We start from the raw sequence: 45,381 nt of genomic DNA on the forward strand, positions 1-45,381 counted from the left end.
GCCGATACCGGCATAGCGGTTGTCTGCGTATCAGGCTCGGCCATGGCCTCCGCGCGCGGGAAGGCAGTGGTCTCGGTTTCAGCTGCAGCGCTGTCGAAAGACAAGGACTCGCGGGTGGCGCTCTCAAAGGTTTCGGTTTTGGCTTCAGGCTCTGCCTCAACAGCAGGCTCCTCAGCCTTCTTCGGCTTAATCACCTGCGGCTCGGCGCGGCCGGGGCGTTGGAAGAGGCTACTCTTCTTCGGCTTATCGGCAGCTTCTGCCTCAGGCGTGCTGTCCTTCACGGAGTCTTTCCCCGTGTAGGTCGGGATATCGTCATCAAAGTCGGTGGCTTTATCAGGAGTTTTATCGCTCATGCCTCCAACTTAAGGCAGCACAGCGCCCTTATGGTGCATCTTTATCGGCGCGGCGCGTAGCTAAAACCGCACGGCCTGCGTCTAAGACATCTGCCGTGAGGTCCGCGAGCACCTCCGACTCCAATCGCCAGCGTTGCCAATAGAGGTCGATGTCGAGCGGGAAGTCGTCGAGAAGCACCAGCTCCCCCGTCTCCAGCAGGGGCTGGGCCTGCAGTCTCGCCACCAGACCCCAGCCCAGGCCGTAGCGCACTGCTTCGACATAACTCTCCGAGGAAGGAATCTGTGAGACCCGCGCGCGCAGGACATGGGAGTCGATGAAACGCTCGCGCATGGCGTCGTCCAAAGTCGCGTCGTTCGGCCCGAAGCCCACGATGGGCAGGGTCTCCCAATCTTCAAAGCCCTCCGCCAGGCTGGGTGCGGCGACGGCAAAGTAGCGCATGGTGCCGAGGTATGTAGATTCACAACCGGAGACTGGGGTTTGCTCGCGCGTGACCGCGCCCAGCACATCACCCCGGCGCAACATCGCGAGAGTGCGGGCCTCATCCTCGATGCGAATGCGCAGCGCAGCCTCACCGCGCTCGGCGGTGCGCTGGATTACAGGTCTGAACCACGTGGCCAGGGAATCCGAGTTGATGGCAACAGTCAACGGCACGCGGGAGAGGCGCTCGGTGAGCCGCGCATCCGCCTCGGCTTGGACCAGAGCCATGCGCCGCGCGGCTTGGGCGACGATCTCCCCTGCCTCGGTCACGGTGACGGGAGTTCCGCGGCGCAGAAGGATTCGACCAGTCGATACTTCCAGCGCCTTGATGCGCTGACTCACGGCCGAAGGAGTGATTCCCAACACAGCCGCAGCGCCCTCGAAGGAGCCTTCATCGATGATGGCCAGCAGAGTTTCAGTATGGAGCGGGTTCATGAAGCTATTTTAAACCAGCTGTAGAATATTTAACTGGACTTCATATGCCGTTATACGCACACTAGAAGCCATGTCAGTTTTGCTCGCAGGATTTGCGCTGGGTTTGTCCCTCATCATTGCCATCGGACCGCAGAATGCCTACATCATCAAGATGGGCATTAAACGCGATCATGTCGGGCCGATCCTGTTGGCATGCTTGCTTTCCGACGTCATCCTGATCACCGGCGGCACCGCCGGCGTCGGCGTCCTTGTCGAGCGCTTCCCCACCGCGCTCATCGTGGTCAAGTACTTGGGCGCGGCTTACCTCATCTACTTTGGGTTCACGTGCTTCCGCGATGCGTTTAAGAAGCAACAGGAATCACTGGTCATTGAGGAAACCGCACCAGTGGCGCAGGTCGTTGAAGAGAACTCGGGCAGCTCGGGAGCACCGGGAACCTCCGTGCTCACCAAAATTCGCCCCCGCGTGCGCTCATCGTCCTGGGTCAAGCCGGTCCTCGGCGCGTTGGCGCTCACATGGCTCAATCCCTTGGCCTACGTCGACGCGCTGGTCATGCTGGGCTCCATTGCCAACCAATATGGCGACCAGCGCTGGGTCTTCGCCGGCGGTGCGATTCTGGCCAGCGCCGTGTGGTTCCCCTCCCTCGGCTTTGGTGCCTACAAGCTCTCCCACGTGCTGGCCAAGCCGACGACGTGGCGCGTAGTCAACATCGTCATCGGCTGCGTCATGCTTGCGCTGACGGCGAAGCTCCTGCTTCTCTAGTTCTTCTTTGATTCTTCAGGGAGCTCTTCGTCTTCGGCGGGGTCTCCCACCGCGCCGGTTTCCTCGACCCAGGCCTTGATTTCTTCGTCGGTGCGATCTTGCTCCACAGCCTCGCGCTCGGTGTAGTAGGAGTGGTCGTTGCGGTTTTCCTCCCACTTTTCCTTGTCGAAGTCGAGCTCTTCATCCGAGTCCAGCTCCTCCACCACATCGGAGACGAGATCCTCGAAGAGGGCTTCATCGTCCATGTTGGAGTCAGCGATCTGCTGGCCGATTTCATCGTCATAACGCGCTGCGTCGTACTCTGTGTCGGGGTGCAGCTTGAGGTGCAGCAGGGCGCGGATACGCTCACGGCGCAGGCCCTCGTCCTTAATCTTGCCCAGGGAACGCAGCCACCCAATCACCAGGATGGCCACGAGCACAATGCCCATGTAGCCCAAGACCGGGTAGACGTACTGCATCAGTGCCTTGAAGCCGGCGAAGGAGACGGCGAAGCCAGCAAGGCAGCCGGCGATGAAGATGATGCGGTACTTCGATTCCTTACCAGAAGACAAACGCTTGCCCAGCGCGTAGAACATACCGATGGCCGTGTTGAAGATCATCAGGTAAATGATGATGGCCATGATGACGCCAAGCGTCGGGTGGACGTTATCCACCAAGGTCAGCATCGGGATATCGGAATCGCCAACGTTCTCCGCGTTCATCAGCAGCGAGAAACCGGCGATGGCCATGAGCACCGCGTAGACCGCGCCACCCACGATGCCGCCGACGCCTGCCTCGCGCGGGCTGATGTTATCGCCGCCGATCACCAGGGACATCGATACCGCCAGGATGAGGGCCAGGCCGTTGTAGTTCAGCGCGGAGATGAGCCAGTGCGGGATTGGGGATTCAATCGCCTCGGAGGCGGCAATCGCCGCATCGACGTTGTCCGGCATGTGCAGCAGTGTATAAGCGCCGGCGAAGAGCACCGCGATGATGATGGTCGGCGTGAGAAGGCCAATGACCTGGGAAACCTTATCAACATCGAACATGCCCGTGACGAGAACCAATACAAGCATGAGCAGCGAGCCCACCCATGCTGGCCAGCCGAACTGCTGCTGCATGTTGGAACCGGCACCAGCCAGCATGACAAAGCCCACCGCGAAGAGCGTGAGAATTACCGCGACATCCAGAATGCGCGAAATGATCGGGTGGGTGATGTTTCGAAACACTTGGTTGTGCTCGCTGGCGTGGAAATAGCTTCCCAGCTGGAGGAAGACCGTGCCGGCGAGGGTCATGACCAAGCCGGCAACCAAGATTCCCCACATGCCAGGAATACCGAAGGACGTAAAGTATTGGACAACTTCCTGCCCCGTGGCAAAGCCCGCACCCACGAGCAAGCCAATAAAGGACAAAGCGAGGCCCATAACGTTTTTATAAGACACGTTTTCCTATCTGTTTTCTAGTTTCTTCTTTTTATGCTTAATGACTAGTGCATAAAAACGCGCCATACTTTGACATAAGTATGGCGGTACATGGTTTCCACCTTACGCCACGATGATAGGAAAACATGTGTGCGACTGTGGAGAGATTGCTCCAACAATCGCTAAAGCATGAGCCGGCTCACCTCTTAGTGCTCGGCAAACGTCGCGGTATCGATGACGAAACGGAATTTCACATCACCCGCGACGACGCGCTCATAGGCCGCGTCTACCTCGTCGACGCCCACCTTTTCGATCACCGCGCCCAGGCCATGCTCGGCGCAGAAGTCCAGCATCTCCTGGGTTTCCGCGATGCCACCAATATTGTTGCCGGTCAGCACCTTGCCGCCGCCGACCAGGCGGTTAAGGCGCAGCGGCAGTGCTTCCGGCGGTAGGCCGACCACCGACATAATGCCGCGCGGCTTGAGGAGGCGCAAGTAATCTTCGAGGTCATACTCGGCGGAGATGGTGGACAGGATGAGGTCAAATTCCCCGCGGTGGTTCTTGAAGAAGTCTTCCTCTTCGGTGGTGGCCAGGGTACGGCTCGCCCCCAGCTTCGCGGCCTCCTCTGCCTTGCGCGAGGTGCGCGAGATGACCGTGACATCCGCGCCCTTTGCGGCAGCAATCTGCACGCCCATGTGCCCCAAGCCGCCCAAGCCCACGACGGCTACCTTCTGTCCTTCCTTGACGTTCCAACGTGCCAGCGGAGAGTACGTAGTGATGCCAGCGCAGAGAAGGGGTGCTGCCACGTCAAAATCAAGGGAATCCGGGATGCGCAGCACGAAGTCTTGATTCACCACGATCTTTTCAGCGTAGCCACCTTGGGTAATCGTGCCATCGACATCCGTGGAGTTATAGGTTCCCACACCGCCCTTGAGGCAGTTCTGCTCCATCCCTGCCTCGCACTGCTCGCACTCACCGCAGGAATTCACCAGGCAGCCCACGCCGACGCGGTCCCCCACCTTGAACTTAGTGACCTCCTCCCCCACGGCGGAGACCACGCCGGCGATCTCGTGGCCAACGGTCAGCGGAAAGTGCGCCTCGCCCCACTCGTTGCGGATGGTGTGGATATCCGAGTGGCAGATGCCTGCTGCTTTGATGTCGATGACAACGTCATCGGCGCGCGGCTCGCGGCGCTGGATGGTCACGACTTCGAAGGGCTCGTTCGGACCGGTCTTCTGCAGTGCTTTAGTAGAAATAGTCATGGCGACCACGGTACCCCGCAGCCGCCTGACCTCGCCTAATGGAAATCTCTACCGACTAGGAGAGCTTCTTCGCAATCAGCTTGTTGACCTGTCCTGGGTCAGCCTTACCCTGGGTGGCCTTCATGACCGCACCCACGATGGCACCGGTGACCTTCTTGTTGCCGGCCTTGTACTTCTCCACGATGTCCGGGTTAGCGGCCAGGGCATCATCGACGGCCTTCTCGATCGCGCCATCATCGCGCACGACCTCGAGCCCGCGCTTGGCGACGACCTCGTCGACGTCACCCTCACCGGCCAGCACGCCGTCGACCGCCTGGCGAGCCAGCTTGGTGGTCAGCTTGCCTTCCTTGACCAGCTCAACAACGCGAGCGACCTGCGCCGGGGTAATGCCGAGAGTGCTCAGTTCAACGCCAGCCTCATTGGCCTTACCGGTCAGGTAGGACACCCACCAGGAGCGGGCCTCGTCAGGAGTGGTGCCGGCTTCCACTGTTTCGATAATGAGATCGAGAGCGCCGGCGTTGACCAGGTCACGCATCTCCTCGTCCTTGAGGCCCCACTCCTCCTGGATGCGGGCGCGGCGAATCCACGGCATCTCCGGCAGGGTCTGACGGATTTCCTCGACCCACTCGCGGGAGACAATCACCGGCGGCAGGTCCGGGTCGTTGAAGTAACGGTAGTCCTCGGCGGTTTCCTTCGGACGGCCCTTGGAAGTCGAACCATCCGTTTCCTGGTAATGGCGGGTTTCCTGGACGATCTCGCCACCGTCGACAAGCACCTGCGCCTGGCGCTGCATCTCAAAGCGCACCGCCTGCTCCACCGAGCGCAGGGAGTTGATGTTCTTGGTTTCGGTACGGGTGCCGAACTCCTCCTGGCCCACCGGGCGCAGCGAAACGTTGGAATCCACGCGCATCGAGCCTTGATCCATGCGGGCATCGGACACGCCCAGTGCCGCGACGAGCTCACGCAGAGCAGAAACATAGGCGCGGGCGACCTCGGGGGCGCGCTCGCCAGCACCAATGATCGGCTTGGTCACAATCTCGATTAGCGGGATGCCGGCACGGTTGCAGTCCACCAGCGAGGTCGTTGCGCCGTGAATGCGGCCATCGGCACCACCCAGGTGGGTCAGCTTGCCGGTGTCCTCCTCCATGTGAGCGCGCTCAATCTCAACGCGCCACTCAGTGCCGTCGTCGAGGACGACGTCGAGGTAGCCGTCGTAGGCAATCGGCTCATCGTACTGGGAGATCTGGTAGTTCTTCGGCTGGTCCGGGTAGAAGTAGTTCTTGCGGGCGAAACGCGAAGATTCCGCAATCTTGCAGTTCAGCGCCAGGCCGATCTTGATGGCGCCTTCCACGCCCTTGGAGTTGACCACCGGCAAAGCGCCTGGCAAACCGAGGGACACCGGGTCCACGTTGGAGTTGGGGGCTGCGTTGAAGTTCGTGGGCGAGGTGGAGAACATCTTGGTCTCCGTGTTGAGCTCCACGTGAACTTCCATGCCCATAACGGGTTCGAACTTTTCAAGGACCTCGTCATAGTCCATCAGGTCATACATCGCAGCAGTCATGCGTGCCATCTTAGTATGTCAGCGCGACACCGTGCGCAACCGCCTAACCCAACAAGGTGATGCCGTGCGTAATGAGAATCTTGGCTATCATCGCCGCCGGATACACCATGGCATAGCCCAAGGCGACGCGCTGGTCAGTGTTCGTCCGATTGTTCACGAAAGCGAGCACGGCCGGCTGGGTTTGCGCGCCCGCCATAGCACCCGCGGTCTTCGTGGCACCGACGCGCAGGAAGCGGCGCATGACGAGTGCGAATCCGGTCGCCACCAGCGTCGTGATGATCATGCCGAGCAGGAGAATCTTCCACCAGGCTCCACCCGTAAAGGCACCGGCGATTTCCCCGCCCGCATTCGTTCCGGCCTGGGCCAAGAAGAGCAGCAGTCCGAGTTCGGAGAGGATTGTGTTGGCCGAGTGCGGCAGTGCGGTGACGGTATTGCCGATGCGCCCGATACGCGCCATGATCAACGCCACGATGAGGACGCCAGCGGCAGCGCCGAGGCTAAAGGAAGAGCCGCCTGGAAGCGGGATTTCGAGGTGGCCCACGAAAACGCCGAGGGCCATGCCGAGGCCCAAAGACACCGGGTTGATATCTGTCAGGCCTTGCGAGGAATCACCAAGAAAAGTGGAAATCTCCCGCAGGGACTTCTTGGAACCGACGACGCGCACGCGGTCGCCGAGCTCCACGATGTGTTCTGGGATAGCGACCTGATCATTATCGGCGCGACGTACTCGCGAGATACGCGCGCCCCAGCGATCCGCCAGCTGGTTATTGAGCTCCGCGATGGTCAGGCCCGCCAAGCTGTGCTCGGAAATAGTGATGCGGCGAAAGTCCAACTCGTGGCGGTCATCATTGAGGATCTGCGGGGACTCGCGCCCGGCTCGCTCGATGATGTTGTCCAGGTCCTCCGGGGCACCAACGAGCGTGACCACGTCACCGGGGTGCAGCACGTCGAAGAATTTCGGCAAAACGATAAGGTTGCTGCCCACGCGGCGCAGGCGTGTTACCTGCACTTCCCCATTGCCAATATCAGCGATCTCCGCGACTGAGATCTCGCGTTGAATCTGCATGTGCTGGCGCGTGACGGGTGACAGGGTGTCGTCGTCATTGCCGGCGTCGCGAAGCACGAGCACCGTCGCACCGAGCATGCCGATGACACCGAACAGGTAAGCCACCGCGTAGCCCACCGTAGCCGAGCCCGGATCGCCCGTGGCTTCCGACGCCGCCGCCAACGCCGGGGTATTCGTCACCGCACCGGCGAAAGTACCAGCGATGGTGGCATTCGACAGCCCAAAAACATACGTGCCCAGACCCCAGGCAGCAAGGGCGGCAACGACGAAAACCCCGATCATGGAGAGCACCGGCCCCGTGGCCGTCTTCAGCGACTTGAAGAAGGACACACCGGAGTTATTGCCAATGCCGAAGGCAAAAAGCACCAGGCCGAACATGCCCAAGATGGGAGGAACGGAGGCCTCTACCCCGGCAGCTGATGCGGCTGCCGAGAAGGCGATGCCGAGAAAAAGCACGGCCGCCGCGCCCAAGCTGATGCCCCGCGTCTTGATGCCGCCGAGTGCCATGCCGACACCTATGAGCAGAAACACCAAGAGGACCGGCTGCTCAGCCAGATAAGCTAATACGCTTGTCATCGCTACCTTTAGAAACTATGGATGAGCTAACGGTGGTGTTTAGCCAAACAGGGCCTGTGCGTTGGCATAACGCTTGGCCGGAACCACCTTCAGCTTGCCCACTGCGTCCTCGAGAGGCACGAGGTCAATATTCTCGCCATGGAGAGCCACACACATGCCGGACTGGCCGTTGTGCGCAGCACGGGCGGCATGGGTGCCGTAGCGAGTGGCCAGCACACGGTCATAGGCCGTCGGCGTACCGCCGCGCTGGATGTGGCCGAGTACGGTGGTGCGCACGTCGTAGCCGGTGCGCTTCTTGATCTCATCACCGATGACCTGGCCAATTCCATTGAAGGTCTGGTGGCCGAACTGGTCCACACCGCCTTCTTCGAAGTCCATGGTGCCTTCCTTCGGCAGCGCGCCCTCAGCGACGCAGACGATGCCGTACTTCTCACCCATCTGGAAGCGGCGCTCCATGGCCTTGGTGATATCGGCGATATCGAACGGGACCTCAGGGATCACCGTGTAGTGCGCACCGCCGGCCATGCCAGCGTGCAGCGCGATCCAGCCAACGTGACGGCCCATAACCTCGACGATGAGGATGCGGTCGTGGGATTCAGCGGTGGTGTGGAGGCGGTCGATCGCGTCAGTTGCCACGGATACTGCGGTGTCGAAACCGAAGGTGTAGTCGGTAGCGTTGACGTCATTATCGATGGTCTTTGGCACGCCCACGACCGGGATACCGTTATCGGAGAGCCACTTGGCACCCTTGAGCGTTCCCTCACCGCCGATGGCGATGAGCGCATCGACCTCAGCATCAGCCATGTTGGCCTTGATGGTGTCCAACCCAGCCTTGAATTTATCTGGGTGGAGGCGGCCGGTGCCAAGGATGGTTCCGCCGCGCAGGAGGATGCGGTCGATCTCTGCGTCGTCATAAAGGTCACGGCGGCGGTCTTCCATCAGACCAACCCAGCCGTCCTCGTAGCCGACGACCGTATCGCCGAACTCGTTGGATGCGGTGCGAACGACCGCGCGGATAACAGCATTCAGACCGGGGCAATCACCACCGGATGTCAGTACAGCAAGACGCATGACATCCAATCTACTCGCTTCCCTATAGCCTCGCAGTTTCCGCTACCGCATGCAGGGTGTCGCGGAAGAAGAGCGAAGCCACACACCCCACCGCCAGCATCGCAACGATGACCACGAGGGAATTCGCGGCCCCCGCTACCTGCATGACTGCGGACACAGCGGCCACACCGATGACCGACCCCACCTGCCTGGACGTGTTGTAGACGCCGGATGCCGCGCCCATGAGATCTGCGTCAATATCGCGCATCGTCGTCGCGGCGTTGGAGCCCCAGATGAAGGACTGTCCCGCTCCCAGCGCCGCGCAGGGCAAGCACAACCACCAGGCCGACACTTCGGCCTGCATGAGGAACCACAGTGCGAGGAAGGTCGCAATCAGGATGCCGAAGCCCGCGACCGCCAGACGTCGTGGGTGCAGCTTATCCGCCAGAATGCCCGCCAAGGGCGACACGCACAGAGAGACCAGCGCCATGGGTGTGACGATGATTCCGGCATCGCGCGCCGACATGTCCTGCTCGACCTGCAGCCACATCATGATTGGAATCATCATCGACGCCGCCATAAAGCCCATGGACACGATGGCCACTGAACCTGCGGAGTAGTTGCGGTCCTTAAACAGCACGAGCGGGACGAGCGCCGCCTTCCCCCGCGATGATTGCAAGCGCACGAAGAGGTAGATGCCCACCACACCAGCAAGGAGCAGGACCCAAATCCACCACGGCCAACCAGTCTCTGGGCCCTGTTGCACTGCGAAGACGAAGCACGTTAACGCGATAAACGACGCCCCCACCGACACGAAGTCAATCTTCCCCATCGCCGTTGGCAAGGAAGGCACCCACAGGCCGGATAAGACAATCGCGGCGACAACAAAAGGAATATGGATCCAGAAAACAGCCTGCCACCCAAATCCAGCGACGACGAAGCCTCCCAAGAGCGGTCCGGCAAGTGTGGCCAAAGACCCAACCACTCCCCAGACGCCGAGCGCACGGCCGCGCCGCTCCCGCGCGAAAATACGGTTGATGACGGCCATAGTCTGCGGCATTTGAATCGACGCGCCGAAACCTTGCAAGGCTCTTGCTGCAATAAGAAACTCCACCGAGGGCGCTAACGCGCACAACAGCGCGCCGATGCCAAAGAGCCCGACGCCCAGCTGGAACATTTTCTTCTGGCCGTAGATATCGCCGAGGCGGCCGGTAAACAACAGCGGCACGACCACGGCGAGCAAATAGATGGCGGAAACCCACAGCACCTGGTTGACATCGGCGTGGAACTCACGGCGGACGTCGGGAAGCGCGACGGCAATCATCGATTGGTCGAGCAAGGACATGAAAAAGCCCAGTGATAGCGCGGCCATGGCGAGCCACCCTTGCTTCTCCGACGGCGGCGTTCCTGCGAGTTTCATGCAGCGAAGTCTAGCCACCGCACGCTCACGCGGCCTAAACTGAGGCGCATGGGAATGATTGATATCAAGAAACCGCAGGACGTATCGACGGCAGCGACCGTCACGCTGGGACTTATCGGCGGCTGGCTCACCGCCCGGGAGACTGGCATTCGCCCGCTTGGCGGCGTGGTGCTCGCCGCCGCTGGCGTGTGGGCGGGCCGCAGCTGGTGGGCTAAGACGAACCCGGCCACTACCGCTGGCCTGGCAGCTCTGTACACCGGCGCTTTTGGCCTCTCCCACCCGCTGGCTAAGAAAATGGGCTCCTGGCCCGCAGTCCTCACCGTCACTGCCGCGAGCGCTGGCGCTGCCTACGCGCTTTCCGACGCCAAGTAGATCCCCCTCCCACGCCCCTTCACGCTGTCCTTGACGGCTGGAGGGGCGTTTTACGTCCTCGCGCGGGCAAAGGCTCCAACATTTTTGCGTCGAACGTGCTGGCTAATGTGGGGTGGCTACCCCCGTTTATAGTAACGACTTGACACGAATTTAACGCAGGCTATGGCCATACGGGGTGTGTGGCACTAGAATCACGTTTAGAACACTTCTTCTAACATATGTTTATCTCGGGGGAGATACCCATGACCACTGCCACACGCCCACCAACCTTCTTCTTTTCCACCACCAACCCGAATAACCCACACGCCATAGCCCGCGCGAAAGCACGACGAGCCGCCTATGACACCTGGGTCGGGGCTATGCCCAGCCTGCAGGCTGATATCAACACCACCGCACTATCCCTAGTTGCTGCCTGGTCACTGCCCGAAGGCCACATCAAATCCGGCCTGCGTGCCATCCACCGCCTAGATAGCCTGCCGAAAGTCAAAGCCATACAAGACACCCACTGCCTGCTCGACATCGAGTCCCTTATTGCTATTGATCAACCCATGTCAGCACTGACAGCCTTGACTGATGAAACCCTGGACTTTATCGACACCCTCCTGGCTGACTTCTTCACCCCTTCTAAGCCGAATCAGGCTTTTCCCACGCGTAGTCAAATCAGGCGCAAAGTCCGCGATATCTGCAAAACCCTCGATAACTCCATCGCCTACCAGGACACCCGCCCTAAAAATACATACCGGTTTTCTTCTAACGGCACCTCAGCCTGGCTGGAACTGCACTGTGATGAAGACACCGGCATTAAACTCGACGCCTTCATCCACCACACCGCCGCCAAGGAAGACATCACCATCCCGGAGGCAGTCATAAAACTGCTTTCTGGTGAGATTAAGCCACCAGCTACCGTGGTGTTACACACCTACCAGGCCTGCGACATTGAGGATGCACCAACCTTTATTGAAGGCTTCGGCTGGCGGGCTAAGCCCATGCCGCATGATAAGACCCGAGACTTAACCGGTGACGTCGCCGAAGCAGACGGCTACCAACCAGGAGTCATCATGCGCAAACATGTCGAAGGCCGTGACGGGACCTGCCGGGTTGGCGGCTGTGGCAAACCAGCTTTCCTTAGCCAGTTGGATCATCGGCATAACTGGGCTGAAGGCGGGCCCACCCACCCGAAGAACCTAGCGTGTTTATGCCAGGGTCATCACAACATGAAAACTGATGGCAGCCTCAAATACCTGCTGGACCCCTACAGCGGGGATGTCATCTGGCTATATGAAGACGGCACTTGGACTATTACCGAAGCCGACGGGCCGCTAGCACCAAAACAGAAACGGTGGGCACAAACAGTAGCCCAACACATCACCGCCACCAGGAAACGCGTACGCGAAGACGCCCAACACTTAAAACAAGAACTCGACGACTACGCACAACAACAAGCCAAAACCAAAGCAGAAGCCAAGGATGAAAGCAAGACCAACGCTGATGCCGGCAGCGACGACATCCCCTTCTAAACCCCGTCGTTCCAGACGACGAAGAACTCAGACACACTCCGCGGAGGCTGAACCCAGACTCGTCGTTTCAAACGACGAAAACCTAGCAAAGGAAACCGAAAGGAAAAGAGAAAGACTACGAACCAGCAAACACACACCGTCGGATAAAACGACGAAGGCCGGCGGCCTCCCACGTCAGTGAAAGACCCCGGCTCATGCGCACTACGGGCTGGCCCGAAGTGTGTCTACTACTTGCGCCCTGCTTCGTAGGCGGCGCCGACCTTGTACAGGCGGTCATCCTTAAATGCCGGTGCCATGATCTGCAGGCCGGTGGGCAAGTTGGTGTCGGATGCCATTCCGGAAGGAACGGACATGCCGCACACGCCGGCGAGGTTCAACGGCAGGGTGCACAGGTCGAAGTTGTACATCTCCATCGGGTCCTCGACCTTCTCGCCCAGCTTGAAGGCTGTGGTCGGGGTGGTCGGAGAAACGAGGACATCGACCTGCTCGAAGGCACGCTCGAAGTCCTGTGCAATGAGGGTGCGAACACGCTGCGCTTGGAGGTAGTAGGCGTCATAGTAGCCGACGGACAGGGCGTAGGTACCCAGCATGATGCGGCGCTTGACCTCGGGGCCGAAGCCAGCCGCGCGGGACAGGGACATGACCTCTTCCGCAGAGTGGGTTCCATCATCACCCACGCGCAGGCCGTAGCGCATGCCGTCGAAGCGGGCCAGGTTGGAGGAGACCTCACACGGCATGATGAGGTAGTAGGCAGCGAGAGCGTCATCGAAGTGCGGGCAGTCGACCTCAACGATCTCTGCGCCCTGAGACTTCAGCTGCTCAACGGCTGCATGGTACGCCTCCATCACGCCCGGCTGCCAGCCATCGCGCTCGAATTGCTTGATCAGGCCAACCTTCACACCGGACAAATCGCCGTTAGCGCCCTCCTTGGCAGCGGCGACTACCGGCGCGACCGGCTTGTCCACGGAGGTGGCGTCGAAGGAGTCGTGGCCGGCAATGATTTCGTGCAGCAGTGCGGTATCCAGGACCGTGCGGGCGGTCGGGCCTGCCTGATCCAGAGAGCTTGCAGCGGCGATGAGGCCGTAGCGAGACACCGTGCCATAGGTCGGCTTCACGCCCACGGTGTTGGTCAGTGCGGCCGGCTGGCGAATAGAGCCACCGGTATCAGTACCGATGCCCAGCGGTGCCTGACCAGACGCGAGGGCCGCTGCGGTACCACCACCGGAGCCACCCGGGGTGCGCTCGGTGTCATAGGGGTTGTGGGCCGGACCGTAGGCGGAGTTCTCGTTGGAGGAGCCCATCGCGAACTCATCGAGGTTCGTCTTGCCCAGGATCGGGATACCGGCCTCGCGCAGCTTGGTCACCAGCGTGGCGTCATAGGGTGAGACCCAACCTTCCAGCATCTTGGAGGCGGCGGTCGTCGGGGCGTCGGTAGTCACCAGCAGGTCCTTGAGCGCCAGCGGCACACCGGCCAAAGCGGAAGCGGGCGCTTCGCCAGCGTCGAGGGACTTATCGACAGCGTCGGCAGCCGCCAGCGCTTCCTCAGCACCAACGTGCAGGAAGGCGTTGAGTTCACCATCGGTCTCCGCGATGCGGTCCAGGAAGGCCTGAGTAACTTCGCGGGAGGTGAGCTCGCGAGAGTGAATCTTCTCAGCCAGCTCGGCGGCGGTCAGTGCGGTAATACCCTCGGTGGGCGCAATGAATTGTGCCATTCTTATTCGTCTCCTCCACCCAGAATCTGCGGAACCATGAAGCGGTCATCCTCGGTCGCGGGCGCCTGATCCAGAGCCTGCTCAGCGGTGAGGGTGCGCACGATGACATCCTCACGCATCGGGGCGTTAACGGAGTGCGGGTGCGACATCGGCTCCACACCTTCAGCCTCGACCTTGCCAACCGCGGACACCGAGTCCACGATCTCGTCGATCTGCGCGGCGAACTGTTTTAGTTCTTCCTCGCTCAGGGCCAATCGCGACAGCTTTGCCAGGTGCGCGACCTCGTCACGCGAAATATCAGACACGCGAACTCCATCCTTTTATTCATTGAGACGGTTGATAGCTAAGCACCCATGGTACTGCACGGCTGGTGCCACGCCACCACCACTCCTCCCCCTACACACCACTGAAGCTATTGAATAGTATTCGATACGTTGGGTACCATCGATCAAGTTGTACAAACTATTCGCATCAGCGATTTCCCTACCTAGTCATCTTCCCCCAGAAAGAACGATATGTCGTACCTCGTCCGTGTCCTCCTCCCTGACACTCCCGGCAGCCTTGGCCTCCTCGCCAACGCGATGGGCAGCATCGAGGCCGATATTCGTTCCGTCGATATCGTGGAAAACTTCCCGGACGGCACAGTCATGGATGACATCGTCCTCGATCTCCCCCAGTCCACCATGGCTGATGAGATCATCACCGCTGCACAGACCGTGGAAGGCGTAGAAGTTGACTCCATCCGCCCCTTCAGTGGACGCGTTGACCGCCGTGGGCAGATCCACGTGCTGGCTAAGGTTGCCTCACAACGCAACGTGACCGCCGCTATGAAGGAGGTGTGTGCAGCAATCCCGAAGGCGCTGACCTCCAACTGGGCCATCGTCATTGCGAACGACGACAAGATTAGCCGCATCGCTGCCTCCGACGCTGCACCTGCCGACGACGGCTCGATCCCGACCGATCTCAACATCACCTCGGCGCGCGTTCTCAATCCGGAGAAGGACACGTGGATTCCTGAGTCGTGGACGCTGATCGAATCCGCGCTGGCTGCCGCTCCCCTCGTGGGCACGAAGTATGTCGTCGTCATGGGACGCGTCGGCGGGCCGGACTACCTTGCCTCCGAGGTCGAGCACTTGGGTGACTTGGGCGCTATCTTGGGCGCCTTCCTCACCTAGTTAGCAATGCGTTGAGTCCCGCGGCGACGTCAGGAACCACGTGGTCCACCTCGTCGGTAATCTGCGTTCCCGGGAACGTGAAGGACTCGGTGGCGATGGAATGCATCGAGAGGTCATTGAAGCTATCGCCGAAGGTGTAGAGTTCAGCTCCTTCGTGACCGAGGTGGCCAAGCAACCGCGTCAAGCCCTCGCCCTTGTTGTGTCCGGGCGGCATGATGTCGTAAAAGTCACAGTTGAACGAGGACTCGACTGCACAATGCGCACGGACCCACTCGTCCACCTCGCGGCGCAACTCAGCGTTGCCTGGAATCCACAGGGACATGAGAACGGTGCTGCGCTTGGCGACGTCCCCCGGATCCACCACTTCCGTATTCGCCACCATCGAGGATTCCCGGCCAGCCAGACCGTCCCACGCCACCTGGTCGGCTCCAGACAAGCCAGTGAGGTAGATGTTCAACGGCAACCCGGTGAAACGGTCGATGACGGCTTGGACGATATCACTGGGCAGGTGCTCCTCGTGGAGGATGGAGTAATCGCCGTCTGTGATGACAGTGCCGTTGTAGAGCACGTGATAATCCAGCTCCACGCCGAATGGCTCGAGCGTGTTGCGTGCATTGGCGATGGACTTGCCCGTCGCGGAGATGGCGAGATTGCCAGCGTCCCGCCACGCGGTGATGGCTTCCTTTACGGCCTCAGTTATGTCTTCGTTGACGTAAACGGTTCCATCCATGTCCAAAGCCGCAATCTTCATGCCCCGTAGTGTATTAGACCTTTCACGGCCGAGTCCACCACCGCGGTGCACGCCTCCTGGATGTCGGGTTGCGCCCAGGGGAAGGTCAGGGAGACGTCGGCAAGCGCGTGCATAGGCAGGTCATTGTGACCATCACCTAAGGTGATGAGCTCAATCTCGGAACGCTCGCGGCTAAGATGTTCAAGCAGCCAAGTCAAGGCGAAGCCCTTGTTGTGGCCGGGCGGCGTGATATCGAAGAAGTTTCGGTTCATCGCGGTGCCGACGGGAAAGCGGTCCGTCACCCACTGCGCAATCTCTTTCTGTAGCTCTGGGTTACCCGGCGTCCAGGCGGCGACGAGGGGGAAGACTTCTTTTTCGATGTGCTCGGGTGAAACTGGAACGGGCTCGCTGATGATGGGATTGTGCACGCCCTCCACGTTGCGCACGAGGTGGCCGTCGGGGCCTTCCAAGCGCGTGCAATACAGGTCGAGCTTCGGAATATCACGAACCCGCTCATACACAGCACGGACCACCTCGGGCGGCACGTGGTTTTCGTAGAGCAGTTCATAGTCGCCATCCATGATGACGGTGCCGTTGCACAGCAGGAAGTAATCGAAGTCGACACCGAAAGGCTCAAGCGCACGCCGCGCCGAGTGCGACGACTTACCCGTGGCCACGACGGCGAGGTTGCCCGCAGCGCGCCACTGCGCAATGGCCTCTGGGACTTCCTCAGGCATATACCCATCGAAGTAGATGGTGCCGTCGAGGTCGAAGGCGGCTAGCTTCATGCCTCGCCCGTTTCCAGCAGACGGGTGAAGCCCTCTTCATCCAGGATGGTCAGCCCCAGATCGCGGGCCTTCTGTTCCTTGGATCCGGCATTCTCTCCGACCACGACGTAGTTCGTCTTCTTAGACACCGAACCGGATGCCTTTCCGCCGCGGGTGATAATGGCCTCCTTGGCCGAATCACGAGTGAAGTTCTCCAAGGTACCGGTCACCACCACGGTGATGCCTTCAAGGGTCTGCGCCGGCTTATCGCTGGCTTCCTCCTCCATGGTGACCCCGGCGGCGGTCCACTTCTGCACGATGTTGTCGTGCCAATCCACCTCGAACCACTGCTTGAAGGATTCCGCGATGATGGTGCCCACACCATCGGTATCCGCCAGCTCCTCGACCGATGCTGCGCGCAGCACTTCCATGGAGCCAAAGCGGGTGGCTAGTGCACGTGCCGCAATGGGGCCGACGTGGCGGATCGACAGCGCGACGAGCACCCTCCAGAATTCAGCCTGGCGGGCCGTCTTGAGGTTCTCCAGCAGCTTCTTACCCGAAGCATTGAGCGCGCCCTTCTGCGTGGTGTAGACCGAGGATTTGAGGAGTGCTTGTTCATCGAGATCGAAGAGGTCCGCCTCATCCTTGAGCACTCCGGAGGAAATCAGATCCGCGGCAGCCTTCTCCCCCAGCTCGCCAATGTCGAGCGCCTTGCGGGAGGCCAGGTATTCCAGGCGTGCCGCCAGCTGGGCCGGGCAGCTACGAGTGTTCGGGCAGCGCCAGTCCTGGTCGCCTTCCTTCTGCGGAGCCAGCTTCGTACCACAGGCAGGGCAATTCTCCGGAAAGACCCATTCAGTCTCGCTGCCATCGCGCTTGTCCAGAACGGGGCCGAGGACCTCAGGGATGATCTCTCCGGCCTTGCGGATGATGATGGTATCCCCGATGAGGACATTCTTGTTCTTGACCTCGAATTGGTTGTGCAGGGTGGCCATGGAAACGGTCGAGCCGGAGACGAAGACCGGCTCCATGATGGCGAAAGGCGTCACGCGCCCGGTACGTCCCACACCGACCTCGATGTTGAGCAGCTTGGTGGTGACCTCCTCCGGCGGGTATTTATAGGCAATAGCCCAGCGCGGCGCGCGCGAAGTCGCGCCCAAGGCGCGCTGGCTGGCCAGGTCATCGACCTTGATGACAAGCCCGTCCATTTCAAAGTAGGCATCGTGGCGGTGCTCCTCCCAGTACGTGACCCGCTCTTGTACCTCCTTGGCTGTGGTGACCCGCTGGGTATAGGGAGACACCGGAAATCCCCAAGCCTCTAGGGCCTTGTAAGCATCGTGCTGCGAGGTGGGCTGGAATCCCTCGCGCGCGCCAATGCCGTGACAGACCATGTGGAGCCGGCGCTTCTTGACGTCCTCCGGATCCTTCATGCGCAGCCCGCCTGCCGCCGCGTTGCGGGGGTTGGCAAAGGTGGGCTTGCCGTCTTCGCGGCGCGCGGAGTTGATCTCCTCAAACTCATCCGGGCGCATGTACACCTCGCCGCGGACCTCCACCAGGGACGGCACCGGATACTCTTTGGTACCCGTCAGCTCGTGCGGGATATCGGGGATAACGCGTGCATTGGCGGTGATGTCCTCGCCCACACGACCATCACCGCGTGTGGCGGCCGTGGCGAGCTTGCCATCGCGGTAGACCAAATCAATGGACAGGCCATCAATCTTGAGCTCGGTCAGATAAGCCTCGGCCGGCGTGCGGTCCAGCCAGTCCTGCAGCTCATCCGCACTGAAGACGTTGTCCAAGCTGTACAGGCGCTCCAGGTGCTCGATGTCGACAGCACCTTCCGGCGCAGCACCGACCTGCTGGGTTGGCGAATCCGGGGTCTGCAGCTCCGGGTGCTCCGCCTCAAGCGCCAGCAAGCGCTGGAAGAGCGCGTCAAAGTCCGCATCCGGGATTGACGGCTCACCGTTGTAGTACAACTCACGGTGCTTGCGCACTTCCTGGGCAAGCTCGGACCATTCGCGTTGGATATCTACTGCATCACTCACGAGTCACTAGTGTAGCGGGGCTACCGGACATGCCTATGACCTGCGGATGGTCATTCTGCAAGAGTTCGTCCGTCATTCTGCAGCACTTCCACAGTGCGTGTCCGAGCCGGGCGCTAGAGTGTTGTCCATGAACTTCGACGCCACCCGCATGCTCTCCTTCGACCTCGAAACCACCTCCGTGAAGCCCAAAGAAGCCCGCATCGTCACCTCTGCCCTGGTGCGTATCGACGGGCGTGAAGTAGACAAGCGGGAAATGCTCGCTGACCCCGGCGTGGAGATCCCCGAGGAAGCCGCCAAGATTCACGGCATCACTACTGAGAAGGCCCGCGCGGAAGGTCGCCCCCACGAGGAGGTGCTCAAGGAGACGGTCGATTCCATCTATAAGGCCTGGGACGAGGGGCTCACGCTCATCGTCTACAACGCCGCCTACGATCTCTCCGTACTGCGCGCGCTGACCGGGGACTTCACGGTCAACGGCCCGGTGTTCGATCCTTTCGTTATCGACCGCGTTAAGGATAAGTGGCGCAAGGGCAAGCGCACCTTGGAGGAGGTCTCCGCCCATTACGGCGTGGAATTGAGCAACGCGCATGAGGCGACTGCCGACGCCCTCGCGGCCGCCCGCGTGGCCTGGAAGCAGGTGCGCCAGCACTTCCCTGAGCTAGCCCAGATGGATACCAACGAGCTCATGGAGTACCAGGCCGTCGAGTGGTACAAGGACCGCGAATCCTTCAAGAAGTACCTGGAAGGCCGCGGGCGGGACGCCTCGGATGTCTCCACCGCGTGGCCGATGATTTCTTAACTCCCACCCCCTCACCCAAATAGCACTTGCCAGTTTTCTAGAGTTCTGGAATTCTAGAAACCATGGAAACGACAGTCGAAGCACGCCTCGCCGAACTCGAAGCGCGCGTCGCCGCGCTTGAGGGGCGCACCACGCCCACCGACGCCGGCCCCGCATCCACCGCGGAAGAAGGCTCGGCCTACTGGCTGGTCGACGCCCTCGCACCCAACGAGCAGCTTCCCGACGGCTCCATCATCTTTGGCGGCAACATAAACGTCGGCAAGCGCACTTATGCCTATCAATGGCAGCGCCCCACGAACTTCGTCACCGACGAGGATTGGGCAGAAAACCTCGAGCGCCTATCCGCTCTTGCCCATCCAGTCCGCGGCGAAATCCTGCGCCGCCTGCTCGCCGCACCCGCGACAGCCGCAGAGCTTGTCGAAGAAGACATCGTCTCCTCTACCGGCACCGCCTACCACCACTTGAGCGCGCTGACCCATGCCGGCTGGACCACGAAGTCTGGCGGCGAGTATTCCATCCGCCCCGCCCGAGTTATCCCCCTTCTCACCATCATCACCGCGAGCGAGGACCACTAATGCGTAGAATGTCCCTAGCCGTCATCGCTGCCATTGCCGTTGCAGCCATCCTGCTCATCACAGGGCCGCAAAGGATTACCCTGGCAAAAGACAAAACTGGTGACGAAGCCTTAGCTGCCCAGTTGAAAGAGCACTCAGAGTCCGGCTTCCACAACCTCACTGCCTTTACCCTCCAGGACGGCAAGGTCACCTTTGCGGGACTGGGCAGCGACGAGCACACGGAGGTCGAAATCGGCTCCGTGACCAAGATGTTCACTGGCGAACTGGCCCACCAGCTCGTCGAAGAGGAAAAACTGAGAACTGACACCACTGTGGGCGAGGTCCTCAATGTTGGCGATGCGCCCGTCGCTGACGTCACCGTCCAAGAATTGCTCGACCACACCTCTGGCCTACCGCGACTGGCGAGCGCGAGCCTCCTCAGCAATCTCGCCTCGGGTGTCACCGGCTCGAACCCCTATGAAGGTGAGACCATTGAGGACATCGTGGCTGCCGCCACGGAGGCCGAACTAAAAGACCGCGGTAAAGAATCCTATTCAAACCTTGGCTATGGGCTCCTGGGCCACATGCTCGAGACCGTTGACGGGCAACCTTATGAACAGATGCTCAAAGAACGCATCTTCGAGCCAGCTGGCATGACAGAAACCTATCTCATGACGCCGGGCTCTGTGCCTGACGACGCTCCACGCGGCCTAACCCCCACCGGCCGCCACGCTGAGCCGTGGGAGATGGAAGGCTCCGCACCCGCGGGAGCCATCCGCTCCACGGCAAGTGACATGGCCAAGTTCGCCGAGTGGTTCATGGACAACGGCGATACCGACTTCGGCTGGCAGCCCCCCAGCGAAAACAATGCTGGGTACTGGCACAACGGCGGTACATACGGTTACTCGACGATGCTCATCATCGAACCAGAGACCAAACGCGCTGCCTTCGCCAACAACGATTCCCTCGCCGGTACCGAAGACCTCGCCCAAGCTCTATTCGACGAGCTCGGATCCTAAGGAGACACCGTGTTACTCACCATCAGCATGATCGTTATCATCGCCTCCCTTCTATGGTCCGCATGGAAGGCATTCACCACCCCAGGGAAGACAGCCTCGCGCGTTATTTCCGTAGCAATCACTGCCATCGTCATCGTGCTCATCGGATATACCTTGCCCTGGAATGCGGACCTCCACTTCTTCTGGTGGTATGGCCTCGTCGCCGCATGTGCTGTGTACGCCGGTGCGGTGGCCTGGCGGGCTATGGATTCGAAGCCCGCAAGCACAATCTAAGTCCTCCCGTACACTGACGTTATGACTGCTCCCGCTTACCGCACGGTCCATATCCACGACGTCAATCCCTCCGTAATTGCCACCCTTCAGAAGCGCGCTGACGCCGCTGGGGTTTCTTTGGAAAACTACCTGCGCGATCTCCTGACAACCACAGCTTCACGCCCTGAATTTTCGCCGCGTCCCAGCGTCCAGGAAAAGCTCGCGGAGCTCACCCAGCGTGACCCTATAGCTATAAACGGCGATTTTGACATCGTCGGCGCCATTCGGGCGGGGCGGGACGCCTAATTCCACCTGGGGGACGAAAGTCTCCCAAATCTCCGCTTTTAGAAAAGTCTCCCAAATCTCCCAATGCCCTAGGATTGAGACTATGTCCCCACATGAGAACCCATTCCGCCCCACCTTCGGCGTTCCACCACTCTTTTGGGTTGGGCGCACGGCAGTGCTCGACACCTTCCGGGCTGCACTCGACTCCCAGCCGGGCAGCCCGGGCCGCTCGCTCATCATCAGCGGTGCCCGCGGTATCGGTAAGACGGTTTTGCTCAATGAGCTCGAAGATATCGCTTCTAGCCGCGGGTGGATTACCCTGCGGGCCTCGGGACGCAGCTCCTTGGTGGAGGAACTCGTGGACACCACCATCCCGCGCATCATAGACAAGCTTGCCCCGGCGGATAAGAGCAAGGTCAACCGCGTCGGTATTGGCGGCCTGGCAACCATCGGCATCCAGCACAACACCGAGGAAGCCTATAAACCGACGTTGAACACCCGCCTGCGCGAGCTTTTAGGCCTGCTCAAAGGCACTGGCGTACTGCTCACCATCGATGAAGTGCAGGACGCAGACGCCGAGGACCTCACCTCCCTGGCCGTGACCTACCAAGACTTGGTGCGCGATGAGCTCGATGTCGCTATTGTCGCCGCGGGCCTTCCGCAGGGAGTCAACCGCCTGCTGGACCTGCCGGGTGTGACCTTCCTGCGCCGCGCGCAGAAGTTCGTTCTGGGGCCGCTCTCCCCCGCGAACGCCAAGGTGGCCTTCACAGAAACCGCGGCGCAGTCCGGACTCGAATTCACCGAGGATGCGGTTGCGGCTGCGGTGCGGCTGTCCCGAGGCTACCCCTACATGGTGCAGCTGGTGGGCTCATTGGCCTGGGGAAAGGCGCAGCGCGAGGGTGGAAGCCGCATCGAGGAGGGTGACGTCGCGGCAGTGTCAGCCGAGGCGATCTCGGTTCTCGGCGCCCAGGTCCACCAGCCCGCTACCCTGGCGCTTCCGCCAGCGCAGCGCCTCTTCCTCGAAGCGATGAGCGCGGTTATGGAGAACGGCACGGCGGAAATCAAGAACATCGCCGCTCACCAGGACCGGACGGTGCGCTCACTGTCGGCCACGCGCCAAAGGCTTATCGACGCCGACCTGATCGAGCCCACCGCACACGGCCAACTCCAGTTCGTCATCCCTTATATGGAGGCCTACTTCACCGCGACGGACAGCCTGGGGAGGATTGATTAAAAGGGAAATTGGGGAAGCAAAACTAGCCGCAATCCCAGTAAAAGACAGCACCATCGGCCCTGCCAGTGTTTTCGGAGCGGTACACGACAGCCTCGCCAGCCTGCATTTTCTTCAATGCGTCCGGGTGCAGAAATACGTGGGCCACACCGAGGTCACCCCACATGGCCTCGAAAGGAAGCTCTTCTTCTTCCAGATATGTGGAATCGATTTCTAGGAAGTGAACGTACCCTTCAGGCTGCGTAGGGTCTTGTGCGAAGGCTGGGAAACCGCCAAGCATAATGTCGCTTTGGTTTCTGGCTGCGGCTCGCAACTCAACCAGCTCGTCAAAGTAATCAAACTCTTCAAGAAAGTCATCGCCTTTTCTAGACTTCAAAGCCTCGTACACTGCATAGTCGGTGGGAGGGACCATTGCCACTGCACTAGACAAGGAGATCGGAGAGTTCATAACCTCCCCAAGATCCTTGCTAAACGGGGAACAAAAATCCTCGTGCTTTTCATCGAAGGCAGCAGGCTCCGCGGTATGAGGTCCAGGAAAGCTGTGGTTGCCAAAGCCTTCCGCAGGCTCAGGGATATAGCGAATTTCCATGCCATCGCCAGGCGAATCCGAATCGAAACCGCCGAAGAACGGATCAGCACCGACGAAGAGTTGAAAAATTCCTGACTCCGGAATCAATCCGTCGAGAGTTGCTTCGCTTTCCGACGCCCCCTCCGCACGCACATGACAGACAATATCGGCAAAATTTAGCTGAATGATATGGAGTAATGGCTGACCGTTCTTTGAAATGGGCCATGTCGAACCTTCCGGAAGATACGGTCTACCTCCGAAGTACGAGCCATGTTCGGTGGGAGTGCCGTTGGAGTAGGGAAGGACGACGCCTGGCTTGGCAAGTTGGATTAGGTCATCGGCATCTTCGGAGACGAGCTCTCCGGACTCGATCATCGAACGTAACGCTTTAACCTGTGCTGTGAACTCTGGCATGGCAGGTGGTTCTTTCTCTAGGACAACGAGGGATTTAATCAGGGATTATCCTTCAAAAGAAAGCATGCTGCAATAGATATCTAGCCTGTTCTGGTTCATATTCGAGGCCTAGGTCAGGTGAAAGCTCAATTAGAGATCCCCAGCATCGCGGATGAGAATGCCGGCGGTCTCGTTAACCGAGCGCAGAGAACGAGCGGAAGCCTTGACGGGATAGACGTCGAAACGGTCGACGAGGAGCTCGCGCGGCATGCCGATGCGGTCGAGATGCCGGGCCAGCGCAATGGCCTCCGCGCGGGCATCGAAACCTTCAAGGCCCAGACCAATGCGGTGGCCCGCGTTGAGGTGCTCGCCCAAGCCGTCCAGGTGGCGCGGGGTCTCCAGACCACGGAAATCCGTGAGGAAGGTCGTGGCTGCGGGCGCGACTGACCACAGCGGCGGGGCGTGCAGGTAGTCGGCCTCGAAGACAAGGAGCTGCTCAAGAGCTACCTCATCTGGGACCGCCGGAATGGTATCGAAGTCGGTGGTGCCGGGGATTCGGCCGGCGATAACGTCTGCGAGGAGTGGTTCGTCGAGTTGGACGACGACCTCCCCGTGGAAGCGGCGCGCGACATCCGCGGCGTGAGCACGGAGGCCATAGAGAAGTGACTCCGCAAGTTCGTTGAAGGCGCCGCGGTCGGTGAGGACGCGGTGGCCGTCGGAAAGCTCAATGCTCGCCGCGAGCGACCACGGGCCGAGTGCTTGCACCTTGACGCGGGGCACGGTTTCGCCCCAGACTTCCTGGACCTCGTCGATATCGCGCTCCAAGCGGTCCCACGCGCGGCGGGTGAGAAGCTGCGGGCGCGCCGTCATGCGCCACGAGCGCGGGCCGCGGTCGATGGAGATAGCCTCCAGCATGCTGGCCGTGCGGCCCACCGCATCGGAACCCAGTCCACGCTCGGGCAGCTGCGGGATGGCGGGAAGCTCGGTCTCCCCCATGATGATGTCCGCTGCCTCCGTCATGGAGGTACCCGGCATGGGGCCAAGGGCGAATCCCGTCATCTGTTCTCCTTCCCGAATGTTTTTCTTTTAATACCGAATCAAAGACTACTGCGACATCTATAATGCAATTCACAAACCACTAAGTCGAAGAGGCAAAGGATACTCCTGTGGCACTTGAACAGTTTTCTGGCTGGACCTTCTATTCTCCTTGCGAGATTCCGAGCGACATTCCGTCAATTCTCGCAGCCAACGAAAAACCCATTTGCGCATTTAAAACTGTCCGAGACGCAGCCGTCTTCACTAGCCACCGATTGATTATCCGAGATTCTCAAGGTCTCACTGGAAAGAAAGTCGAAATCTATTCTCTCCCTTACTCCTCCATTAATATGTGGTCGACGGAGAATGCAGGGAAGCTCCTAGACGTGAATGCTGAACTGGAGCTCTGGACACGGGCTGGCCATTTCAAAATCAACATCGGGCCCAAAGTCGATATTCGGGCACTCGACCGACTCATCGCTGACTGCGTGCTTCGCTAAAACTACTCGGTCCCGCAGATGGTGCCGGAGCCCAGCACGATATCGCCCAGCTCGTCCGGGCTCGGCAGATAGAGCACAGCCGCCTGGCCACGAGCCACACCGGAAAGAGGCTCCTTCAGTTCCAGCGTCATGCGGTCGGCCTCGCGGTCCACGTGAGCGCGGCAGGGAACGACAGAGCCGTGGGCGCGCACCTGCACCTCGCAGTCGAAGTCACCTTCCATAACCGGGTGCAGGTACTTCAGGCGATCGGCCTCAATGCGGGTCACGGCCAAGTCGGCACGCGATCCCACGGTGACGGTACCGGTGGCCGCGTCGATGTCGGTGACGTAGCGCGGGGAGCCGTCGGCAGTCGGCGTCTTGATGTCGAGGCCCTTGCGCTGGCCGATGGTGTAGTTCCACGCGCCATCGTGTTCCTTGAGCTCATTGCCCTCAGTGTCCACGATCATGCCAGGGCGCAGGCCGATAGAACGGCCCAGGAAGGCCTGAGTATTGCCATCCGGAATGAAACAGATGTCATAGGAATCCGGCTTGGCCGCCGTGGAGAAGCCATGGCGCTTGGCTTCCTCGCGGATCTGCGGCTTCGGGGTATCGCCAATCGGGAAAAAGCAGTGGTCCAGCTCTTCCTTGGTGATAACGCCCAGCACATAAGACTGGTCCTTGTTCTCATCCAAAGAGCGGCGCATGTAGCCGTCCGCGTCGATAGTGGCGTAGTGGCCCGTGGCCACCGCATCAAAGCCCAGCGCCATGCCCTTGCGCAGAAGGGCAGCAAACTTAATCTTCTCATTACAACGCAAGCACGGATTCGGGGTCTCACCGCGGGCGTAGGAGTCCACGAAATCCCCGATGACGGCTTCCTTGAACTCCTCGGAGAAGTCCCATACATAGAAGGGAATGCCGAGTTTGTCGCATATACGGCGGGCATCGGCGGAATCCTCCAGGGAGCAACAGCCGCGTGCCTTCTCACGGGTCTGCTGTGCATCCTTGTGCAGGGCCAAGTGCACGCCAATGACGTCATGGCCCGCCTCCACTGCGCGTGCTGCAGCCACCGAGGAATCGACGCCGCCGGACATGGCTACCAATACTCGCATGCTCTCCCCTTCTGGTTTCTTTATCGCCCACCTAGGCTAGTCGCGGTCTACCCCATACCCCAACACGCGAACCACGCAGCCTATTCCCTAAGCTAAGAGGCACTATGGGCAGAAAGCGCAACACCACCAACTCCATCGCGGGCACCTACGAGATTTCCACCGGCGAACTCGTCGTCGAGCCGGATCCTTTCCGCGACGGTGCATTCATCCTCAACGTCAATGGTGTGCCATCCTCACACCTCATCCCTGAGGAACCTCGCACCCTCGAGTTTGAGTACATGCGCTGGATTGCCGCTGCGGTAGAGAACCTCGCCCCTGGCAAACGTCTGCTCCACCTGGGCGGCGGTGGCTGTTCTCTTCCCCGCTACTTCGCTGACCTCTGGCCGGATTCCCACAACACCGTCGTCGAGCTCGACGCCAAATTGGCCGAGCTCATCCGGGAACTGGCCGATATTCCTTCCGCGCCCCGCGTCAAAATCCGCACCGGCGAGGCGCGGGAGGTCACAGAAGGGTTCCCGCCGAACCGCTTCGATGTCATCATCCGAGACGTCTTCGCCGGTGATACAACCCCGAAGCCCCTCACCACCCAAGAATTCTTCCTGCACGCCCACGCCACCTTGTCCCCTGGTGGCCTCTACGTGGCCAACTGCGGCGACCACTCCGATCTCCAAGGCGCAAAGGCGGAGCTAGCCGGAATGGCAGAAGTCTTCGCACACGTCGCCGTTATCGCCGACCCTCCCATGCTTAAAGGCCGGCGCTACGGCAACATCATCCTCATCGGCTCAGATACCGAGTTGCCTGTCGACGGCTCCCCCGAAGCCGCCGCCCTAGCCAAGCCGCTTCTCTCTGGTGCGGTGCCCGCGCACTTCCGCGACGAGTCCTGGACCCGCCGCTTCTTTACCGGCACGAGCCCCCGCCACGACGCCCCGGCAACCGCCGACGATTAGCGCAGGCTCTTAAGCAGGTCCGCCACCTGCTTGGAATCAAATGCCGGGATCTCCACACCCGCGGCGTGACCAGCACTGCGTGCGGCACGGCTGGCATTCTCCACGTCCTGCTCGCTGACGTTGTTGGCATCAAAGTCCTGCAGGTGCTGCGCGTTATCCAGGAAGATGGCTAGGTCGCCGACGGTGGCGTCGTTATTTGCCAGGCTCTTGAGGTCATCAACGCTAATGGCGCCGGTATTGAGCAGCTTCTCTGCCTGCGTCACAAGCCCGGTCGGATCCACGTCCAGACCCGCATCCTTCGCGGCATCGGCCACGGCGGGAACGGCCGCCGCACCTGCTGCCAGTGCCAGGATTCCAGCAATCAGCACGCCGGCGTCATCACCCAAGTCAACGCCCGGAATGACCAGGTCATCCAAGATGCCACCGAAGTCGATGTAATTGCCAGCAGAGAAGGAGTGCAGCTGCGCCTCAGTGCCGTTGAAGAGGTTCAGGTCAACGTCTGTCTCAATGCCGGCTACGCGGCCGCTGCCGGAGCGCTGCCAGAAGGCAAGCTTGTCCCAGCCACCGACCGGGTCCGGTGCGGTGTCCTGGTAAGCCGCCAACCACAGCGGGTACTCGGAGAAGCGCGTGGTGTTCCCCATCTGGCCCATCCAGAAGTACTTGTAGGTGTACAGCATCGGCGTGCGGCCGGTCAGGGACTTGACCTCCGTCATGAAGGTATCAATCCAGTCAGCAAGCTGGTCGGCACTCAGCCCCTCATCAACCTCGATGTCGAGCACCGGTGGCAGGGTCTGCGTCGGCACCAGCGCGATCTGAGAGGCGAAGCTGGCCGCCTGCTGCTTGGCATCACGTGCCGGGCGCGCGTAGTGGTAGGCGCCGACCTTCAGTCCAGCGGCTGCTGCGGCATTGGCATCGCGCACGAAGTGGTTGTTGACAAAGCCGACGCCCTCGGTGGCCTTCACGAAGGCATAGGACTGGCCATCGGACTTCACGGCATCCCAATCGATTCCGCGAAGGGACGCGTGGTTATTTCCGGAGACATCCACACCGGAAGGTGCGTAGGACGGGATGGCAACGGCGGTGGATACGGACAGTGCCACGGCCGCTACTGCGGTAACGGCGGCGGTAACAAGGCGACGTGCATGGCTCATGCGCGCCACACTACCTCCGCTTTAACACTAATCACTGAAGCAACACACGAAACATTGAACTCTTTTGCCACACCACTGACGCAACTCCCCAACAACCGCTCCCAACAGCAGCAACCGCTGCTAAACTGCGCTTCACATCGCCACCACCCCATCAGGTGATCACGACACCGACGAAGGACAGCGCCATGGACCAGCCCACCATCGACCCACACCTTCCCAACGAGCCACAACAACCACAGACGCCCAACGCACCCCAAGCGCTCAACGCGCCCCAGGAGTCCAAAGCATCGGAGCTACCACCACGCCGCGGCTGGGAAGGAGTCTTCAACGAGAAACTCGCACTGTGGGGCTCCGCAATCCTTCTGTCCGGCTGGGCGCTGGGATTCCTTTCCTTGCTCATCGCTGACAGCTCTACTTCGGGCACTGATGATGCCGTGTCCTTCTTCTTCGGATTCTTCGGCATTTTCGCGTTCATCGGGCTGTGTATCGCAACGCCTTTTCTCGCGACGCTTTTTGCCTTCCTCGCCCTCGCATCACTCGACTCTGACGTGCCAGAACGCAAACGCAACGCCAGAATCGCACTCGTGCTGGCGATACTGAGCATAGTGCCCATCGTTGTCTACTTCGGGCCAAAATACATGTTTTAGGTGCCGTCTCTGTGATGTCTAGGCCTTGACAACCTCAGCCAATGACAGCGCCAAAGACTAATGCCGACGAAGGATAGCCCCATGGACCAGCCCTCCATCGATCCTCACTTCCCCAATGAGCCACAGCGGCCCGCAGAGCCCAAGGAATCTGAGCTTCCTCCACGCCGCGGCTTAGCAGGAATCTTCAACGAGAAACTCGCCCTATGGGGCTCCGCTATCCTTCTGGGGAGCTGGGCGCTGGGATTCCTTTCCTTGCTCTTAGCAGACAGCGCTGCATCAGGCCCTGATGGGGCCGCGTCCTACATGTTCGGATTCTTCGGCCTTTTCGCGTTCATCGGGCTGTGGTTTGCAACGCCTTTTCTCGCGCCCCTCTTTGCCTTCATCGCCATCGCATCGCTTGACTCTGACGTTCCCGAACGCAAGCGCAACGCCATCATCGCACTCGTGCTTTCGATCGCGTCGGTGATTCCCATCGTCGCGCACTTCGCGCCGAACTATTTGTTCTAGGTCTCGACCCTAGGTGCTGGGCTCCAGGTGCCAAGTCCAAAACCTTGATACTTATGCAGTGCTTGGCGACGCCCCCCACCCAAGCTTGCGGACCCTGATCATCCAGGAGTCCTGAGCGGGATGAGCCGCAGCCACGAGTAACCGGGCGCAGCTTATTGCATCGCTATTCGGAACCCAGCCCATCCACGATTCGCACTGTCTCCATCGCCACGCGCACGACTTTCCCAATCAGGTCCACGATGTAGCGCGGGTTTCCAACCTCATCGGCCCAATCGTTAGGGTCGTTGACGATGCCAGAAGCCTTATCCTTCTTGACCTGGTAGCGGTCAATCAGCCACGCGACTGCCGAGCGCGAGCCCAGCATGTACTCGTCAGCTTCTTCCGGAATGCCAGCAATGGTCACGCGCTTGTTGTAGATCAACTTCGTCACGTCATTGACGTTCTTTCCCGTCTCCGGATCCTTGCGCTTGGCCCACTTCATCTTGAGCACGCGCCACGTCTCACGGTCTGCTTCATCGCCCTTGACCTGAATGTCTAACGGCCACGGCTCCACGGTCTCGTAGTTGACGTGAAGGTCCATCAGCTTTTGGCCAGCAGCAGCGAATTTATCAAACTCCGCACGTGAACTCGGCGTCTCAATATGCGGCAGCATCTTCTTCAAATCCGCCGCGTACTTCGTGCGGTAGACGGGGTCATGCAGCTTGCCGTAAACAAAGTGGAAGATGTCATCACCCGTGATGTCTGAACCCAGCGCATCGCGGTAGAGAGCCTTAATCTCATCAGTGATGTTGTCCACGCGCACGTAGCCGTCGACGACCTCGCCAATCGAACCGTAGACGCTGGCTTCGCCTTGCTTTACCGCGGTCCCCTCACCGAACAGCCCACCGTCGTCGGCTTCGACGGCGGCCCAGGTGAAGCGGGAGAAGTATTGGCCGGTGTAGGTAAAGAAAGACAAATCCGGCATAAGGTCCGTCGCAAGCACTGCGAAAATTGCTGCATCACGCGGAGCCATAACAACGAAGCCAATATTCCGGTGCTCCGGGGTTGGGAACATCGAAGGGAGCTGATACTGCCTATCATTTAGAGCTGGCTCGAAATAAGATTTCATCCTAGTGAATGGACGATAAAGGGATGTATAAATCCTTTCGCTCCTCACTGGAACCGGCTCGTTATTTGCCGCCAATCGCTTGAGAATTTCGGTCCATGAAATCTGTTTAGAATCCGCATACTGAGGATAAATTGTCAAGAATCTAGTGGTATCTGAAGCATTCGGATTAGTGACGGTGTTCTCTCCAAACCATGTCTGCAGAGCAGGGAGGGCTTTGGAGTAGGAATCGGTCAGTTGAGTTAACTGTGAGAGCAGCTGGCCGTCAGCTTGCGCATAGGCCCACGCATCTCGACCAGTTTTCAAACCCGCAGAAAACACGTCGAAACCTTCAGTGAACCGCCCTTTTTTTCGCCTATAACTGGCCATGCCTCAAACTCCTCCGACCGCTGATTCAGCCAGTCCCCCTCCTTGTTAGGAACAATTGACTGCCAACCCAAATTATTGATAGTTGCATTAACCACATCTTCAATCTTCTGCGCCTTGGAGGCATAGTCAGGCGAAGCTGCATAATGCAATTCAAAAGACTTCTTGTTTGCGCTCTTCACGCCGATAGCAATAGAAATACCTACACGAATATCAAATACATTTCCCCCTTCCCGCTTCGCGACATCTCCAGCAGTGCGAGAATTACCCCTCAGGTTGAATATGTAGAGGTCAGTGAAATCCTCTGCCATGGACAAACGAATACCGCCACCGGTATTTCCATCAATCCAACCATTATTCGTGACAAAAATAACTACACCCTGATCTCCAATCCTGTCAGTTGCCCAACGGAAGGCACGAAGGTAGGAATCATAAAGTGAGTTCTTATTTGTTGCGGTGGACCTAGCAGCATAAGTTTCCGAGATCCGCTCATCTAGACTTGGATACTTCTGATTCGCGTTGAGGTCATTGGCGGATTTTTGACCAACTGAGTACGGCGGATTACCAATCACCACGTTGATGGGTGCTTTCTTCTGACGCTCGATGGTCTCATTGTTCTCGCGGAAGATGTTGAGGTCTGGGATGTCACCTTCTTCGTGGATTTGGAAGGTATCGGCCAGCGCGATGTTGGTGAAAGGCACGTACTCGGGTGCAGGTTCGCCGTTGCGCAGGGCTGCCTCTTCGCGCAGAGCGTTGTAGGTGGTCTCAATGTTCACCGCGGAGACGTAGTAGGCCAGCAGCATGATTTCCGTGGCGAAGAGCTCGTTGGCGTACTTGCGGGCGAGGTCTTCCGGTTTGATAAGACCGGATTGCAGGAGGCGAACAGTGAAAGTAGAGGTTCCCGCGAAGGGGTCGAGGATGCACACTCCCTCATCGGTCAATCCCTTGCCAAAGTGCTTCTTGGATACATCGTCGGCAGCACGCAGGATGAAATCGACAATCTCGACTGGGGTGTAAACGATGCCGAGAGCCTCGGATTGCTTCTTGAAGGCCTTGCGGAAGAAACGCTCGTAAAGCTCCTTGATGACCTGCTGCTTGCCTGAAGCGGAATTCACCTCAGAAGCACGGACGCGGACGGACTCGTAGAACTTTTCCAGGGACTCGGTTTCGGTATCGAGGTTCGCTTTAGAGAGGGCCTTGACCATCTTCTCCATGACTTGGGCCACGGGGTTGTGGGTGATGAAGTCATGGTTCTCAAAGAGTGCATTGAAGACCGGTGCCGTAATCAGATGCTGCGAGAGCATCGAGATGGCATCTTCTTCGCTGATGCCATCATTGAGGTTATTGCGCAGGCCCTCAACGAAGCTGTCGAACTCGGTGCGGAGGGAGCCATCGGCGCCGTCGAGAAGCGCTTTAATACGGGTGATTTGGTTCTCCGCGATGGTAGCGACGTCGTCAGCCCAGTCTTCCCAATAGGTGCGGGTGCCGACTTTGTCCACCAGCTTGGTGTAGATGGCTTCTTGCCACTGTTCCAGCGGAAACAGTGCCATCTGTTTAGCGAGATCCCCGCGTCGCTCTGCTTCGTCAATATCGCCGCCACCGATATTCGCGTCGCTGCTATTGAGCTTCTCCCGAGGGTCTTCTTCCTTCTTGGCATCGTTTGGATCGTCAGGAATCGGATTGACAGGGATTGGGATGATCGGAAGATCATCGGGTTTACCGTTAAGCGCAATCGAGTTAATCTTCGCGTTGAAGCGATCATCGTGGGCGCGCAGCGCGTTGAGGACCTGCCAGACCACCTTGAAGCGCTGATTGTCGTTGAGTGCTTCTGCTGGGGAGACGTTGCTGGCAACGGCCACGGGCAGGATGATGTAGCCGTAATCCTTGCCTTCGGACTTGCGCATGACACGGCCGACGGACTGGACCACGTCCACCATGGAGTTGCGGGGGTTGAAGAAGATGACGGCGTCCAGCGCCGGAACGTCTACGCCCTCAGAAAGACAGCGCGCATTGGTGAGCATGCGCGACTGTTGCCCCCCCTGAAGGAGCCTCCAGCCAGGAAAGCTTGGTGCCGCGCTCCATGGCGTTCATGCTGCCATCAACGTGCTGGGCGGCGACGTTTAGGTCGACGTTGGTGAGGGAGACGTCGTTAAGCACTGCTTTTTCTTTGAGCAGTTCCTGGTGGGTGCCAATGAGTGAGGGGTAGGTCTCCGCAATGAGTTGGGAGGTCTTGATGTCCTTGGCAAAAGCCACGGCGCGCTGCATGGGCTGGGCGTCTTCCTCAAAGCCGCCCTTCTTGCCCTGCAAATCGCCGGAGCGCTTGGCCAGGCCGTTCCAGGCGCCAATCATGGCAGACGCTAGAGAAAGGTTGACCTGGTTGTTCTCACTGTGGGCCATAGCTTGGGCAGCCACGGATTCATCCACGGTCATGACAAGCACCTTGTAGTCCGTGAGTAGGCCCTTGTCCACGGCTTCACCGAAGCCGAGGCGGTAGAACTCCGGGCCGTAGATGGCTTCATCATCCATGGAGGCCAGCTCCGCGGAGTGCTCTTCGGCCTTGCCCTTGACGGCTTCGTCATAAAGGCGTGGGGTGGCTGTCATGTAGAGGCGCTTGGCTGCCTTGATGTAGTCGGCATCGTGGACGCGGACGAAGTTGCTGGCATCCTCCCCGGCCAAGGTGATGCCGGTGGTGCGGTGGGCTTCATCGCAGATGACGAGGTCGAAATCATCGAGGCCTACCTGCTGGGCATCGTGCACCGCCTGGATGGACTGGTAAGTGGAGAAGACGATGTTGAGGCCCTTGGCGCGCTTGCCGGATTCAAAGCGCGTGGTGATGTCCTTGCCTTCGGTAGAAACTGGGACTTCAAGGTCGTAGACGGCGATGTCTTCGGCCTTCTTGGAAACCTTGCTATCGGAGCACACCGCGAAGGCGCGCATGTCGAGGCGGCCCTGGGCGGTCCACTCCTTCAGAGTTTGGGAGAGCAAGGAGATGGACGGCACGAGGAAGAGGATGCGGGCCTTGCCGCCGTTGTCCTCAGCGACGCGCTCCGCGAGGCGCAGGGCGGTAAAAGTTTTGCCGGTACCGCACGCCATGATGAGCTTGCCGCGGTCATGGGTCTTGAAGCCTTCAATGGCTTTGTCGATCGCCGCCTGCTGGTGCGGGCGGGGCTCAAAAGTTTCACGTTGGGAGAGATTGATCTGGATGGTCTTATCGCGCACCTCCGAGCCGGGGAAGGCCACGTCCCAGTTGATGGGTGACTCCGCAATCGCGGAGATGCCAATGCGGCTGGTTGGAATGATCTGGTTGGCCAGGGCGTCCTCCGCGTGCGAGGACCAGTGATCCGTGGTGGAGATAATCAGGCGGCTGCCAAAGTGCTGGCGGCCTTCTTCCGTTTCGAAGGAATGCCCAGAAGCCTCGAAGAAGGAATCCAGGTGGGACTTCTGGATGCGCGCCTTGGAGTCATAAAACTTGCACTGAATGGCGGTCCACGTGCCGTCATCCACGCGGCGGGCTACCAGGTCAATGCCGGTATCCGCCTTACCACCGTTGTAGCGCCAATCCGTCCAGCGGCAGACCTCATCGAATTGGTTCTTCAAGGTCGGGTCGGTCTTGAAATAGTTGACCATCAGCTTCTCAAAGGCAATTCCATATTTAGCCTTTGGTTGGTTTTCACGCAGCTGTTCTAGGACCTCAGAGAACTTCGACATGACAACATTGTGCCTGATGGGCTATCGGCTCCGTGGCACAACACCGAAGATTGCGAAACGCGTTTGCTCGCCTTTGTCTTTGGGCGTCGGTACTGGCCGGGAGCTGTTGTGTTTACACCGACCGCGCGCGGCGGATAATTTCCGGTAATTCGTTGATAACGACGTCGATGTCGTCTTCAGTGGTCATTCGTCCCAGACTGAAGCGCAGGCTGCCGCGGCCGTGTTCTTCGTCAACGCCCATGGCTTCGAGCACGTGGGACATGCGGTTAACGCCCGCGTGGCAGGCAGAGCCGGCGGAGGCTTCGATGCCGGCGGCGTCGAGAAGCATGATGAGGCTGTCGCCATCCGTACCCGGGAAGGACACGTGCAGGTGGGAAGCCAAGGTGGGCTCGGCAGAGTTGATGATGACGTTGTCGATGCTGGATTCGATGCCGGCCTTGAGCTTGTCGCGAAGTGCAGTCAGGCGGATTTCCTCCTGCTCCATTTCCGCGACAGACTCGCGCAGGGCCGCAGCGAGGGCGCTCGCGCTAGCGACGTCGACGGTGCCGGGCCGGATGCCGCGCTCTTGACCGCCGCCGAAGGCGATGGGTTGAGGGGCGGGGGTACGGCGTGCAAGCAGCAGGCCGATGCCGCGCGGGCCGCCGAACTTGTGGGCGCTGGCCGCCAATGTGGTGGCACCCAGCTCGTGGAAGTTGATGGGTAGCTTGCCGGCAACCTGCACGGCGTCGATATGCACAGGGGTGTTCTGCGCGGCGGCGCGCTGGGTAATGTCCGCGACCGGCTGGATGGCGCCGGTCTCGTTGTTGGCCCACATGCAGGTGGCCACCGCGGCCGGTGTATCCAAGGCGCTTAAGTCGCTGACGTGGCCGGTGGAATCAACCGGAAGCAGGTCAACGGTCGCGCCGTGCTCAGCGTGGAGCTTCTCCACGGTTTCGAGTACGGCAGGGTGCTCGATGGGGGTCGAGATGATTCGCTTCTCCGCCTCCGGTTCTGCGCTTTGCGCAGCACGGAAAAGGCCCTGGAGGGCGATGTTGTCCGCCTCCGTGCCGGAGGAGGTGAAGATGACCTCGATGGGTTCGCAGCCGAGCAGCTCGGCGACGGTCTCGCGGGCGTCGTCCAGCACGGAGCGTGCCTTGCGCCCGGAGGCATAGGACGCGCCCGGGTTGAGGGAGCTGGCTGCCTTCGTCCACGCGTCGATGGCGCACTGGCGCATGGGCTGGGTGGCTGCGTAATCGAGGTAAAGCGGCATTAGTTGCCTGCCTCCTTGCGCTTGGTCAGCTCCGCGGCAAGTGCCGGGGCGATCTCGTGGAGGTCACCCACCACGCCGAGATCGGCGATCTGGAAGAAGGGCTCGTCCTGGTCCTGATTGACCACGACGATGGTCTCCGAGGTCTGCATGCCGGAGGTGTGCTGAATAGCACCGGAAATACCCAGGCCGATGTAGAGCTTCGGGGACACGGTCGCGCCGGTCTGACCAATCTGGTGGGCGGGGTCGTAGAAACCTTCGTCCACGGCGTCGCGGGTGGCGCCGACGGCGCCACCGAGGACGTCGGCAAGCGGCTCCACCACGTCGGCGAACTTATCGCCCACGCCGCGGCCACCGGCGACGACGACCTTCGCGGAGGTCAGCTCCGGACGGGCGGTCTTCTCTGCCGGAGTGAAGGAGGTGACGGTGACGTCCTTCACGGTGGCGGCGGGCAGCTCGAAGGGAGCGGGTGCCGCGGTGACCGGCTGGGGTTCGGCAGCCACGGAGCCAGGGCGCAGAGTGTAAACCACGGAACCAGTGGCCGTGGAGGAGGTCTCGTAGGAGCCGCCGAAGATGGTGTGGTGCGCGGAGCCATCAGCATTGATGCCGTCGACGTTGACCAGGGCGCCCGAGCCCAGGCGGGCGGCGAGGCGGCCGGCGATCTCGTTGTTAGTCGGAGTCGCAGCCAGCACGATGGGCGCCGGGTTATTGGCGGCCAGGGCGTGGAGGGCGTCGACCTCCGGGGTGACGATGCGCTGCTCGTAGTCAGCGGCGGTGGCCTGAACTACCTGGGCGGCGCCCAAGTTGCCCAATTCGGTGTCGAAAGAAGCGGCAGTAGCGGCATCCTTGGCCACGACGACGGCGGAGACGGTGCCGAGCGCGCGGGCGGCGGTGATGAGCTCGCCGGTAACGGGGCTCAGCTGCTCTGCTTCGTGCTCAACTAGGACATAAACGTGAGACATATCTTTTCTCCTTTAACCCTCGATGAGATTCTTGGCGGCCAGGAACTCCACGACCTTGGCGGCAGCCACGGCCGGATCTGGGTCGGTGATGACCTCACCGGCAGTACGGGCCGGGCGCTGCGCGGAGGCAGTCACCGTGGTGGTGGACGGCACACCGTCGATGCCGAGGTCCGCCACGGCGAGGGTGGTGACCTCGGCCTTCTTGGCTGCCATCAGGCCCTTGAAGTTGGGGAAACGCGGCTTATCGGCCTTGTCGGTAAAGGACAGGATGGCCGGAAGGTTGGCGCTAAGCTCCCAGTGGCCGTGGACATCCTCGCGGGTACCGGTAGCGGTGGCACCGGCCAAGGAGGCGGCCTTGAGCTCCGTGAGCGCGGGCAGCTGGCGGTACTCAGCCAGAAGGCCAGCAACAAGCCCGGTGGAGGCATCCGAGGAGTTGTTGCCCAGGGTGATGACCTGGACCTCACCGAACTTTTCTGCCACCTTGTTGATGGCGGCGTTGAGAACCCAGGCGGTAGCCAGGGCGTCGGCGCCGGCGAGGGCGTCGTCGACAACGTGCACGGCGTGGTCCGCGCCCATGGCCAGGGCCTTGCGCAGAGCCTCATCGGCAGCGGCCGGGCCCATGGTAAGCGCCACGACCTCATAGCCGGCGTCGGCGTTATCGTCGCGCAAGCGCAGTGCCTGCTCGACGGAGTACTCGTTGACCTCATCGATGACGTTATCCACCGAGGTACGGTCCAGTGTGTGGTCCGCCTCGAGGGTCTTGGTTGACCACGTATCCGGTACGTGCTTGACCAGAGCCACAATGACTGGCATGTGGGCACTTCCCCTTCCGTAAATTTTGAAACTATTAGGGTGCGTAATTACCTTCGGTCGATACTACTCGCGGTCCGCACAACACCGCGACTCCCTTCGCACCGATGCGCGTGACCACGAGGGTCTTGGCCGTGGAGCCTTTCAGTTTGAGCTTCTTGCGCAGCTGGTCCGGGTTCACGTCTTGCCCGCGTACCAGGATTTCCAGCGAGCCGACGTCGTGGGCCGCCATGGCCTCCTTGATCTTCTTCATGGGGACCATCTCGATGAATTCAAATCCGGACGTGCCGTGAGGCAGGCGGTCACCGGTGAGGTAGGCAATGCGCGGGTCCAGTTGGTGCAGGCCTTCCCGCGCGGCGTAGTGGCGCACCAGCCCGGCGCGCACGATGGCGCCGTCGGGGTCGATGAGGAAGCGGCCGATGGGGCCGGCCTCAGGTAGCTCGTGCTCTGGGACGTCGTCGTCGATGACGTCCGTGTGGATTCCATCTGGCGTGGTGTTGAGGACCACTGCCCTCTTCCCTGTTCCTAGGCCCGGGGTGTACAGGCAGGCTTCCTTCACCCCTCCGTCGAGGCTGACCACGCAGGCTAGGCCTTCCCATTCGGAGTGGTCGATGCCGGGTGCGCATTTGATGGCCATCTCGCCGTGGGTGGCCAGCAGATCTGTTGGCGGGGGCAGGAGCTGGTCCAGGCGGGTAATGCGGTTGCCGCCTCGGCGCCGGGCGGGGTCGGCGATGCAGACTTCGGCGGTGGTCGTGGTGGTCAGAGCATCAGCGCGAAAGACTGGGTGCTCAATGTTGTGCTGCGCCATGGCTACGCGCGAGGCGTCCAGGTCGCTGCCCACGTAAGCGCCGGGGCGATAGGCCTGCCCTTCGGTACCGATGGAGCAGGTGAGGTCGTGGACCATGTCGACGTTGCATGCCTCAAGGAACTGCGCGCGATAAGCCGCCACTGCGGGTGGAGTGGCTTGTTGGGCGGAGTCGTGGTCCATGAGCCAGTCCTGTGGCAGCTTTCCGGAGCTGCGGGCTTGGATGAGTTCGGCCACGGCGCGGCCATAGTCGCCGAACTGTGCCTGCAGCTTGGCGACGTCCCTCAGGTGCGCCTTCTTGGTGCCCTCCAGGTCTGTTGCGGCGGCGTCGATCGCGGCAGCGTTCTCACGCAGGAAGGCAACTTCGTCCAGGGTGTAGCTCATGGTGCGCTTTTCTAGATGCGGTCGACGGGGAAAGTGGTGAAGTATTCGCGGTAGCGCTCGTCATCGCGCGGGTCGCCGATAATTGGGCGTAAGTCGGAGAAGGAAGCATCATCTAAGACCTCCTTGACCGTGGCATAAGAGGTCAAACGCTTAAGCTGTGCCCACGTCGGGATGGCTAGGCGGACCAGCCCGGCGCGCCAGCCATCCAAGACCAGTTGCGGGTCGAACCAGCCGGCGTCATCGGCTTCGCCCGTATCCCCATCGGGTTCTTGGCCCTCGGGCAGTACACCGATGAAGAAGAAGGTATCGAACCAGTGGTTGTTATCTTCGCCGGCCCAGCGGGACCAAGGCAGCAGCATGTCGGCGTCGACACGCATGCCGTTGTGCTCAAGGAACTCGGTGAAGGAAATCTCGTGGGTTTCTAGCAGCTCGCGCTCGCGGTGATAGCGAGAGGCGTCGGAGACCAAGCCGTCCTCGCGGATGGCTAACAGCGTGCCGGCCTCCTCGAAAAGCTCCCGGGCGGCGGCGAAGACGAGGGCGTGTGCCTTGTACTTGGTCACGCCCATGCGGCGTGCCATGGACACCACTGAGCGGCCTGCCCACAGTTCGCCAGAGTCCCAGGTTCGGGGCGGGAAGTCACGCGGGTCTACCCCGCCGCCGGGAAAAACGACGTGGCCGGGGTAGTTGCGCATGGTGCGCACGCGTTCTTGGATCCACACGCGCAGCCCCTCGGCCGTATCGCGCAACAAGAGGACAGTAGCGGCCAGACGTGCCCCGTTAAAGCCCGTTGTTTCGCCAGGGTCGATGGCGTCAAGGCTGTCGTGGATGGACTGACTCATGCAACTTTCCGTGTCTGCAGGCTGGGGGCAGAATTCGAGAGGTATACGTCGAGGGTGTGTACTGAGATTTTGTACTGAGAGTTATGCACTAGGGGTTAGCGGACTCGTCGGGCGAAGTACCTCTCCCCGATGCGATCCACCTGGATGGGTTGGTGGAAGGCCTTGGAAAGGTTTTCCGACGTCAGGACAGAGTTAATGAGTCCTTTGGCCACGACCTTACCCTCATCCAGGAGCATCGCATGGGTAAATCCGTAAGGGATTTCCTCCACGTGGTGGGTAATCATGACAATCGCCGGGGCATCCGCATCCAGTGCCAAGTCACCGAGGTAGCCCACGAGGTCCTCACGGCCGCCCAAGTCCATGCCCGCGGAGGGCTCATCCAGGATGAGCAGCTCCGGGTTGGCCATGAGCGCGCGGGCGAGGATTACGCGCTTCTTTTCTCCCTCGGAGAGGGTGCCCCAGGTCCGCTCTGCAAGGTGTGCGGCGCCGACTTGTTCCAAGATCTCGTCGGCACGGGAAAAGTCCATGTCTTGGTAGTCCTCACGCCAGCGGCCGAGGACCGCATAGCCAGCAGACACAACGAGATCATCCACGCGCTCGTTGTCCGGGATGCGGTGCTGGACGGCAGCGGAAGAGATGCCAATGGCGGCGCGCAGATCGCGCATATCCGTTTTGCCCAGGCGCTCGCCCATGAGGAAAGCCACGCCAGCGGACGGGAATTCTTCGGCGGCGGCCATGCGCACCAGGGAGGTCTTGCCCGCGCCGTTGGGGCCGATGATGACCCAACGCTCATCGAGCTCCACCTGCCAGTCGACGGGCCCGACCAGCGTGCGCCCGCCGCGTCGTAGCTCGACGCCGCGGAAGTCAATCAACCAATCCTCGTCGGTTTCCATCAGTTCAGGGTCTTGCTGGCTCAATTGCTCTGGAGTGTTCACAGGCACCATTGTGGCCGATATCTTCCTTCCCCGGTGAAACTGACACAGCTGCATTATTCTATGGGCATGACTCAACGCCTTGGTATCGACGATGTCCGCCCCTCCCTCTCCGGTAATGCCGCCTCGAAGGCCGTAGTCGGAGAGGTTGTTCCTGTCACCGCGCTGGTGTGGCGTGAGGGCCACGATGCCGTCGCCGCGACGCTGTCGGTGTGGAACACCGAATCTCCGTCCACCTCCGCCGTGACCATGACGGTGGACCCGGAAGACCAGGACCGAGTCCACGGGGTGTTTACTCCGGCGACTCCCGGGCGTTGGTTCTTCCGCATCGATGCCTGGTCGGATCCGATGTCCACGTGGCGCAACGCGGTGGTCAAGAAGATGGAGGCGGGGCAATCGGCGCGAGAACTCAGCAACGATCTGTTGCACGGCGCCGAGCTCTTCGAGGAGGCGGCCATCCAGTGCCCGAGCGATAAGGCGGAGCTGCTCTTTAAGGCGTCGAAGGAGCTCAAGGATGACACGGTGGACGTCGACAAGCGCGTGCGCACCGCGCTCTCCGAGGAGGTCGCCGAGATCCTCCACCACCACCCGCTGCGCCACCTGCTGGTCGAAGGTGACATCCACGAGGTCCTGGTAGAGCGCCGCGATGCCCTCTACAACTCCTGGTACGAGCTCTTCCCGCGCTCGACCGGCGGGTGGGATGACGAGGGTAACCCCGTGCACGGCACGTTTAAGACCACAGCGCAGGCCCTCGAGCGCGTGGCTGCCATGGGGTTCGACACCGTCTACTTCCCACCCATCCACCCCATCGGCAAGGTGCACCGCAAGGGCCGCAACAACTCGGTGGTGGCTGAGCCTGGTGATGTGGGCTCGCCCTGGGCCATTCAGGACCACTCCACCACGCACCCGGAGCTGGGCACCATGGAGGACTTCAAGGAACTGGTCAAGAAGGCCGCCGACTTGGGCCTGGAGGTAGCACTGGACCTAGCGCTGCAGGCCTCCCCGGACCACCCGTGGGCCAAGACCAACCCGGAATTTTTCACGGTGTTGGCCGATGGCACTATCGCCTACGCGGAGAACCCGCCGAAGAAGTACCAGGACATCTATCCGCTCAATTTCGATAACGACCCAGACGCCATTTACGCGGAGATCTACCGCATCGTCATGATTTGGGTGGAGGCTGGTGTCACCACCTTCCGCGTGGATAACCCGCACACCAAGCCGACCAACTTTTGGAACTGGCTGATCTCCAAGGTGCACATCACCCACCCGGAGGTCATCTTCCTCTCCGAGGCCTTCACCCGCGCCCCGCGTCTGTTCGGTCTGGCCAAGGCAGGATTTACGCAGTCTTATACCTACTTCACGTGGCAGACCTCCAAGCACGAGCTCACCGAGTTCGCACAGATGCACGTGGAGCAGGCCGATATCTGCCGCCCCAACCTCTTTGTCAATACCCCGGATATCCTCCACGAATCCCTGCAGACCGGCGGGCGCGCCATGTTCGCCATCCGCGCTACTTTGGCCGCTACTCTGTCCCCGCTGTGGGGCGTGTACTCCGGCTTCGAGCTCTACGAGCACCAAGCAGTCAAGCCGGGCAGCGAGGAATACCTCGATTCGGAGAAGTACGAGCTGCGCCCGCGTGACTTCCAGGCCGCAGTCAAGTCTGGTGACTCCCTGGAATCCTATATCCGCCTGCTCAACCTCATCCGCCGCGAGAACCCGGCCCTCCAGCAACTGCGCACGCTGCGCTTCCACAACACCGATAACGAGGCCATCATTGCCTACTCCAAGGCTGATCCCACCACCGGCAACGTGGTGCTCGTGGTGGTCAACCTGGATCCGCGCAATGCACAGGAGGCCACAGTCTTCCTGGATCTTGCCGCCGTGGGCCGCCACCCGGGCGATCACTTCACGGTGCAGGACACCATCAGTGGAGCTGCCTACGAGTGGTCCGACCGTAACTTCGTGCGCCTGGAACCGCTGCGTGACGTCGCCCACATCTTCATCCTCCCGCCGGCCCACCATGACCTGCAGGAACGCATAGCGTGGCGCCGGGTGAACGACTACCGCGCCTAAGCTTTAAAGCCGCTGAAACCCCGCGCTGAACCCGTACCCCCTTCATAGGTAGTGGCGGGGTTTTGTCGTGCCCAGAGCCACTGCCGTGGCCATGCTGCAAGGCTGCAGCAACGCGAAAACAGTCCGGCTACGGCGGATATTCCGAAGGATATTTTGGCAACCGGTTACGAACCGGTTACACGCAAAAACAATCGGTTCATAACCGATTTTTTACCGTCTGAGCTGCAGCGATGACGGATTTGATGTGTCAGAGCTGATTTTCAGCGCTGACACCGTAAACACTGTATAAGGGGGTGCGACGCCAGGACTTTTTCTAAAAGTCCTATTTTCACTGTGTGAGCAGGGAAAATGCACCGCTTACATACCGGCGTCGATTTTCGCGCCGAAAATGCGCACCGCTTCATAACCGGTACATTTTTAATGTGACGGTTATGTCGGGCTTCGTCAGAAGCCTCTGGCAGGGTCGAACGGGGCGAATAGCGCCGTGAAGACGCTGCCCTGCTACGGGACCAAGGAGATCGCCACAGCGTATCTTCGCAGGTCACGTAGCCTTTTCACACAAGGCGAAGCGTGGCAGAACCGACCGAGTAGGGAGGTTTTGACCGCTTCGCTATTGCCCGCTGCAGGCGCCCCCGTGAGACCTCAGTTATCCGAGCTTGCGAGGGGGTTAGACTGAGGTCTTTAGGGGGCTAAAGAACTTCAATTTTCTGGGGTAGAATCGTTTGGGACGGCGTAGCTAAGGGACCCGAACGATTCTTAGGGGACCCAGGAAATTGAAGTTCGTCATGTGTGCGCGTACATGGAGGGGCGTTAGCAGAGGCTCCGTGTACGCGCACACATCTACAGGAGGTACACGATATGTCGGAGACATCTACAGCGCAGAAGGGACGCGCAGCGTTCAATCTGCGTCATCTCCGCCGTGATAATTGCGGCGGAGACACGCGGGGAGACCGTAAGCGTCTCCTCCGCGAATGCATGAGGGAACTCGATCAGAGAGACCTCATGCACCAGGCCGCGATGAATAGCAACATCGTCGTCGCGGACGCTCATCTGAACGTACCGTTTGTCAACAACGGCAACGGTACGTTCAGGCGTGCAACGTCTGTAGAGGAAGTCCTTGAGTACCAGGACGCCCGTATGGACGGAGTGCGCGTACAGAAGAACAGTTTCGAAACGTCATTGTTCGTCGTACATCTGCCGAAGTCGATGTGTGTAGAGGTCCCCGACTTCTACACCAGCACTGTGGACGGCCGTGAGGTGAAGCGCGCACGGCTTGTCGCACGGGACTACGACGAAGCGAAGGAGTACCTCGAAGAGTCGATGCGCTGGCTCGCCGAGAACTTCATCCCCGGCGGCATCGATGCCGTAGCCGGTGGGGATATGAACTTCGACGAATCAACGCCACACATCCAGTTCCAGGCTGATACGTTCTCGCCGAAGCCGGATGATCCCGACAAGCTCCGCTGCCGGCCCGGCATCGCGTACAACACTGATGAGTCGGTGCGGTACATATCTGGCCCGAAGAAGGGCAAACAGATTAGTGGGAACCAGAAGTTCATCGACGCACAGCGCGGACTCCGCGAGCACATGTACGCGCTTGGCTACCCGGTGGAGCTGGATGTGTCTGAACGGCACGATGAGTCACTCAGTCCTGACCGCTATGCGGAGCAGCAGGACCGGGAGCGTGACCTCGCGAACCGCGAGGACGAGGTGGAAGTCAAGAAGCGCTCCGTACAGCGAGACATGGACGCGATTGACCGTGACCGCGAGCAAGCAGCAAGAGAACTGGAGCAGGCGCAGCAGGCCCGTGAAGAAGCCCAGCGTGTACAGGAGGGTGCTGAACAGCAGGCTCGCGAGGTTGCAGAGCGTGTGCTCAAAGAAGCACGCGAGAAGGCTGAGCAGGACGCCGAGCAGATCCGTAGCGATGCACACAAGGGTGCCGAGAAAGAGGCTGAGCAGACGGTAGGGCTGGCCGAAGCTCAAGCAGATGAGCTGCTGGACCGTGCCAAGGAGGCCGAGAGCGCTGCAGAAGCGAAGCTCAAGCGTGCGGAACAGGACGCAGAGAGCATCCGTACCTCAGCACGCAAGGAAGCCGAGCGGGACGCAGAGAGCATCCGCACCGAGGCCACGCAGGACGCTAAAAACACTCGTAGCGAAGCACAACGTGATGCTGTGGCCATCCGCAGCGAGGCCACGCGTGAGCGTGAGCAGGTTACTAGCGAACGTGCAGCGCTGGACCGGGAACGTGAAGCCTTTGATGTGGAGAAACGTGCGTTCACCGAGAGTCTCGAAGCGCGCCGCGCAGCCGCTGAGGAGGAAGCAAAAATCATCATTGAGGAGGCAGTCGAGTCCCTGCAGGATATTTCCAACGTAGATCAGGATTTCTTGCAGGTCGAACTTGATCGTGACCCGGAGATGAAGCAGCGGTATCGCGAGACGGTCATCGACCGTACTCGGCGGGAAAGGGGCCTGACCCCCGGAAAGTAGACACGTCGG

At 60.4% G+C, this 45,381-nt stretch carries 39 protein-coding genes and 1 pseudogene (1 of these 40 running past the window's edge); 16 read left to right on the forward strand and 24 right to left on the reverse strand.

Translation table 11 applies throughout. The features are described 5' to 3' along the window. Together HMPREF2526_RS12125 and HMPREF2526_RS12130 are read right to left on the reverse strand one after the other, a co-directional pair. Positions 1–353, reverse strand: partial view of a DoxX family protein gene (locus HMPREF2526_RS12125; RefSeq protein ID WP_046648099.1) — the beginning only. Its footprint begins 634 nt before the window's first position; 353 of the gene's 987 nt are visible here — the first part of the coding sequence; the start codon lies at positions 351–353; the stop codon falls past the left edge of the window. A gap of 28 nt (positions 354–381) precedes the next feature. Next, positions 382–1,266 (reverse strand): LysR family transcriptional regulator ArgP, encoded by an 885-nt coding sequence (locus HMPREF2526_RS12130; protein ID WP_046648098.1) that lies wholly within the window; start codon positions 1,264–1,266, stop codon positions 382–384. Positions 1,267–1,336: 70 nt separating this feature from the next. Between HMPREF2526_RS12130 and HMPREF2526_RS12135 the strand changes: the two genes are divergently transcribed. Then, positions 1,337–2,026: a LysE/ArgO family amino acid transporter gene (locus tag HMPREF2526_RS12135; protein ID WP_070547384.1), complete on the forward strand. Its 690-nt coding sequence runs from the start codon at positions 1,337–1,339 to the stop codon at positions 2,024–2,026. On the opposite strand, the gene HMPREF2526_RS12140 is transcribed toward HMPREF2526_RS12135, so the two are convergent. The 6 genes from HMPREF2526_RS12140 to HMPREF2526_RS12165 form a co-directional block, all read right to left on the reverse strand. After that, positions 2,023–3,447 carry a YkvI family membrane protein gene (locus HMPREF2526_RS12140; protein WP_070547385.1) on the reverse strand — a complete coding sequence of 475 codons (1,425 nt, stop codon included), beginning with the start codon at positions 3,445–3,447 and terminating at the stop codon, positions 2,023–2,025. The genes HMPREF2526_RS12135 and HMPREF2526_RS12140 overlap by 4 nt on opposite strands. A gap of 185 nt (positions 3,448–3,632) precedes the next feature. Further along, on the reverse strand, positions 3,633–4,688 hold the full coding sequence (locus tag HMPREF2526_RS12145; protein ID WP_070547386.1) for an NAD(P)-dependent alcohol dehydrogenase: 1,056 nt from the start codon (positions 4,686–4,688) through the stop codon (positions 3,633–3,635). A 55-nt stretch (positions 4,689–4,743) separates the two neighbouring features. Beyond that, positions 4,744–6,249, reverse strand: coding sequence for an Asp-tRNA(Asn)/Glu-tRNA(Gln) amidotransferase subunit GatB (gene gatB / locus HMPREF2526_RS12150; protein ID WP_010186967.1), 1,506 nt, complete (start codon positions 6,247–6,249; stop codon positions 4,744–4,746). A 43-nt stretch (positions 6,250–6,292) separates the two neighbouring features. Next, positions 6,293–7,891 (reverse strand): aspartate:alanine exchanger family transporter, encoded by a 1,599-nt coding sequence (locus tag HMPREF2526_RS12155; RefSeq protein ID WP_046648095.1) that lies wholly within the window; start codon positions 7,889–7,891, stop codon positions 6,293–6,295. A 39-nt stretch (positions 7,892–7,930) separates the two neighbouring features. Further along, complete coding sequence (locus HMPREF2526_RS12160; RefSeq protein WP_010186971.1) at positions 7,931–8,962, reverse strand: 6-phosphofructokinase; 1,032 nt, start codon at positions 8,960–8,962, stop codon at positions 7,931–7,933. Positions 8,963–8,984: 22 nt separating this feature from the next. After that, on the reverse strand, positions 8,985–10,361 hold the full coding sequence (locus tag HMPREF2526_RS12165; RefSeq protein WP_070547387.1) for an MFS transporter: 1,377 nt from the start codon (positions 10,359–10,361) through the stop codon (positions 8,985–8,987). A 48-nt stretch (positions 10,362–10,409) separates the two neighbouring features. Here HMPREF2526_RS12165 and HMPREF2526_RS12170 point away from each other — a divergent pair, with 48 nt between their 5' ends. Both HMPREF2526_RS12170 and HMPREF2526_RS12175 read left to right on the forward strand, forming a co-directional pair. After that, a complete protein-coding gene (locus HMPREF2526_RS12170; protein WP_049157219.1) occupies positions 10,410–10,733 on the forward strand; it encodes a hypothetical protein in 324 nt (107 codons plus the stop codon). 242 nt (positions 10,734–10,975) lie between these two features. After that, positions 10,976–12,250 (forward strand): HNH endonuclease signature motif containing protein, encoded by a 1,275-nt coding sequence (locus HMPREF2526_RS12175; RefSeq protein ID WP_070547407.1) that lies wholly within the window; start codon positions 10,976–10,978, stop codon positions 12,248–12,250. Between the two features lie 227 nt (positions 12,251–12,477). Here the strand turns inward: HMPREF2526_RS12175 and gatA are convergent, their stop codons facing one another. Together gatA and gatC are read right to left on the reverse strand one after the other, a co-directional pair. After that, positions 12,478–13,962 (reverse strand): Asp-tRNA(Asn)/Glu-tRNA(Gln) amidotransferase subunit GatA, encoded by a 1,485-nt coding sequence (gene gatA / locus HMPREF2526_RS12180; RefSeq protein ID WP_070547388.1) that lies wholly within the window; start codon positions 13,960–13,962, stop codon positions 12,478–12,480. 2 nt (positions 13,963–13,964) lie between these two features. Continuing rightward, positions 13,965–14,267, reverse strand: coding sequence for an Asp-tRNA(Asn)/Glu-tRNA(Gln) amidotransferase subunit GatC (gatC, locus tag HMPREF2526_RS12185; protein WP_046649343.1), 303 nt, complete (start codon positions 14,265–14,267; stop codon positions 13,965–13,967). Between the two features lie 210 nt (positions 14,268–14,477). Between gatC and HMPREF2526_RS12190 the strand changes: the two genes are divergently transcribed. After that, positions 14,478–15,137: an ACT domain-containing protein gene (locus HMPREF2526_RS12190; RefSeq protein ID WP_046649342.1), complete on the forward strand. Its 660-nt coding sequence runs from the start codon at positions 14,478–14,480 to the stop codon at positions 15,135–15,137. On the opposite strand, the gene HMPREF2526_RS12195 is transcribed toward HMPREF2526_RS12190, so the two are convergent. From HMPREF2526_RS12195 to ligA, 3 genes are read right to left on the reverse strand one after another with little or no spacing between them, the layout of a single operon-like run. Next, entirely contained in the window at positions 15,130–15,888 is a 759-nt protein-coding gene (locus HMPREF2526_RS12195; protein ID WP_070547389.1) for an HAD family hydrolase, read from the reverse strand. The genes HMPREF2526_RS12190 and HMPREF2526_RS12195 overlap by 8 nt on opposite strands. After that, positions 15,885–16,655, reverse strand: coding sequence for an HAD family hydrolase (locus HMPREF2526_RS12200; RefSeq protein ID WP_070547390.1), 771 nt, complete (start codon positions 16,653–16,655; stop codon positions 15,885–15,887). The genes HMPREF2526_RS12195 and HMPREF2526_RS12200 overlap by 4 nt, the downstream gene beginning before the upstream one ends. Continuing rightward, positions 16,652–18,676 (reverse strand): NAD-dependent DNA ligase LigA, encoded by a 2,025-nt coding sequence (ligA, locus tag HMPREF2526_RS12205; protein ID WP_070515613.1) that lies wholly within the window; start codon positions 18,674–18,676, stop codon positions 16,652–16,654. The genes HMPREF2526_RS12200 and ligA overlap by 4 nt, the downstream gene beginning before the upstream one ends. A 127-nt stretch (positions 18,677–18,803) precedes the next feature. On the opposite strand from ligA, the gene HMPREF2526_RS12210 reads away from it, so the two are divergent. The 6 genes from HMPREF2526_RS12210 to HMPREF2526_RS12235 all read left to right on the forward strand — a co-directional run bounded on the left by HMPREF2526_RS12210 (position 18,804) and on the right by HMPREF2526_RS12235 (position 22,819). Further along, entirely contained in the window at positions 18,804–19,475 is a 672-nt protein-coding gene (locus HMPREF2526_RS12210) for a 3'-5' exonuclease (protein ID WP_070515611.1), read from the forward strand. Between the two features lie 62 nt (positions 19,476–19,537). Further along, positions 19,538–20,050 (forward strand): ArsR/SmtB family transcription factor, encoded by a 513-nt coding sequence (locus tag HMPREF2526_RS12215; RefSeq protein ID WP_049157229.1) that lies wholly within the window; start codon positions 19,538–19,540, stop codon positions 20,048–20,050. Continuing rightward, positions 20,050–21,048, forward strand: a complete 999-nt coding sequence (locus tag HMPREF2526_RS12220) for a serine hydrolase domain-containing protein (protein WP_070547391.1) — start codon at positions 20,050–20,052, stop codon at positions 21,046–21,048. The genes HMPREF2526_RS12215 and HMPREF2526_RS12220 overlap by 1 nt, the downstream gene beginning before the upstream one ends. Before the next feature lie 9 nt (positions 21,049–21,057). Continuing rightward, complete coding sequence (locus HMPREF2526_RS12225) at positions 21,058–21,321, forward strand: hypothetical protein (RefSeq protein WP_070547392.1); 264 nt, start codon at positions 21,058–21,060, stop codon at positions 21,319–21,321. 21 nt (positions 21,322–21,342) lie between these two features. Further along, entirely contained in the window at positions 21,343–21,606 is a 264-nt protein-coding gene (locus tag HMPREF2526_RS12230; protein ID WP_070515603.1) for a hypothetical protein, read from the forward strand. A gap of 82 nt (positions 21,607–21,688) precedes the next feature. After that, positions 21,689–22,819: an ATP-binding protein gene (locus tag HMPREF2526_RS12235; RefSeq protein ID WP_046649331.1), complete on the forward strand. Its 1,131-nt coding sequence runs from the start codon at positions 21,689–21,691 to the stop codon at positions 22,817–22,819. A gap of 22 nt (positions 22,820–22,841) precedes the next feature. On the opposite strand, the gene HMPREF2526_RS12240 is transcribed toward HMPREF2526_RS12235, so the two are convergent. Continuing rightward, positions 22,842–23,798 carry a DUF1963 domain-containing protein gene (locus HMPREF2526_RS12240; RefSeq protein ID WP_046649330.1) on the reverse strand — a complete coding sequence of 319 codons (957 nt, stop codon included), beginning with the start codon at positions 23,796–23,798 and terminating at the stop codon, positions 22,842–22,844. Between the two features lie 129 nt (positions 23,799–23,927). After that, positions 23,928–24,836: a uroporphyrinogen decarboxylase/cobalamine-independent methonine synthase family protein gene (locus tag HMPREF2526_RS12245; RefSeq protein ID WP_070547393.1), complete on the reverse strand. Its 909-nt coding sequence runs from the start codon at positions 24,834–24,836 to the stop codon at positions 23,928–23,930. Between the two features lie 107 nt (positions 24,837–24,943). On the opposite strand from HMPREF2526_RS12245, the gene HMPREF2526_RS12250 reads away from it, so the two are divergent. Beyond that, a complete protein-coding gene (locus HMPREF2526_RS12250; protein ID WP_046649328.1) occupies positions 24,944–25,312 on the forward strand; it encodes a PH domain-containing protein in 369 nt (122 codons plus the stop codon). Between the two features lie 2 nt (positions 25,313–25,314). Here HMPREF2526_RS12250 and mnmA read toward each other — a convergent pair whose 3' ends face one another. Next, positions 25,315–26,400, reverse strand: coding sequence for a tRNA 2-thiouridine(34) synthase MnmA (gene mnmA / locus HMPREF2526_RS12255; RefSeq protein ID WP_070547394.1), 1,086 nt, complete (start codon positions 26,398–26,400; stop codon positions 25,315–25,317). 104 nt (positions 26,401–26,504) lie between these two features. Between mnmA and HMPREF2526_RS12260 the strand changes: the two genes are divergently transcribed. Next, positions 26,505–27,347, forward strand: a complete 843-nt coding sequence (locus HMPREF2526_RS12260) for a spermidine synthase (RefSeq protein ID WP_070547395.1) — start codon at positions 26,505–26,507, stop codon at positions 27,345–27,347. On the opposite strand, the gene HMPREF2526_RS12265 is transcribed toward HMPREF2526_RS12260, so the two are convergent. Continuing rightward, the gene (locus HMPREF2526_RS12265; protein WP_049157245.1) at positions 27,344–28,498 is read right to left on the reverse strand and encodes a glycoside hydrolase family 25 protein; all 1,155 of its coding nucleotides are present in this window, start codon (positions 28,496–28,498) and stop codon (positions 27,344–27,346) included. The two genes, HMPREF2526_RS12260 and HMPREF2526_RS12265, sit on opposite strands and share 4 nt — an antisense overlap. A gap of 185 nt (positions 28,499–28,683) precedes the next feature. Between HMPREF2526_RS12265 and HMPREF2526_RS12270 the strand changes: the two genes are divergently transcribed. After that, positions 28,684–29,145 (forward strand): hypothetical protein, encoded by a 462-nt coding sequence (locus HMPREF2526_RS12270; RefSeq protein ID WP_070547396.1) that lies wholly within the window; start codon positions 28,684–28,686, stop codon positions 29,143–29,145. Positions 29,146–29,226: 81 nt separating this feature from the next. Continuing rightward, entirely contained in the window at positions 29,227–29,652 is a 426-nt protein-coding gene (locus HMPREF2526_RS12275; RefSeq protein WP_046649324.1) for a hypothetical protein, read from the forward strand. 163 nt (positions 29,653–29,815) lie between these two features. On the opposite strand, the pseudogene HMPREF2526_RS12280 reads toward HMPREF2526_RS12275, so the two are convergent. The 7 genes and pseudogenes from HMPREF2526_RS12280 to HMPREF2526_RS12310 form a co-directional block, all read right to left on the reverse strand. Beyond that, positions 29,816–34,831, reverse strand: a pseudogene (locus tag HMPREF2526_RS12280) (DEAD/DEAH box helicase). 112 nt (positions 34,832–34,943) lie between these two features. Continuing rightward, positions 34,944–36,080, reverse strand: coding sequence for a cysteine desulfurase family protein (locus tag HMPREF2526_RS12285; protein WP_070547397.1), 1,137 nt, complete (start codon positions 36,078–36,080; stop codon positions 34,944–34,946). Next, complete coding sequence (locus HMPREF2526_RS12290; protein WP_070547398.1) at positions 36,080–37,039, reverse strand: electron transfer flavoprotein subunit alpha/FixB family protein; 960 nt, start codon at positions 37,037–37,039, stop codon at positions 36,080–36,082. The genes HMPREF2526_RS12285 and HMPREF2526_RS12290 overlap by 1 nt, the downstream gene beginning before the upstream one ends. A 12-nt stretch (positions 37,040–37,051) precedes the next feature. Then, complete coding sequence (locus HMPREF2526_RS12295; protein ID WP_070547399.1) at positions 37,052–37,852, reverse strand: electron transfer flavoprotein subunit beta/FixA family protein; 801 nt, start codon at positions 37,850–37,852, stop codon at positions 37,052–37,054. Between the two features lie 34 nt (positions 37,853–37,886). After that, positions 37,887–39,038, reverse strand: coding sequence for a THUMP-like domain-containing protein (locus tag HMPREF2526_RS12300; protein ID WP_070547400.1), 1,152 nt, complete (start codon positions 39,036–39,038; stop codon positions 37,887–37,889). 11 nt (positions 39,039–39,049) lie between these two features. Continuing rightward, positions 39,050–39,877, reverse strand: coding sequence for an NUDIX hydrolase (locus HMPREF2526_RS12305; protein ID WP_070547401.1), 828 nt, complete (start codon positions 39,875–39,877; stop codon positions 39,050–39,052). Positions 39,878–39,972: 95 nt separating this feature from the next. Next, positions 39,973–40,821, reverse strand: a complete 849-nt coding sequence (locus HMPREF2526_RS12310) for an ABC transporter ATP-binding protein (protein ID WP_049154924.1) — start codon at positions 40,819–40,821, stop codon at positions 39,973–39,975. Between the two features lie 57 nt (positions 40,822–40,878). Between HMPREF2526_RS12310 and HMPREF2526_RS12315 the strand changes: the two genes are divergently transcribed. Continuing rightward, the gene (locus HMPREF2526_RS12315) at positions 40,879–42,885 is read left to right on the forward strand and encodes a maltotransferase domain-containing protein (RefSeq protein ID WP_070547408.1); all 2,007 of its coding nucleotides are present in this window, start codon (positions 40,879–40,881) and stop codon (positions 42,883–42,885) included. A gap of 975 nt (positions 42,886–43,860) precedes the next feature. Next, positions 43,861–45,372, forward strand: coding sequence for a hypothetical protein (locus HMPREF2526_RS12325; RefSeq protein ID WP_210384424.1), 1,512 nt, complete (start codon positions 43,861–43,863; stop codon positions 45,370–45,372). Positions 45,373–45,381: the final 9 nt, after the last annotated feature.

Origin of the sequence: Corynebacterium sp. HMSC070E08 (assembly GCF_001808895.1) — a bacterium.
Classification (GTDB): Bacteria; Actinomycetota; Actinomycetes; order Mycobacteriales; family Mycobacteriaceae; genus Corynebacterium; species Corynebacterium hiratae.

Coding starts and splice junctions, on each gene's coding strand:
- HMPREF2526_RS12130 (WP_046648098.1), bottom strand. CDS start 1,266: ATGAACCCGCTCCATACTGAAACTCTGCTGGCCATCATCGATGAAGGC.
- HMPREF2526_RS12135 (WP_070547384.1), top strand. CDS start 1,337: ATGTCAGTTTTGCTCGCAGGATTTGCGCTGGGTTTGTCCCTCATCATT.
- HMPREF2526_RS12145 (WP_070547386.1), bottom strand. CDS start 4,688: ATGACTATTTCTACTAAAGCACTGCAGAAGACCGGTCCGAACGAGCCC.
- gatB (WP_010186967.1), bottom strand. CDS start 6,249: ATGACTGCTGCGATGTATGACCTGATGGACTATGACGAGGTCCTTGAA.
- HMPREF2526_RS12155 (WP_046648095.1), bottom strand. CDS start 7,891: ATGACAAGCGTATTAGCTTATCTGGCTGAGCAGCCGGTCCTCTTGGTG.
- HMPREF2526_RS12160 (WP_010186971.1), bottom strand. CDS start 8,962: ATGCGTCTTGCTGTACTGACATCCGGTGGTGATTGCCCCGGTCTGAAT.
- HMPREF2526_RS12165 (WP_070547387.1), bottom strand. CDS start 10,361: ATGAAACTCGCAGGAACGCCGCCGTCGGAGAAGCAAGGGTGGCTCGCC.
- HMPREF2526_RS12170 (WP_049157219.1), top strand. CDS start 10,410: ATGGGAATGATTGATATCAAGAAACCGCAGGACGTATCGACGGCAGCG.
- HMPREF2526_RS12175 (WP_070547407.1), top strand. CDS start 10,976: ATGACCACTGCCACACGCCCACCAACCTTCTTCTTTTCCACCACCAAC.
- gatA (WP_070547388.1), bottom strand. CDS start 13,962: ATGGCACAATTCATTGCGCCCACCGAGGGTATTACCGCACTGACCGCC.
- HMPREF2526_RS12190 (WP_046649342.1), top strand. CDS start 14,478: ATGTCGTACCTCGTCCGTGTCCTCCTCCCTGACACTCCCGGCAGCCTT.
- HMPREF2526_RS12195 (WP_070547389.1), bottom strand. CDS start 15,888: ATGAAGATTGCGGCTTTGGACATGGATGGAACCGTTTACGTCAACGAA.
- HMPREF2526_RS12200 (WP_070547390.1), bottom strand. CDS start 16,655: ATGAAGCTAGCCGCCTTCGACCTCGACGGCACCATCTACTTCGATGGG.
- HMPREF2526_RS12210 (WP_070515611.1), top strand. CDS start 18,804: ATGAACTTCGACGCCACCCGCATGCTCTCCTTCGACCTCGAAACCACC.
- HMPREF2526_RS12215 (WP_049157229.1), top strand. CDS start 19,538: ATGGAAACGACAGTCGAAGCACGCCTCGCCGAACTCGAAGCGCGCGTC.
- HMPREF2526_RS12220 (WP_070547391.1), top strand. CDS start 20,050: ATGCGTAGAATGTCCCTAGCCGTCATCGCTGCCATTGCCGTTGCAGCC.
- HMPREF2526_RS12230 (WP_070515603.1), top strand. CDS start 21,343: ATGACTGCTCCCGCTTACCGCACGGTCCATATCCACGACGTCAATCCC.
- HMPREF2526_RS12235 (WP_046649331.1), top strand. CDS start 21,689: ATGTCCCCACATGAGAACCCATTCCGCCCCACCTTCGGCGTTCCACCA.
- HMPREF2526_RS12240 (WP_046649330.1), bottom strand. CDS start 23,798: ATGCCAGAGTTCACAGCACAGGTTAAAGCGTTACGTTCGATGATCGAG.
- HMPREF2526_RS12245 (WP_070547393.1), bottom strand. CDS start 24,836: ATGACGGGATTCGCCCTTGGCCCCATGCCGGGTACCTCCATGACGGAG.
- mnmA (WP_070547394.1), bottom strand. CDS start 26,400: ATGCGAGTATTGGTAGCCATGTCCGGCGGCGTCGATTCCTCGGTGGCT.
- HMPREF2526_RS12260 (WP_070547395.1), top strand. CDS start 26,505: ATGGGCAGAAAGCGCAACACCACCAACTCCATCGCGGGCACCTACGAG.
- HMPREF2526_RS12265 (WP_049157245.1), bottom strand. CDS start 28,498: ATGAGCCATGCACGTCGCCTTGTTACCGCCGCCGTTACCGCAGTAGCG.
- HMPREF2526_RS12270 (WP_070547396.1), top strand. CDS start 28,684: ATGGACCAGCCCACCATCGACCCACACCTTCCCAACGAGCCACAACAA.
- HMPREF2526_RS12275 (WP_046649324.1), top strand. CDS start 29,227: ATGGACCAGCCCTCCATCGATCCTCACTTCCCCAATGAGCCACAGCGG.
- HMPREF2526_RS12285 (WP_070547397.1), bottom strand. CDS start 36,080: ATGCCGCTTTACCTCGATTACGCAGCCACCCAGCCCATGCGCCAGTGC.
- HMPREF2526_RS12290 (WP_070547398.1), bottom strand. CDS start 37,039: ATGTCTCACGTTTATGTCCTAGTTGAGCACGAAGCAGAGCAGCTGAGC.
- HMPREF2526_RS12295 (WP_070547399.1), bottom strand. CDS start 37,852: ATGCCAGTCATTGTGGCTCTGGTCAAGCACGTACCGGATACGTGGTCA.
- HMPREF2526_RS12300 (WP_070547400.1), bottom strand. CDS start 39,038: ATGAGCTACACCCTGGACGAAGTTGCCTTCCTGCGTGAGAACGCTGCC.
- HMPREF2526_RS12305 (WP_070547401.1), bottom strand. CDS start 39,877: ATGAGTCAGTCCATCCACGACAGCCTTGACGCCATCGACCCTGGCGAA.
- HMPREF2526_RS12310 (WP_049154924.1), bottom strand. CDS start 40,821: ATGGTGCCTGTGAACACTCCAGAGCAATTGAGCCAGCAAGACCCTGAA.
- HMPREF2526_RS12315 (WP_070547408.1), top strand. CDS start 40,879: ATGACTCAACGCCTTGGTATCGACGATGTCCGCCCCTCCCTCTCCGGT.
- HMPREF2526_RS12325 (WP_210384424.1), top strand. CDS start 43,861: ATGAGGGAACTCGATCAGAGAGACCTCATGCACCAGGCCGCGATGAAT.